Here is a 57671-nt window from a genome sequence, read left to right as displayed (position 1 = left end):
CCGGGGCTGGTCGAGCAGGCGCACAAGACGGACGACGGCGTCGATCAACTCGGCGGGGGCGGTGCTGACGGCCAGGCCGGGCGGCGTGCCGGGAGCGGCGTCCGGCAGTCCCGCCGGGTCAGCCCGCAGGAGCACCTCGGCGACGACGGCCGGTCGCAGGGTCAGGCCGAAGCCGAGCGCGGGTTCCTCCGGACTGGCCCGAGCGAAGTACGCGGTCACGGGCAGGTCGACCGAGGCGATGACGTACTGCCCAGCGTGATATTCGTACAGCCGGTCGTTCAGCGCGAAGCGTTTGGTGCCCTGGGCGACGAGAGCCAGCACCTTGCCGTAGGTGGTCGGCGTCGGCGGGTTGGGCCGGTCTGCCCGGAAGATACGGACGTCATCGATGGGCGAGCTCAGATCGCGCCGAGCGTGACGGGCTAGCAAGTGGCGCAACTCGTCGAGCGGCATGGTCATCATTGAAGCACCGCTCAGGGCCGGAGCCCACCGCCCGCGACTCCGCGGCGCACGGCGGGATCGGTGGTGGATCGTCCATGGAAGCCGGAAGCGCCGGGAGCACACCGTCCCGTGCAGGATGTCGCGGCGCGCGTTGCCCGCGCGCCGCGACGCCATGCCGTCAGAGGGACGTCATGCGAAGGCCTCGACCGACCACAGTGAGTAGCCATACGACGTGCCCCGGGCGGTGCCGTAGATCCGCAGGTAGCGGCCCGATCCCTCCACCGTGAGGTCGTCCACGCCGCCGTCCCCTTCACCCGTCGAGTAGACCGGGTCCCAGTTGGTCCCGTCGTTGGACAACTTGACCTCGTAGCCCCGCGCGTACGCCAACTCCCAGGTCAGCCGCACCCGGGAGATCGACTTCGTCGAGCCGAGGTCGACCTGCAGCCACTGCGGGTCGCTGTACAGGCTCGACCACCGGGTGCCGGGGTCGCCGTCCACGGCGTACATCGCCGCCAGGGCCGGGATCTCCACGCTGGACGCGGTCGCGGGCTTCCCGTAGGCCAGGTCGAGCGGGTGTTTGGCGACCTGCTCGGCCGTCTGGATGGCGCCGAGCATGTAGTCCACCGCGGCGATACCCTCGGTGAATCCCGGCACGGTGGCGATCCGGACAGTGGCTTCCTCGAGGCGCTGCCGCAGCAGTTCGGACCGGGTGCCCTGCAGCTCGTTGAAGCACCCTCCGATCGGATCCTTCGTGGTGTAGTTCGTGCAGGGAACGAACGTCGGCTTCTGGCCGGCGGTCGCGGTCGGCTCCGGCTTGCCTTCCTCCGGGGCCTTCACCACGCACTTGCCGTCGCCCGTCACGGACGAGCAGTAGTTGTCGCGAGCGGTCTGGAACGGCGTCAGCACCCGCTGCTCGCCGTGGTCCGACGGCACCCGCTCCGTCCCCAGCAGGTAGAGCCCGACCCTCTCGTCCTGCCGCATCGACTTCGCGAAGCCGAGCTTCGTGTATGCCTCGAGCAGCATGACGGTCCGGGTGAGCGTCGTGTTGAGGTCGTTGAGCGTCGTACCGGGTGTGACCAGCTCTCGCGTCACGTCTGCGTAGTACTGCCCGGCTGCGCCGTACAGCCAGTCACGCACCTTCCGCACCGCTTCGGCATTGTCGGAGCGGGTGGCGGACTGCTGGAACGTCGCCTTGTACGTCGACACCCAGTTCGCCCGCATCGCGTCGTCGGGTTTGGTCAGCCACGACTTGCGGGTGTCCCGCGGCGGGTAGACCTGCGCCATTTTCCCGTACGGGATCACCTTCGTCCAGGTGCGCGCGACGACCGGCTGGCCGTTCCACACCTGCTGCACCCGGAACTGCACCTCCAGGTCGGCGTAGAGCGCGTAGGGCTTGTCGGTTTGCTCCGGCGGCTCGGTCATGTTGACCCACGCGGCCTGGTAGCAGGTCTGCACCGGGGTCTCAGCCCGTCCGCGGTTGGCGACCCACAACTCGTTCAGGTCCAGGCTGACCACGTTGCTCGGGCGGGAGGCGGTCATGCCGGACCCGGCGCAGACGGAGATGCCGCCCGGCTCTTCGGCCGGCTTCGGCACCTGCTGGCTGGGCAGTCCGGCGAGGTTGACGTCCGTGGCCTGGTTCAGCGCGGCGAGCTCCTTCTTCTGAAACTCGGTGGCCATCGCGGACGCGGTGGTGCGGTAGGTCTCCAGCAACTTCGTGTAGACCGGGTTCAGCCGCGGGCCTCCTGCCGGCTGTGGCAGGCTGAACTGCCGCACCGCGTACTGGATGGCCTCGCCCGCGTTGGTGACGTCAGCCGTCACGCCGTTGACCGTCGACGCCTGCGCCGGGTTCTGCGCGAGCAGCGTCTTGTAACCCTCGGCGGCCAGCAGCCAGAACTCCACCGATGGCGTGCCGGTGGCTTCGCTCGCTTGCGGCATGCCGAGGTTGTCGCGGGCGTACTTGTTCAGCCATGCGATGGAACCGTATTGCCCGTAGTCGCGCAGCACGTTCTCCGGAGCTTGCACGTCGACTGGCGCGGCCTGCGGGTGAACTTTGCTCACGTTCGACGCGGCATCCTGCAGGGACGTCGCCGCGTCGTAGTAGTAGGTGGACGACATCTCCCGGCCGGCCCTGAACCGGTAGTCCAGCGAGTTGTTCATCGTTTTGACGACTGCGCTCTTCTCGTTCTGCTGGTAGGCCGTGAGGAGTGCATGACCCCAGTAGTCCACCTGCCCCGTCAGCTTGGCGAGGCGGGCCGTGATCGTCTCGAGCTGGGCCTGGGTCGCCTGGTGCAGCTTCACCACCACGTCGAACTGGTCGTACAGCGCGTCGTAGAGATTCCCCAGAGCCGTCTCGATGCGGTCGAACCGCTCGTTCATCTCGTCTTTGAGGTCCTTGACCTGCTCCTTCAGTGCCGTCATCTGCTCGAGGATCTGCTGCTCCGGTGACGGCCCGGCCGCGAACAGCGGCAACAGCGACTGGACAGCGCCGAGCACGTTGGCGGCCAGCCCGATGCCGGTCATCGAGAACAGCGCGCCGCTCAGACCCTTGGCCGCGATCGTGGGCAGGAAGTTGTTGACCGCCGTGGCGATCTGGACGGCCGCGTTGCCGGCGACCGACACGAACTTGCCCGCATCCTTGTTGGCGAAGCCGACCAGGATCGACAGCAGCTTCACCGCGCCCGCCGCCTGGTCGATCCACACCTGCCGGGCCGCCGCGTTGGCCTTCGCCACCTCATAGTCGGACGGGCTCGGGTTGGCGCCCTGCACGGGGAACTTGGTGTTCAACCGATCGAGCTCCGTGTTGGTCGCGCCGACCTGCGCGTTGATCTCCTTGAGCAGCTTGGTCAGCTGCCGGTTACCCTCCGCGATGTAGAGATCGGAGTTGACCTGGAGATCCTTCAGCGCCTGTACGTCGACGAACGTACCGATCAGTGGGTCGGCCTCGAGCGCCTCCACGGTGGCGTCGGCCGAGACGCCGTACAGGGCGCCGATGTAGCCGTTCCACGCGGCGCGGAACTCCGGGTCGTTGGCGCCGTAGGTGGCCACCGCGGTCCACTGGTTGTCCATGACCTGGAAGACCTGGGTGAGGTATGCGCTCTCGAACTGCGACGCATAGATCTCGTCGACCATCGTCCCGTACTTGGTCAGCTGCTTGCCGAGCGTCTCCTGCATCATCTGCTGCAGGATGGGGGCGGCGATCGAGCCGGCCGGATTCTTCGCGGTCAGCTCGAGAAGCTTGGTCGCCAACAGGTACATCGGGCGTTCCAGGTCGTTGGCGACCAGGTGGCTCTTGTAGTACTCGTTCATCTTGACGCCGTGTTCGAGCACCTGCCTCGCCGTGGCGTTCGGGTTCAGCTGCTTGTAGCCGACCATCTCCGCGCTGACGTACATGTTGCGCAGGCCCTCATGACCGCTCGTCCGGCTGCGCATGTACGCCGAGAACAGGCCCCGGCGGCGCTGTTCCGGGTCGGTCGAGACGGGCGCCGCGTGCGCCGTCGTCGGCAGCACCACCACGTTGCCCGTGCTGACGGCCAGCGCCACCAGCACACCCGCCAGCAGCCGACCCCATCGGCCGGCGAAGGGACCTGGACGGGCCCTTCGATATCCTATTTTGACCACTTGTTCTCCTTCGTTGTACTTTCCGTGGCGCGGCCGTGGATCATGACCACGGCGCGCGGCCACCGGACAATGCACTCGGATTGGTCGTGCCGGCGGAGCGTAGGTGGGGACACTCAACGTCCGCGTGCAATTCACATGCACAAATGCACAGCGGACCTCGCCCACCGTCGTCGCGTCAGGGGCCGTTCGTCTTACAGGCTCACGTGGGCCGGCCGGCGCCATCCGCGGGCATGGCACGCGAGGCGGGCATGGGCTATGGGCGTGCGCGTGCGGCCGCGGATGCGGCGCCGGCCTGCGCGGCGAAGGTTTGTGCAAGGTGCATGGCAGGCCTGGTCGACACCCTGAGCCACGACTCGACCGGCCGAACCGTTCGGCCGGCGTGGCGAAAGGAAACGGCTTTGAACCGATCGACCATCCGCCGGGCGGCGATCACCGCCCTGGTGCTCACCTGCGCCGGCCTTGGGATGCCCGCGCCTCCGGCGAACGCCTTCGCGATCTACGTCGTCACGAACGTCAACGACACCGGGGCCGGGTCGCTGCGGGACGCCATCGACATGGCCAACGGCAGCCCCGGGCTCGACTCGATCACGTTCGCCCTGCCCGGCGCCGGGCCGCGGGTGATCGTCCCGCAGAGCGACCTGCCGGCGATCACCGATCCGCTGATCATCGCCGGCTACACCGAACCGGGCGCGTCCCCGGCGACCGCGACCACCCCGCCCACGCTCACCGTGGTCATCAACGGAACGTTCATGACCACCGGCCTGACCATCGACGCCGACAACAGCGCCGTGTCCGGGCTCGTCATCAACAGCGTCGCCGGGGCCGGCGGCGACTGCGGCGGCGCCGGCATCTGCGTGCGCGGCGATCACAACCTCATCCGCGGCAACTACATCGGCACGGGCAACGCCGGCGCGGTCGCCCTGCAGAACAACGACTCCGGCGTGATCGTCCTCGGCGCCGACAACCAGATCGGCGGCGAGCACCCGGCCGACCGCAACCTCATCTCCGGCAACCGGCTGTACGGCGTCGAACTGCAGGGCACCGGCACCAAGGTGCTCGGCAACCGCATCGGCAGCGACGCGACCGGCACGAACGCGCTCGGCAACGGCAGTGGCGGCATCCTGGTGAACGGTGCCGGCAACCAGATCGGCAGCGACCAGGCCGGCGGCGGCAACGTCATCTCCGGCAACCCCGGCATCGGCCTCGACATCGACAACAGCGCCGACTTCACGATCGTCCACGGCAACCTGATCGGCGTCAACGCGACCGCCACCGGGGCCCTCGCCAACGACAGCGGCATCGAGGTGAGCAGCAACTCCAATGAGATCGGTGGCTTCCTCACCGGCACCGCCAACGTCGTGTCCGGCAACACCGGCGTGGGTCTCGAGGTGGACGGGATCGCCGGGTCCAACCAGATCGTCGGCAACCTCATCGGCGTCGCGCCCGGACCGATGGGCCCGGTGGACATCGGCAACGGCGGCGACGGCGTCTGGCTGCGCAGCAGCACCGTCAACTCCCTGGGCACCGACGACGCGGGCGGCGGCAACACCATCTCCGGCAACGACGGCGACGGCGTCCGGGTCGACGGCAACGACCAGGACATCAAGGGCAACCGCATCGGCACGGCGATCGGTGCCGCCGGAACGCTGGTGCCGCTGCCCAACACCGGCAACGGCATCACGGTCAGCGCCGACCGGACGATCATCGGCGGTGACAACACGGGATCGGCGAACGTGATCGGCACCAACCGCGCCAACGGCATCGAGCTCGACGCCGCCACCGACGAGACCGTGATCCGGGGCAACGCGATCGGCACCGACCCCACCGGCGCGATCACCCTGTCCAACACCCTCAACGGCATCCTGATCACGGACGCCGACACCAACCACATCGGCTCGGTCGACCCGCTCGTCCCGCCGAACCGGATTGCCTTCAACGGCCTCGCCGGGATCGCGCTGAGCGCCGGCGCGGTCGGCAACGACATCCTCGGCAACCTCGACTACGGCAACGTCGGCCTCGGCATCAACCTCGACCTGGCGCTGGCGCCGCCCGCGGTCGTGCCCAACGACTTCCAGGACCCGGACGCAGGCGCCAACAACCTGCAGAACTACCCGATCATCACGGCCGCCACCTTCGCCGCGGCCGTCACCACCATCAACTGGCGCCTGAACAGCACCCCGTTGACCATGTTCCGGGTCGAGTTCTTCGCCGCCGCGGCCTGCGGCGGGGGCGGCGTGAGCCCGGCGGAGACCTTCCTCGGCGCCGTCACGGTCGTCACCAACGCCAACGGCAACGTCGTCGCGGCGACCGTACCGCCCGTCGCCACCCCGGCCGGCACCGTGGTCATGGCCACCGCGACCGAGATGCCGGCCGCGGCCACCTACGCCTCGACGTCGGAGATCGGCGCCTGCGTCGTCGTCGTGTAATCCCTGAGGGCCGCCCGGACGTCAACCGGGCGGCCCCAGCGCCAAGCGCAGGTCAGCAGCGGCGTTTCGCCTCCGCCTCGAAGTCCGCCGAGGACATGACCGTCTCGGACACGTTGTCCTCGCCGACCGTGAGGATCTGGCCGTCGGTGAGCGCCGTCACCTCCGAGCCGGTGAAGGTGACTCTCACCGACGGCATCGGTCCGCCGTGCGCCCGCAGGGAATACTCCGTGTCCGGGCTCAGGGCGATCGGGCCGCTCCGGTCGTCGCGCCAGCCCGCCGGCACGGTGCCGAACTGGACCGTGTACGACGAGCGGTTGTCGGACTGGTTCGTGATGTGCCACAGGTCGTCGCTGAAGTCACCCTGGGTCCGTGCCGCTGTCGGTAGAGCTGTCGGCGTGGTGTCGTCATGGAGCACGATGAACTGCGTCCGCTGCCCGGAGCAGAAGCGGACCTCCAGCGACGGCGTGCCGCCGGCGTTGGAGACACCGATGAGCATCTTCGTCGACGGCGCGTGGTGGACGGCATCGTCGCAGGCCGTCAGCCAGGCCAGGCCGGCCGTCACGAGGACGGCCAGCCCGGCGAGCCGATGACGGGGCAGGGCGCGCATGGTCATGAGTATCCATGGGGCCGACTGCCCGTCCCCGGGCGGCTTCGACGGCTGGGTCACGTTCTAGCCCAGGTCCTTGAGCAGGTAGAACGCGGTGTCGCTGCGGTACTCGGCGAGGGCGGCCCGCAGCGCCGCCCGGTAGGCGTCCCGCTCGTCCTCGGTGCGCTGCGGCGCTCGGTACAACGGGAACAACGCCTGCAGGGCCATGTCCCTCCCGTCGTGGCCCACCTCGGGCGCGAGGGCCATCAGCTGCGTCCACGCGCCGGGCACGCGGCCGGCGCAGCGCGTGATCGGGTGGCTGAAGTCGTCGTAGTGGAACCGTCCGGGCTGCGCGCCGACCCGCACGAGCGCCTCCAGGGCTTCGGGCGTGACGCTGTCCATCCGCTCGAGGTGCCACGCGGCCTGCACGGCCCGGCCGTCGTCGGCCCCGTGCAGGTCGGCGAGCACCGCCGCGAGGATCTCGGGATCGGGCCGCAGCCCGGCGCAGACCACGCACCCGCACCGCTTCCGCGCGGCGCCGACGCGGCCGGTCTCCTCCTCGGTCAGCTCGTCGAGCGGCAGCAGGAGGTTGTCGCCCCGCAGCCCGTCGTCCTCCACGAGCCACAGCCGGTCGCGCAGGACCACGAACCGCTCGTCGCCCGCCGTCGCTTCGGGCCGCGGCCCGGTGATGGTGACCCCGTGCCGCCTGGCGACGTACCCGACCCGCTCCCAGTCGACGGCGACGGCGACGGCACACCAGTGCGCCCAGGCGAGCATCGAGCGCAGGCAGCTGCCGGCGGGGCTGGGAAACCACCAGTACATCCGCCGGTCCCCGGCCCGGTGCGGCTCCGCGGCCGGTTCGAGCCCGTCGAGGTAGTGGTCCAGCTCGTCGTAGGCCTTGCCGCCGAGCACATGGAACCACTGCGCGAACGTCCGCATCTCCTCCCACACCGCCACGCGCGCCGTGTCGACGTCACCGTCGCCGTCAATGCTGATCGAGAACCCGATGCCACCCATGCGCGCGGACGCTACCAACCGCGCGCCACCCGCCCGGCCCACTGGATCTGGGCACCGGCCCTGGCGCAGCCGCTGCGAGGCTGACGGGTCAGCGGGATGCTGATGGCGCGGGCGAGCCGGGCTTCGGTGTCGTGACGGTGCCGGTGAGCTTCGCCTCGCACCGCGGGCTCAGCGAGTGCTGCTGGGCGACGATCGAGCCGTCGACCCACAGGATGCACTGCAGCTGCGGGATCTGCGTGCCGATCACGGCGTCGACGTCCGGGGCGGCGTTGCCGCCGAGGACCACGGTCGTGACGTCCGGATACACGATGGCGACCTGCGTCGTCCAGGTCGACTGCGGGGTGTCGAACGACGCCGACGCGCCACGCTCGTCGGTGTAGGCGCCGACGATCTTCAATCCGGGACCGCCGGAGTGGAACAGCTCGTAGGTCACCGTGTGGGTCACCTTCGCAGCCGGAGGCGAGTTTTCCGACGGTGTGCTGCAGCCGCTCAGTGCACCCGCCGCCACCAGCAGAGCAGCGACCGGCGTTGCGACCCGTAGCATGCGTGAACTCCCCCGTGGTAGCCGACGGGTGGCAGCTTAGCCTCGATGCCTCCTGGCGGGGAAGGAGCACACCGAGCTCGACCCCGCGCTCATCGTCGACGTGCCGCGGGGCCGGCGTTCAACCGGTTTGCAGGGCGTCTCGGACCTGTGGGTTCGGCGGTGAGGTGATCGCCGGTGGTCGTCCGCGTACCGCGTCCCAGGCGGCCTTGCCGCTGGCGAAGTAGTCGCGCACGGCCTTGCTGGCCAGCAGGCCGGCGGCGCAGCCGCCGCAGCGGGCGTTCACGCCGTCGGTGTCGATGCCGACCTGCCGGCACAGTGTCACCGCGCGGGACAGGTGGTAGGCCTGGGTGACGACCAGGGCCCGGGTGATGCCGTAGACGTCCCGCGCCCGTACGCACGTGTCGTAGGTGTCCAGGCCGTGCGGGTCGGCCACGATGCGGCGCGGAACGATGCCGAGGCCGGTCAGGTATGCGGTCATCACGGCCGGTTCGTCGCCGGACTCGCCGCCGCCGTCGCCGGATACCAGGATCACCCGGGCGCGGCCGCTGTCCACGAGTGCGGCGGCGGTGTCCAGCCGGCCGGCCAGGCGTGGCGCGGGCGTGCGTTTGTCCGCCGCCACTTCGCCGCCGAGCACGATGACGACGTCGGCGGCCGGCGCATCCGCCTCGTCGTGCACGTGGCCGCGCGCGGCGATCTGTGTCCACAGCCATGGCGCGCTGGTGAGCAGCAGCGCGGCGGCCGCGCCGAGCACCACCCGCCGGCGCCACCGGCGCACCGGTTTCGCCTTCTCCTGTGCGTCCGTCATGCGACGCACACTATTCGCCGGGCGCCAACTCATCGTGCCTCCGGCAGCCCGGGCGCCGATCGGATCACGCCAGCGCCAGGGCCAGGGCAAGGGCACCGACGAGCGGGGCGTCGTCGACGAAGGTGGCGGTCGTCAGCTGTGGCGGGAAGGGCACCGAGCGCTGGAGGGCTGTCGCCACCCGCGGGAGGATGTGCTGGGCGGCACCCATCAAGCCGCCGCCGATGACGACGCGTTGCGGGTCGAGGGTGATGCAGAGGTTGGCGATCGTCCGGGACAGGGTGTCCAGTGCCTCGTCCAGCAGTTCGCCGACGCCGGGTTCGGCGTGCAGTTCGAACAGTTCGGCGGCGGTCACCTCCCGGCCGAGCAGGGCTGAGCCACGGCGGGCCAGGGCGCTGCCGGAGACCGCCTCCTCCAGCGGGGCGTGGCCGTCGGCGAAGGCCGGGGCGGCGGCGGAGTCGCGCAGGTAGCCGATCTCGCCCGCGGCGCCGTGGGCACCGGGCAGGACCCGGCCGCCGGCCACCAGCGCGGCGGCCAGACCGGTGCCCAGGTTGACGTAGAGGCCGATGTCGACGCCGCGGAGGGCTCCCCAGCGCAGCTCGGCGGCGGCACCGGCGTTGACGTCGTTGTCGATCGCGACGGGGGTGTCACCGAACTCGGTCCGCAGGAGCCGGGGCAGTGCCATGCCGTCCCATCCGGGCACGTTCGGGGCCAGGCGGATCACGTCGTCGCGGACCACGCCGAAGGTCGAGACCCCCACCGCTGCCGGGGTGCTGAGCAGGTCCCGCGCGGCCGTCAGGGTGCGCTCGACGACCTGCAGCGCCCCCCTGGAGCCCTGGGTGGGCAGGCGCATCATGGTGTGCGGGCGGCCGTCGGGCGCGTCGACGGCCGCCGTTCCCAGCGCGACCTTGGTGCCGCCGAAGTCGATCGCCAGTACGTGCCGCGTCACCTGGGCTGCCCCCGCCGGGCAAGCGAGTCGATCGCCACGGCTACGGCGAGCACCGCGGCGGTGACCATGTACCGCACCGAGGAGTCGACGCTGAGCAGCAGCATGCCGTTGGTGATCGACTGGATCACCAGGATCCCCAGCAGCGCGGCGTAGGCCCGGCCCCGGCCGCCGAACAGCGACGTGCCGCCGATGACCGCCGCGGCGATCGCCATGAGCAGGGTGTCGCTGCCGCCGGAGCTCTGGTTGACCGCGGCGAGCCGGCTGGCCGCGAGAATCCCGCCGAACGCGGCCAGGGCGGACCCGGCGACGAACGCGAGGACACGGATCCGGGTGATGTTGATACCGGCCCGGCGCGCCGCCTCGGCGTTGCCGCCGACCGCGTACATGTGACGGCCGAAGACGGTGTGCCGCAGCATCAGGTCGAGGCACACGACCAGGGTGCCGAAGATGACGAGCAGCAGCGGCACCCCGCGGTCAGCGGTCAGCACCAGCACCACCACCGCGAGGACGCCGGCCAGGCCGGCCAGCCGCAGGGTCAGCCACAGGCCGGAGGTGACCGGCAGGTCGGCCTCGCGGCGCAGCCGCCGGTTGACCAGTGCGCCGGCGCTCCAGCCGGCGACGATGAGCGCGGCCACCAGCCAGCCGGCCCACGGGGGCAGCCAGGTGTCGCTCAGCCGCGCGAGAAGCCCGTCGAACGGCAGGTTGATCGTCCCGCCGCGGCCCAGCAGGTACAGCATCAGGCCCTGCCAGCCGATCAGCCCGGCGAGCGTGACGACGAACGAGGGCATCCGCAGCTTGGTGAACATCCAGCCGTGCAGCAGGCCGACCAGCACGGCGCAGCCGAGCGCCGCGGCGACCGCGACCAGCGGGTGCCAGCCGTGGCGCACGGACAGGATCGTCATGACGACCGCGCACAGGCCGCTGACCGAGCCGGCCGACAGGTCGATCTCGCCGAGCAGGATCACCATGATGATGCCGAGTGAGATGGTGCCGGTGGCCGCCATCTGCAGGGCCAGGTTGGTGAGGTTCTCCGCCGACAGGAAGTGCTCGTTGAGGGACCCGAACACCACCGCGATCAGGATCAGGCCGCCGACGACCGGCCATGCGCCGAGGTCGGTACGCGTCGCCGCGCGCAACGGTTGCAGCGGCTTGACAAGCGTCGTGGTCATACGGTGCCTCCGGTGATGGCGGCGACGACGGCCTCCGGGGTGGACTCCGCGGTGCTGAACTCGCCCGCGTTGCGGCCCAGCCGGAGCACCACGATCCGGTCGCTCACCGCCCGGACGTCGGCCAGGTTGTGGGAGATGACGAGCACCGCCAGCCCCCGGTCGCGCAGGCGGCGGATCAGGTCGAGCACCTGCGCGGTCTGTTCGACGCCGAGCGCGGCGGTCGGCTCGTCGAGGATCACGACCCGCGGCTCGCCGATGAGCGCCCGGGCGATGGCGACGGACTGCCGCTGGCCGCCGGAGAGCATCGCGACGGGCACCCGGATGTCACGGATCCGGACGTCCAGCGAGGACAGCAGGTCCCGTGCCGAGCGCTCCATCCGGATGTGGTCGAGCACCGTCCAGCGACGGCGTTCGGCGCCGAGGAACAGGTTGCCGACGACGTCGAGGTTCTCGCAGAGCGCGAGGTCCTGGTGGACGGTCGACACGCCGAGCTGCTGCGCCTCGTGCGGGCTCGCGATCCGGACCGGGCGGCCGTCCTGCTCGATCGCCCCGTCGTCCGCGGTGACGACGCCGGAGAGGACCTTGACGAGGGTCGACTTGCCGGCGCCGTTGTCGCCCACCAGGGCGACCACCTCGCCGTCCGGCAGGTCCAGGCTCACCCCGTCGAGAGCCTGGACCGCACCGTAGCGTTTGCTGATGTTCGAGGCGGCGAGCACTACTGGATTCCCGCCTTGGTGCACGCCGGGACGACCGGTCCGGTGCAGATGTCGGACGCCTTGTAGAAGCCGTCCTTGACGATGGTGTCCTTGATCCGGTCCGCGGTGACCGCGATCGGGTCGAGCAGGAACGCGGGGATGTCCGCGGTGCCGTTGGCGACCTTCGTCGGCGCGGCCGGCTTCTCGCCCTTGGCGAGCGCGACGGCCAGTTCCGCGGACTTCTCCGCCTCCTGACGGATGTCGAGGTAGATGGTCATGTACTGCTCTCCGGTCAGGATCCGTTGCACCGCCGCGAGTTCCGCGTCCTGGCCGGTGATCGGCGGCAGGGTCGGGTAGCCGGCACGCTTCATCGCCGCGATCGCACCGCCGGCCATGCCGTCGTTGGCGGACAGCACGCCGACGATGGTGTCCCGGCCGAGCGCGGTGATGGCCTGTTCCATCTCCTGCTGGGCCTTGTCCGGGCTCCAGTCGGGCGTGTCGAACTCGCGGCCGATCTGGACCTTGCCGTCGAGGACCTTGTGCGCACCGGTCTTGTAGTCGGCCGAGCTGGGGTCGGTCGGGGCGCCGTTGAGCATGACGATCTTGCCCTTGTCGGCCGTCCCGGCCTTGGTCAGCGCGTCGAGCAGGGCCTGTCCCTGCATCTCGCCGACCCGGACGTTGTTGAAGGAGACGTAGTACTCGTAGCTGATCTCGGAGATCAACCGGTCGTACGCGATGACCGGCACCTTCTTCTGCTTGGCCTGGTTCACCAGCGACGCGACCGCGCTGGCGTCGACGGCGTCGAGCACCAGCACGTCGGCGCCCTGGGCCAGGGCGGCCTCCACCTGCTGCTGTTGCTTGGCGGCGTCCTGGTCGGCGTTGGCGTAGAGCAGCTTGCAGTCGGCGCACAGCGCCTTCACCTTGGCCTCGAACAGGGGCCGGTCGAACGCCTCGTACCGGGTCGTCTTGGACTCCGGCAGGAACAACGCGATCGTCGGCGCGTCGTCGCCGGTCGGCTTGTCTTTGGCGTTGCCGCCACACCCGCTGACAACGGCGGCCGCGACGACGACTGCGACGAACCATCTGGCTCTCACGGAGGGACACCTTTCCTGAGAAGGGTTCTGCAAGCATGCTGAGCCACCTGGCGGACCTTGGCAAGGTCCTTTACGAATTTGATAAATGACCTTTCTTAACTGGTATGGCACGCTGGTCAGGTGCAGACCACCGGCACCGCGAGCACGACCAGCGTGCTGCGGGTGATGAACGAGCGCGCCGTCTTCGCCGAGATCTTCCGGCTGGGCAGGGTGTCGCGCCCCGAGCTGGCCCAGCACACCGGGCTGTCCAAACCCACCGTGGCCGTGGCGCTCACCAACCTCGAACGCGCCGGGCTGCTGCGCCAGGTCGGGATGCGCGCGGGCGCGGCCGGACGCTCCGCGGTGCTGTACGAGGTGCGCCCCGAAGCGGGCTGGGTGTTCGCGGTCGACGTCGGCCGCTCGTACGTCCGCGTCGGCCTGGCCAACCTGGTCGGCACGGTCGTCGCGCGCAAGGACGAGTCGTCGCGGGGGACCCGCGCCCGCGACCTCGTCGCGCAGCTCACCCGCCTCGCCGAGGAGATGGTCGCCACGGCCGGCATCACGCGCGACGACATCACGCTCGCCGTCTTCGGCACCCCCGGCATCCACGACAAGGCGACCGGCGCCCTGCATCTGGCACCGAACCTGCCCGGCTGGGACCGGCGCGGGAGCGTCGAGCGGCTGGCGGGCATCGCCGGCTCGACGTATGTGGTGGAGAACGACGTCGACCTGGCGGCCGTCGGTGAGGCGAGCTACGGGCTCGGCCGCGGTGTCCAGCATTTCGTCTACGTCTCCATCGGCACCGGCACCGGCATGGGCATCATGATCGACGGCAAGCTGTACCGCGGGTTCCGCGGCGCGGCCGGCGAGATCGGCTACCTGCCGGTCGGTGAGGGCGACCCCCTGCTGGACGCGCCCGCCGCGCGGCGCCGCGGCATGTTCGAGTCGGTGGCCTCGGCCGACGGTGTGGTCGCGTTGGCGCAGCGGATGGGCCTGCACGACGCGGCGAACGCGAAGGACGTCTTCGACGCCGCCCGTGCCGGCGACGAGACCGCGCGGCTGGTCGTGTCCAGAGTGGTGGACCATGTCAGCCACGCGCTCGCCGGGATCACGGCGGTGCTCGATCCGGAGCTCGTCGTCCTCGGCGGCGGCGTCGGCAGCCAGCCCGGCGACCTGCTCACCGGCCCGGTCGCCGAGCGGCTCCGCAACCTCGTCGCGCTGCATCCGCCCCGCATCGAGGTCTCCACGCTCGGCACGGACGCCGTCCTGCTCGGCGCGCTCGCCGTCGGCCTGGCCGAGGCACGCGACCTGGTCCTCGACCGGACGGCACCCGCCCGCTGACACCGGCGACGCCGGGGCGGCGGGCCCGCGACCCACCGCCCCCGCGCTCCGGATCAAGGCACCGGCACCGAGACGGTCGGGACGTTGTAGCCGCGCACCCGCAGATGGGCGGGCAACCCGCCCAGATCAGCGGTGGCGTAGACCGCCGTGATCCGGGTCGACTCGCCGGGGAAGAGCGAGACGTAGTTGTCGGTGTAGGTGACCGGCACGACCTCGTTGCCGCCGCTGCCGGCGGTCACCTCCGGTCGTACGAAGAACGCGACGTTGGTCGGGCTCGTGTTGGTCAACGTGATCGTGACCGTCTCCTGCCCGCCGGCGACCGATCGGGACACGCCCGTGGTGACGCCGGTGTTGGCGGCGAGGCTGTTCAGCCCGGTGAGGTTGGCGTAGGTCTTGACGCTGGTGGAGTACCAGTTCTTCTTGTTGCCCAGCGCGTCGGCCGTGGTGGAGTACCAGTAGAGGTTGTTGCTGACGGTCGTGCCGCTGGAGTCCTTCAGCTGGAGGCGGACGAAGTAGGTCGACGTCAGTCCGGTGATCGCCGGCAGCGTCAGGATCGGCGCGGAGGCGTTCGCGGGCGCGCCGACCGCGACGCTGGTGGTGTACTTCTGGGTCAGGTCCGGGACGTTGTACACCGTGGCGGTGGCGGTCAGCCCGGTCCGGCCGGTGAGGGTGGAGTTCACGACGTATGCGTTGCGGGTGAAGTAGTCGTAGGCGATGTGGACCGGCTCGGTGGCCTTCCTGGTGCCGTAGAACGATCCGCCCGGCTTGAAGTAGTAGTCGTAGAGGTTCCAGTGCAGCGCCGGCCAGGCGTTGTTCTGCATCCACCAGATGCTGCCGAACGACTGAGTGTGCTGCCGGGCGCTCCACGCCTCGAAGAACGAGCGGGTGTTCTCGTAGTTCATCACCTCGGACTTCTTCGAGTAGTCCGCGGCGCTGGTCGTGGTGCCGTAGCGCCGGTTGAGGGCAGTGGTGTAGACGTCGGTGTTGTCGAAGACGCTGCCGCCCCGGCCGACGTGGTAGTTCCAGGCCGGGTTGCCGACCGGCCAGGTCTGTGCCGGGGTGAGGAACCGCGAGAGGCTCTCCAGCGGCGGCGGCGCCTCGGTGCCCTCCTCACCGGTGGTCCCGAACGCCGAGCCCTGGCGGGTGAGGTCCCACCACAGCACCGGCGGCTCCCATTTGTAGGGGCCGTCCATCTTCATGCCCGCGTTCGCGTTGGACCAGGTCGCGACGTTGTCCACGGTCGGGTTCTGCCAGTGCAGGCCGGCGGCGATGTTCTTGTACGCGGTCAGATGCGCCGCCGTCGGCGGCTGGTCGCTGCCGTAGTTCCACATGAACGTGCTGGCGTGCGCGCGCAGGGCCCGCATCTGGGTGTTGAGCGATGCCTGGGCGACGGTGGTCTGCTCCGCCGTCCAGCCGCTGTCGTTCTCCCAGGCGCTGCAGCAGACGAATCCCGGCATGACCATGATGCCGGCCGCGTCGGCGAGGTCGTAGAGCTCCTGGTTGCCGAGCGTCCCTTCGAGGCGGATCGTGTTGAGGCCCATGCCCTTCACGTAGTCGACGTGCGCCTTGTTCGTCTTGGTGTCCCACCGTTGCAGCAGGTCCCAGACGTACCCGCCGCCGCGGAACAGGATCGGCTGGCCGTTGACCTTGTACCCGACGAAGGAGGTGCCCTGTACCGTCGTGCGGTAGTCGGTGAACTGCCGGACGCCGAAGTTGACCGTCTTGCTGTCGGACGCCGCACCGGAAACGCTTGCCGCCGTCGTGACCTGGTAAAGCTCGGGGCTGCCGAATTGGTACGGCCACCACAGCACGGGGTTGACGACGTGCAGCTGCGGGTAGCCGGCGGGATCGAAGACGAGCTCGCGGCGCTCGCCCGCCGCCAGTGTCACGGTCTGGCCGGCCGTGATCGTCGGCTGGCCCGGCTTGCTGATGGTGGCGGTGACGGTCGTGGTGACCGGCGCCGCCGTCGCGTTGATCGCGTCGGCGTAGACGGTGAGGTCGGCCGCATTGGTGGCGGGCAGTGGCAGGACGGTCTTGACGTACGGGTCACGGACGGCGACCGGACCCGTCGTGTCGACGGACGTGCGGCCCCAGATACCGGCGTTCATGTCGGGCGCCTCAGGGTTCCAGTCGACGGTGCACACCGACAGGTCGGCGCAGGCGTGCCGCGGCGGGGTCACCCGGATCGCGACGGCGTTCAACGCGCCGGGCACGATGGCGCCGGTGACGTTGTACTCGTGCGAGACGAACGTGCCGACGGCGTTCGCGTCGAGCTGCGTGCCGTTGAGCCAGACCTGGGCGCGGTAGCTCAGGCCCTGCAGCCGCAGCCAGTAGACCTGCCCGGGGCTCGCGGCCGCGGCGGTGAACTGGCCGCGGTACCACCAGTCCTGGCCGGTCAGGTCCGGCACGGACTGCAGGTTCGTGCCGGCGTAGATGTCGGTGTAGACGTTGTTCGCCACCAGCCCGGCCAGCACGGTCGAGGGCAGGGTGACCGGGCTCCAGCCGGCGGCCGGGTAGCCGACCTGGGAGATCGTGGCGCCGGTGTCGGCCAGGCCGGTGGCGGAGCGCAGGGCCCAGCCCGAGGTCAGCTCGGTGGAGCCCACGGTGGCGGCCGAGGCGCCGCCGGGGCCGAGCGCACCGATGGTCAGGACCGAGGTCACGGTGAGCATGAGCGCGACCAATGCCCGCCGATACATCATCCGATTTCGTGACATTTTGCACCTCCGACGGGTGTGCGGGGCCGCGCGCCCGGTGGCGTTGCGGCTCCGCCGGCGGTTACGAGCCGCTCGGCCAGGTGACCTGGGTCGAGTGGTAGTAGTTGATGCCCATGACGTTCCAGCGTGGTCCCTGCGCACCGAGGCGCTGCTTGAACGCGGTGAGGTTGTGCGTGCTCCATGGCGACCAGCCCAGTTCGGCGATCGCGGGCAGCCGCGGGAAGGCCATGTACTCGATGTCGGCCGTGGTCACGAGCGTTTCGGACCACAGCGGTGCCTCGACGCCGAGCACGGCGGTCTCGCCGGCACCGGTGAGGTAGGCACCCGGGTTCCATTCGTACGCCGTGTTCACGTCGATGAGACCGGCCCACTTCTGACCGAGCCTCGTGTTGTTGCGGTACTTCATGTCCAGGTAGGTCTTGTTGGCCGGGGACATGACCACCTTGGTGCCGTTCGCCACCGCCGCGGCCAGCGGCGCGTTGCTGGTGGTGGTGCCCCAGAACTGGGCCACCGTCGAGGGCGGCAGGGTGGCGTTGGCCACGTCGTGCCATCCGACGACGGTCTTGCCGTGCGCGGCGACGATCTGCTGCACCCGGTTGATGAAGTACGAGTAGTCGGCCGCGGTGGTGGAGCTGGCCTCGTCGCCGCCGATGTGCACGTACGGCCCCGGGGTCAGCGCGGCGATCTCCCCGATCACCTGGTCGATGAACGTGTATGTCAGCTCCAGCGGCACGCACAGCGAACTGAACCCGACCTGCGTGCCCGTGTACCGGGCCGGAGCCACGCCGTTGCAGTTGAGCTGCGCGTACGAGGCGAGCGCGGCATTGGTGTGCCCGGGCATGTCGATCTCGGGAATGACCGTGATGTACCGGTCGGCCGCGTAGTTCACGATCGCTGTGTAGTCCGCCTGGGTGTAGTACCCGCCCGGTCCGCCGCCGACCTGCGTGCCGCCGCCGTAGGTTGCCAGATTCGGCCAGGAGTTGATGGCGATGCGCCAGCCCTGGTCGTCGGACAGGTGCAGGTGCAGCACGTTGATCTTGTACAACGCGAGCTGGTCGAGGTACCGCTGGACCTGGGCCACGGTGAAGAAGTGCCGCGCCACGTCGAGCATCGCACCGCGGTGCGCGAACCGCGGATGGTCGACGATCTGCCCGCCCGGCACCGGCCACGGTCCGGGCTGGAGGGTCGCCGCGTCGGCGGCCACGGGCAGCAGCTGCCGCAGCGTCTGCACGCCGCGGAACAGCCCGGCGGGCTGGTTCGCCCGGATGGTGATCGCGCTCGCGGTGACGTCGAGTTGGTAGCCCTCGGCGCCGACGCCGGGCGGCGCACCGGTGAGCAGCAGGGCGATCCCGTCAGCCGGGCCGGCGACGGTGGTGACGACCGGCAGCGGCAGCCCGGTCGAGACCCGCAGCCGGGCCGCGAGCTGGTTGGCGATGGCCGCCGCCGGTGCGGAACCGGGCGCGGCGTAGATGGTGGTGGACGCGGTGATGCCGTGGCTGACCCCGGGCGTGGCGGTGGCCGTGACCGGGGCCGGGACGACCGAGCTGAACGCGACAGCGGTCGCGGCGGCGGCGGGAGCGGTGGTGGCGGACAGGAGGGCGGCGACAACGCCGAGGCCGGTGAGGGCCCCGCCGAGTCGTCGTGGCAGGGACGGGGTGGCCATGACGGTCCTCTCGCAGAACGCACCGGCCTGCGGGTGGGCTCGCACCCACCATCAGGCATTTGCATTTGACGATCCCCAGCCCAGCCAGGATGGCACGGGCCCAAGCGAAAGGCAAGGTGCTTTACAAATGGCGCTCGAGTCATGCCTGATCGTGGCGACGGCGCTTGCCTGGCGGTGCACCGTCGTCAGCGCTCCACGCTTCCGTGACCGGCAGGAGCGTCTGACGTCAGCTGCGAGCCGCCGCCTTGCGGACATGACGCGGCCCGCAGCGCACCGGGTGGTGCGCTGCGGGCCGTCGGCTTCGATCCCTGGCTACTTCCCGCCACCGGCGCGGAATGCCACCCAGGCGTCACTCATCCGCTCCGCCTGCCCGGCGGTGAACATGTTCATGCACGAGTCCTGCGAGTAGTCCATGAAGTTGTGGATCGGGTCCAGCCCGGGAGCGCTGCACGTGTCCGCGCCGACCGGGCAGTCGAACTGAGGGATGGCCTCGCGCGGGGTGTCGGCCACGAAGTCGCCGGACGCGGCGCACCCGTGCGCGAAGGTGTGCTCCAGCATCAGCCAGTGCCCGACCTCGTGCGTCAGGGTGTCGCCCTCGGCGTACTTGCCGGCCGTCCCGCCGGGCATCGATTCGTCGAGCATGACCACGCCGTCGATGTAGTCGCGGCCGTTGTTGTACCCCTTCGGGAAGTACGCCCAGCCGAGCAGCCCGCCGCCGATGTTGCCCGCGTACACGTTGAGGGTTCGGGCGTCGCCGGTGTACAGCGCCCGCTTCATGTCCCGCTCGTTCTTGCCCGGCACGACGGTGTACCAGTCACTGTTCACCGTCCAGGTCGTGCTGGTGAGCGAGAACCGGAACGGTGTGTCGGACGCGTCCGCGGCCGTGCGACCCGAGTACGAATCGTTGAGCACCGCCATCTGTGCCGCGATCAGCGTGTTCCACCGATCCTTCTCGGCCGCGCCGAACGGGTGGTCGGAGATCATGTGAAAGACCGTGGGCACGGTGACGCTGCCGTTGGCCAGACGCGGCGAATCCTTGAGCACACCGTAGGCATTCGCTTCGTTCTTCGGGTACAGCTCCGGCTCCTGAGCGGTGGCGCCCTCGCCCACCCTCGCCCCGCTGGCACCCGGGTCGCACGCCGCGGCGCCCGCGGAGGCATGCACGGCGCCGGCCGCGCCGGCCACGCCGGCCACGCTGGAACCGCCAACCGCCGCCACGAAACTCGCCACGGCAGCGGTCATGACCGCCAGCCGTAGCGTTGATCTTCTGCGCATCGTTCACCTTCCACAGACCGCTGTAAGCAGGCGGGATCGCCGCCTTCCGGCATGAGAACACGCCGCGGTCGTGGCGAGAAGACTTGAGTGCGGCAACCAGGGGTCGTAATAGGGTTGGGCGCGTTGAAGCGAGACGAACGCGGCCACGGTTACGCACATGATCGACGGCAGCAGGAGACTCCTGTGCCGCACCTCGTGGTGCGCGACTCTTCGTCCCTAAGGGCTGACCACAGGTCCAGGATCGCTCGGCGGGGAGCCTCCGTGCGAAACGACAGGGAGCGTCGCGCGCAGTTCCGTGCCGCCGTCCGGCGGGGCCACGACGTCGATCGTCCCACCGAGCGCCTTGACGCGATCCTCCAGACCGGTCAGACCCGAACCTCGGGCGGAGGCGACGCAGCCGCAACCATCGTCGCGGACAGACAGGGTGAGCGCGCGATCCGAGTTTCTGACCCGCACCGTCACGCCCGAGGCCCGGGCATGCTTCGCCACGTTGCTGAGCGCCTCGGACACGACGTGGTACGCGGCCACCTCGATGCCCTCGGGAAACCGGGTGTCGATGCGTATGTCGTAGTCGGCGGGAACCGTGGAGCGGCGGATCAGCGCCTTCAGCGCGGGCTCGAGACCCCCCTCGGACAGGATCGTCGGATGAATCCCCCGCGAGAGCTCACGCACACTGTCGGCCAGCTCCTTCAAGCCCTCCTTGACGGACGACAGCTGGACGTGCAGGTCGGACAGGTCCGGCGGGGCGGATGACTCGGCGATGGTCAGTTCGAGGGCCAACGAGATGAGCCGCTGCTGCACCCTGTCGTGGAGTTCACGCTCCAGCCGCCGCCGTGTCTCGTCGGCCGCGGCAACGATACGGGCGCGGGAGGTGGTCAGCTCGGCCTTGTTCTGGGTGTTGGCGATGCTGGCGGCCAGCAGCTCCGTGAAGTCACAGATGCGGGTCTCGGATTCGGCCGGAAGCGGGGCGGGCCGCGTCACGGCGGCGATCGCGGCCCCCCAGAGACGCCGGTCGACGACGATCGGCGCGGCGACGGTCGAGCAGATGCCCAGTTGTCGCGCCAGGTCCGCGGCAGGTCCGAGGACTCGGGCGTAGTCGTCGACCCGCGCCGGGCAGTGGGACTGGAACACCGCCGTCGCTACGACGGAACCATCGAGCTTGTAGTTGACGCCGGGCCGCAGAGCGCTTGGTCGTCTGCTCCAGACGGCGACCACGGTCGCGGTGGAGTCCGGCTCGAAGCGCACCACGGTCGCAAGGTCGGTGTCGAAGATCCTGCCGACCTCGGCGGCCACCGCGGCGAACACGTCGGCCGGCGGCGCGTCCTGCGCAACCAGCGTCGCCACCCGCCGTAACGCCGCCTGTTCGCTGGTGAGAAGGCTCCGCGCCGTCTCCGCCGCCACGCTCCGGCGCTGGGCCATGGCGGCGAACTCGCCGACGGCGGTCGCCAGCAGGAGGAACACCACGGCCTCTGTCAGGTCGCCGCCTGCGGGGATCCCGATCGGATGCGTGGGTGGCAGGTAGTACCAGTCGAAGGCGAGGAAGCTCGCCAGCGCTACCGGGACGCCGAACACGACGCCGGCATAGTGGGTGATCGCGACGATGCCGGCGATGCCGAAGACGATGAGGATCTCGATCGGGATGTACGGCCCGACGTGCTGGACAAGGACGCCCACAAGCGGAAACGCGGCAGCACCTGCCACGAGAGCGAGCGCCGGTCTGCCACCTGCCCGTATGGCCCGCCAGAGTACGGACGTGCTCACAGCCCCGACATTAACGCGGCGCCGACCCGTTTTCGGCTGCGCCGAACTCAAACGCTTGGCCGGACGGCGAGTCCTGACCGATCGAACGTGTCGACGCCCGCATCCGCCGGGCCGTGCGGGTTCTCGGGCACTTTCGGGATCCGTCTCAGGGCGTAGGCGTAGAGGGTGACCATGCAGATGAGGCTGGCGGTCGATCCGGCGAGCAGGCCCCAGGCGGCGCCGCGCAGGCCGCCGTGGTCGGCGCCGAAGGTGAGGCCGCTGAGGGAGACGACGACGAAGAAGACGTATTGCGCGAAGAGCATCCGGGCGCGGTGCATGCCGCGCATCGCGGCGGTGAAGGGGACCTGGAACAGGTAGAGCGCGCCTTGCAGGGCGATGGGCAGGACCAGTGGGGCGGCTTCGGCGAATTTCTGGGTGTGGACCAGTGCGTAGGAGACGACGGGCCAGAGGGTGAGCACCATGAGCGCGCCGACGACGGCGAAGGCGATCGCCAGTCGGCGGGTCTGGCGGCGCAGGGCGAGGGCGGCTCGGGCGCCTTCGGGGCCGGGTTCGGCGGCGTCGGCGGCATTGCGGGAGACGTGGGGGACCAGCAGGTTCTGGACGGCGGTGATCAGGTTCTGCACGGGTTGGAGCTGGACGGTCTGCACGAAGCGCAGGTTGGCGAGGTCGATCTTGGACAGTCGGCCGGCGACGATGAAGCTGATCGCCAGGACCTGGACCTGGGCCACGACGGCGGTGACGGTGAACCAGCCGGACAGCTGCCTGGTGTCTGCCAGCCAGGCCAGCGGGCTGCCCTGCCAGGGCAGCCGGTGTTCGCGGATGAGGTACACGGTGATGCCGGCGGTGGCACCGAGACCCCAGCCGGTGAGCAGCCCGCCGGCGCTGGAGGTGTGGGTGAGGATCATGGTGACGACCATGACGGCCTGGGTGCCGGCCCAGACCAGGTCGATGCCGAGGGCTTTGTCCGGGCGGCGGTCGGCCAGATAGTCGAAGCGGGCGGTGTCGTGCAGCATGATCGGGACCATGAACGGCGCGAGCCAGATGAGCTGGCGCAGGTCGATCCCGCCGCGGCCGGGGTGGAGGGCCCACAGGACCACGAAGACGACAGTGGTGATCAGGCCGGAGCACAGCGCGGTGGCCAGGCCGTTGCGGGCCAGGCGCACGCGGGGCTCGCCGTCGTGGCGCGATGCCAGCGCGAGCAGCACGTCACCGACGATCGCCCGATTGAGGCACGTCGCGAAGTAGCCCACCGCCAGCGCCAGGGCGAGCGCGCCGAACTGCCCTTTGGGTAGCAGGATCCCACCCAGGAGGGTGTTCGCCGAGTTGGCGGCGGCGATGACCATCTGGTCGAGCAGCCCGGCACCGGCGAGCCGGCCTCGGGCGCGCGGGATGCGCGTCCGCTCAGACGTCCTGGGTCTGGCCGGCATTGTCGACCAGCCTCGGCGGCTGTCCGTCGGTCCGGCTCGCAAGCACCGCGGCGGGAGCGGGCACGGCGAGCATCGGGTCGTCGTAGTGGCGCTCGCCGCGGACCGTGGTCAGGACGGCGCGGACGAGCAGTTGCAGGTCGAGCAGCACGCCCTGGTGCTCGATGTAGGCGAGGTCCTTCGCCAGCCGCTCCTGCGGCGGCATGTAGAACCTCTCGATCTGGGCGATGCAGGCGATGCCGGGCCGCACCGTGTGCCGTTCGGTGTAGCCGGGCACCGACTCGAGGTGCTTGCGGACGAGCACAGTGCGCAGCGGCCGCGGCCCGACCAGGCTCATCGAGCCGCTGAGCACGTTGATCAGCTCGGGGAGCTCGTCGAGGTGCCAGCGACGCAGCCGGCGACCGACCTTGAGCGTGCGCGGGTCACCGGCCGGCGACACGACCGGTCCCGTGAGCCGCTCGGCGCCGTACTGCATGCTGCGGAACTTGAACTGGCGGAACGTGCGGCCGCCGCGGCCCACGGAGTTCTTGGTGAAGAAGATCGGCCCGGGCTCCTCGAACCAGATGAGCAGTCCGATGATCGGCCACAGCGGCAACGTGAACGCCAGGCCGACGAGCGCGCCGGTCACGTCCAGGACCCGCTTGCCCCGCGGTACCGGGCGCACGGTGCAGGCATTGTGATACCTCAGGACCGCGCGCTGGACGGCGGGCGACGGCGGCGCGTTGTCCTCGACGATCCCGGCGGTGGCGCCGCTGAGCACGATCCCGCCGGCGAGCGATCCGGTGATCAGGATCATGGCGACCCGTGCCGGCACCTCGTGGTCGAGGCGCAGCCAGATCCACGGCGCGGCGATCAGCGCCGCGGTGACGACGAAGGCGACCCGGCAGGCCCAGGCCCGAACCCGCTTGGGGACGGAGGAGGTGAGGACGACGGCGGGCAGCAAGGCCAGCAGCAGCGGGAAGAGCAGCCACCAGATTCTCACGGGATTTCGGACCTCCAGAGCAGGCGGGCACGCGCCGTCGTCATCGGTATGCCTTCTCCCGCTCGGCCCACATGGTGAACAGCAGCAGGATCCAGATCTCACGGGCGTGTTCGGCCACGCCGCTGAGGTGGCGCTCGACGATCTCGTTCACCGCGTCGAAGCGCAGATAGCCCTGCCGCCGCAGGACGTCCCGGCACAGGTACTCGCGCACCAGCGGCCGGAACTCGCCGCGCAGCCAATGCGGCAGCGGGGCGTTGAAGCCCTTCTTGCCCATGGCGAGCGTCCGTGGCGGCAGCAGGCCGGCCATCGCCTGCCGCAGCAGCCGTTTCGGTTGCCGGCCCGGGAATTTCATCGAGCCCGGCAACGAGAAGGCGAACTCGAGCATCGACGTGGCCAGCAGCGGGACCCGTACCTCCAGGGAGTGCGCCATGCTCACCCGGTCGACCTTCGTCAGCACGTCGTCGGGCAGGTAGACGTGGGCGTCGGTGTACTGGAACCGGGTCAGCCGGTCGAAGCCGGCGCCGGCTTCGTAGTGCGCCTCGTGCGTGTCGTACGTGTCGCACAGCTCGGCGAGCACGTCCGGCTGCAGCAGCCGCGCCTTGTGCGCCTCCCGGAACACGACCCGCCACAGGTAGTGACTGCGGCCGGGCTCCTCGAGGGCGTTGTCGGCGAAGCGACGAGCCTTGAAGTCGAAGCTCGCCCTGGCGCTGGAGCGCGGAAGGAAGCGCAGCAGGCCCGGCACGATCCCGGCCGTCACCGCGCGCGGCAGGTGGCGGTAGTAGCGGGCGTACTTGTCGGCCTGATACGTGAGGTAACCGGCGAAGAGCTCGTCGCCGCCGTCGCCGCTCAACGCCACCGTCACGTCCTGGCGGGCGAGGCGGCACAGGTAGTAGGTGGGCACCATCGACGGGTCGGCGAACGGCTCGTCGAAGGCCGGCAGGATGCCGTCCATGACGTCCGCGGCCGTCGGTTCGACCACGAGCTCGGTGTGGTCGGTGCCGAACCTGGCCGCGGTGAGGGCGGCCCCGGAACGTTCGTCGTACGACCGGTCGGCGAAGCCCACCGAGTAGGTCTTCAGCGTGGCGTCAGGCAGTGCGCGCCGGGCGGCCGCGACGACCGTGCCGGAGTCGATGCCGCCGCTGAGGAAGAAGCCCACCGGCACGTCGGCCGCCAGTTGCTGGCGGACGCATTCGACCGTGAGGTCACGCAGGATCGCGGACGCGCGGGCGGCGGTGAGATGGCGCCGCTGCGGCACGTCGGCGAGCGCCCAGTAGCGCTGCACCGTGCAGCGGTTGTCCTGCCAGACCAGCGTCGTGCCCGGTTCGAGCTTGCGGATCTCCCGGTACATCGTCCGCGGTGCGGGCACGTACATCAGCGACAGGTACGCGCTGAACGCCTGCAGGTCCGGTGTCCGATCGGGGATCGCGCACAGCACCGCCTTGATCTCCGAGCCGAACACGAGGCCGTCGGGGCGCTCGGCGTAGTGCAGCGGCTTCACCCCGACCCGGTCGCGGCACAGGACCAGCCGGTGGTGGGCGCTGTCGTACAGGGCGATGGCGAACATGCCTTCCAGGTGCTGCGCGAAGCCGGTGCCGAACTCCTCGTACAGGTGCGGGATCACCTCGGCGTCGTTGCCGGAGCGGAAGGTGTGGCCGCGCGCGGCGAGGTACTGCCGCAGCCTTTGATGGTTGTAGATCGCTCCGTTGAGCACCGCGTGCACGGTGCCGTCCTCGGACCGCACCGGCTGCCGGCCGTGCAGCACGTCGATGACCGCCAGCCGCCGCACCGCCAGGCCGGCGGTGGCGGTGACGAAGAAACCGTCCTCGTCCGGGCCCCGGTGGGCGAGGCTGCCACACATGGCGCGCAGCCGATCCTCGTCGACGGCAGGCCCGTCGTCGGCCACTACGATTCCGGTGATTCCGCACATGAGTCCTCCGCCTCGGTCGATCGATGAACAGGCGAGCGCGGGTCAGACCGGTGCGGGTTCGGCCGGCCGGTGCGAGGGCACGGGCACGGGCGGCTCCCACAGCCCCACCTTCTGTGCCGACAGCCGCACGAGGTACCGGGGGCCGAGGATCAGGTAACGCCGCCACAGCCGGCGCGGCTCGAGGACCAGCCGCCACATCCAGGCCAGGCCGTTGCGTTGCATCCAGCGTGGTGCGTAGCTCAGCAGCCCGGCGTGATAGTCGAAGGCGGCCCCGACCGCGAGCAGCGGCATGGCGAGCAGCGGCCGCATCGCGTGGACGAACGACTCCTGCCGTGGACAGCCGAGACCGACCAGGACGAGGCGGGCTCCCGATGCGTTGACACGTTCGGCGATGCGCGCGTACTCGCCCGGCTCGGCGTCACGGAACCGCGACGGTTCGGCGCCGGCGATCCGCAGCGTCGGGACCGTCCGGGTCAACGCCCCGGCCAACCTCGCGACGGTCCGCTGCGTGGACCCGTACAGATAGACCGGCAACTCCTCGGTGGCCGCGCGCCACAGCACCCGGTGGGTCAGTTCCGGCCCGCTCACCCACTCGCGCAGCTCGGCCTGGTGCAGCAGGTTCAGCGCCCATCGCACCGGCTGGCCGTCCGGGACGATCACGTCGAAGGCGTTGAGCCGGGCGTTGTGCCGCCGATCGGACACCCCGGTCATCACACCGTGCACGGCCAGCGCGGTCAGGATGAACGGGCGCTGCTGCTGGGCGGCCGCGAACACCTTCGCGACCGCCGCGTCGTAGTCGATGACGTCGACCAACACCCCCATGACGCTGCGTTTTCCCGCGTCGACCAACGCTCTTCCTTTCCTCTCGCCCCGCCGGCACGCGCCGACCACGCCGGTCGGGTCGAGGCAACGAACGCCAGCCTCGACTGCGGGATGCTGAGCGCGCCTGTACCCACGCGGTTGCCGACAAACGCCGGATGGCAGCCGAGCGGAGGTGACTTGTGGTGGGCGGCCATGTGCCCGCGACGTCATGGCGATGTGTCCCTCGGCCCGCCACCCGCGTTATCACCTGTCGTCTTGACAGCTCCGGGTGCCGCTGCGCAGACTGCTTTCACTAACTAATTAGTGAAAGCAGTCTGGAGTGATCGAGTTCCGCATCGACCGGCGCTCGGGTGTGGCGACATATCTGCAGCTGGTCCATCAGACCAGGCACGCGCTCCGGCTCGGGCTGCTGCAGCCCGGCGATCGTCTCCCGACGGCCAAGGAGGTCGTCGCGGCCACCGCGATCAACCCGAACACCGTGCTGAAGGCATACCGGGAGCTCGAACGCGAAGGGCTCGTCGAGCCGCGACCGGGGCTGGGCACATTCGTGCGGCGCTCGCTCGCCAGCGCGGGCACCCAGGCCGACGGGCCGCTGCGCGGCGACCTCGACGGCTGGCTCAGGGCGGCGAAGGCCGCGGGGCTGGAGCGTGAGGACGTCGAGGCGCTGTTCAAGTCCGTGCTCGACACGCACTACTGACCATCGCACCGCTGACCATCGCACCGCTGACCACCGCACCGCTGGTCATCGACACACGAGGGAGCAGGCACATTGGGCACCGACACGGGTCACGTCGCATTGGCGGCGCGCGGCCTCGGCAAGCGGTACCGCCGGGGCTGGGCGCTGCGCAACTGCACGTTCGAGCTGCCACTGGGCCGGGTCTCCGCGCTGGTCGGGCCCAACGGCGCCGGCAAGAGCACGCTGATGGCGCTGTCCACCGGCCTGCTGCGCCCCAGTGAGGGCGCCGTCGAGGTGCTCGGCAGCACCCCGGGCACCGGCGGGACGGACTCCAAGCCGGCGTTCCTCGCGCAGGACAAGCCGCTGTACCGCAGGTTCACCGTCGACGAGATGCTGCACGCGGGCAGGGCGCTCAACCCGCGCTGGGACCACGCGTATGCGCACCGGCTCGTGCAGGACGCGGGCGTCAACCCGGCGGCAAGGATCAGCACGCTGTCCGGCGGGCAGCGCACCCGGGTCGCCCTCGCGCTCGCCCTTGGCCGCCGCCCGCAGCTGCTCATGCTGGACGAGCCGCTCGCCGACCTCGACCCTCTTGCCCGCGAGGAGGTCATGCAGGCGGTGATGGCCGAGGTGGCCGAGACCGGCATGACCGTGCTGCTCTCCTCGCACGTGCTCGCCGACATGGAAGGCGTGTGCGACCACCTGATCCTCCTCGCCGGTGGCCGGGTCCACCTCGTCGGTGACATCGAGGACCTGCTCGCCAACCACCGGCTGCTGATCGGCCCGCGCCGCGCCGAGGGCCACGGGCTGCCTGCCCGGGCGGTGATCGAGGCCCGTGCCACCGGCCGGCAGGAGACCCTCCTCGTCCGTGACGGCGGCTGGACCGCCACGACCGGCTGGGAACAGCTCGAACCGACCCTGGAAGAACTCGCGATGGCATACCTGCGCTCCGCGTCACCGTCCCGCTCGTCCCGCAGCCCGGAGGTGGCGGTCGCATGACCTGGATCGCATGGCGGCAGCAGCGCATGCAGGTGCTGCTCAGCATCGCCCTCATCGCCGTGGTCACGGGCGTGCTCGTCCACTTCCGGTTCGACGCCGTCACCTACATGGCCGATCACGGGATCAGCGGATGCGTCGACATCGACGAGGGCAGGTGCAGCGCCTCGGCGATGGACGCGTTCGCCGGGCGGTACAAGAGCTACGTGGCGGTCCTCCCGCTCGTGCTGCTGTGCTTGCCGGTCCTGCTCGGCATGTTCGCCGGCGCGCCGCTCTTCGCGCGGGAGTTCGAGCAGGGCACCCACATCTTCGCGCTCACCCAGTCAGTCGGCCGGATCCGCTGGTGCTCGACGAAGCTGCTCATCGCGGCCGTGCCGGTCCTCGCCGGCACCGCGCTGCTCGGGCTCGTCGCCACCTGGAGCCTGCGCCCGTTGAGCTTCGTCGCCCACGGCCGCATGACCACGCCGGGCTTCGAGACGCAGGGCATCGTGGTCACCGCGTACACCCTGCTCGCGATCGCCGTCGGCGCCACCGCCGGCCTGCTCTGGCGCAACACGGTCGCCGCCATGGCGCTCACCATCGCCTGCTACCTGCTGCTGCTCATCGGTGTCGCCGCCGCGGCCCGACCCAACTACACCGACCCGGTCGAGCGCCGCGGCACGGTCGCCGGAGGCAACGCCATCGGCTCGCAGAGCGGTCGCAGCCTCGTCCCCGACGACGCGTGGCGCGTGGGCTCGGCCTACTACAACGCCGCCGGCACCGCCGTCGACTTCGATCCGTCCTCCTGCAAGAGCACCGACGGCACCATCGAAACCTGCCTCAGCCGCCAGCAGATCGCCACCGTCAGTGCCTCGTTCCACCCCGACGGCCAGTTCTGGCGCCTGCAGCTCACCGAGTCCCTCATCTTCCTCGTCGCCGCGACCGCCCTGCTCTCGCTCGGCGCCTGGGCACTGCTCAAACGCCTGCTGTAGCGGCGCCACACCGGGCCGTAGGTGTCCAGGCCGAAGCAGCACGGCGGAGACGAAGCGGCCCATCGCCGGGGGCCGGCCGTCAGCGACGGGTCGCCGAATATGCCGAGTAGACCGACCGGTAGGCGTGGTAGAGCGGGCTCACCGGCAGTTCCCAGGTGCCGAGGTAGTACTGGTAGTCGCCGCCGAACGACAGTTTGAACTTGGTCAGTCCGGCCCACGGGTGTTCCGGCTCGCCGGGCGGCGCCACGCCCAGCGAATCGAAGGTCTTCTGCCCACGATCCTGGGCGTCCAGGACCATCGTGGCGCGCATGATGGCGCCCGGGTGGACGTGCCGGTGGGCGTGCATGCTCCCGGAGTGTCCGACGTGGCGGGTGGTCGGGCTGTCGAAGACGATCGCCGCGGAGACCGGCTCGTCGTGGTGCCGGGCGATGTACAGGGTGGCCGCGTCGCGGGGCAGCAGCACCTGCGCCATGGTCCGGTAGTAGTCGTCCGGGTGCTGGACGATGTGGTTGTGGACGGCCACCTCGTGGACCACCATCAGCAAAGCTTCCACATCGCCGGGATCATGGCTTGCCTCGATGCGCACACCCACCTTGGCGGCATTGCGGTACCGCTGCCGGTTGTTCTTGGACATGTCCTTGAGAATCTGGTCACGCGGCTTGGTCAGATCCTGCAGCCACACCAGTGAGGGTTGGATCTCCTTCAGCGCCGGCCGATGTTTGAGCCGCTTCAGATCGGCCTTCGTCACCGGCGCCCACGGCTCCATCCGTACGAAGATGGCGCCCTGGTCCTGGGCCAGTGCCTTCAGCTCCGCGATCGCAAGCTGGTAGCTCACCATGCTGTCGGCGACCGGACCGTATGGGCAGTAGAGGCGGGTCGCCTTGTTGGACCGCTCCAGGATGGCGAAGCACTGCCAGCCGGGGCCCTGGCCGAAGAACAGTTTCCGGCCGAGCTGCTGGTTGAACGCGCCCCAGTGGGTGCTCTGCAGGAAGTGCCCGCCGCGGGCGAACAGGTCGTCGTCCCACGACGTGCCGGGCAGCTCGTTGGACCACGCGATGGAGGAGTGCTGAGACATGCGGAGAGGGTCACCTTTCGGGGGGAAAGGAGCGGGGTGAGCCGGGACAAGCGCCGCGCTGGAGCTTCCTCATTCGTTGCGTGCCGCTCAAGCGCCGCATGTGCGCCGGTGGCGGAACCGTAGGGAGGCAGTCGTGCGGATCCGATGAAGAAGCCGTCCGGAAGTCGCGAACTGCCGGGATCGGATCGAAACCCAACGCGGGCTTCACAGGTTGCTCACGATCGGCCCGGTGGCGGCGCTGACAATGGGACGTCGCGGCCCTCTCGGGGCGCGGCCTCGGCACGGTGTCAGGCTGCGGAGCGGTACGAGATGCGCAGGTCGCCGCAGGAGAGGGTGCGGAAGCGGCGGCGTTCGGCGACGAGGTCGGCGGCGAGGTGGTCGAGGGGGACGTCGGGGGCGCTGGCCAGGCAGGCCGCCACGATGCGCAGCGCGAGTGGCAGGCCGCCGCACAGTTCGACGAGGGTCTGCAGGGAAGGCTTGGAGGCGGCGGTGATGCCGGTGCCCGAGATCGTGGCCAGCAGGCGGATCGCGTCGTCGTCGCTGAGGGGGGCGACCTCCAGGTGTGCGGTCGCGTCCAGGGCGGCGAGTTTCCGGGTGCTGGTGACGATGGCGGCGCTGCCGCTCGTGGCGCTCAGCAGCGGGCGGACCTGGGCCTCGTCGGCGGCGTTGTCCAGGAGGATGAGTAACCGGCGGTCCGCCGACGCGGAACGGAACCGGGCCGCCGCCTCCTCGACGTCGCTGGGCACCTGGTTCGCCGGGGCGCCCAGGGCCCGCAGGAACCAGCCGAGCACCTGTGCCGCGCCCGCCGTGCGCAGGTCGGCGTACAGCTGACCGTCGGGGAAGACCGGGATCAGCTCGGTCGCGGCCCGGATCGCGACCGCGGAGGCGCCCGCGCCGCTCGGGCCGTGGATCGCCACGACGGTCGGCATCCCGGCCGGCGCGGCGCCCTCGCCGCAGCGCGACGCGACGGTGGCGACGAGCGAGGCGACCTCCCGGTCCCGTCCGATCAGCGTCGGCGGCGAGACGGGCAGCTCCCGCGGCGTCCAGGTGGTGACCGTGTTGACCATGGCCCGGGGCGCGACGACCGGCCGCAGCTCCGCCCGGGGACGCGCGACCGGCCCGCCCAGCGCCGGGTCGCGGGCCAGCACGGCCTGGTGCAGCTGGACCAGGTCCGGCCCGGGTTCGACGCCGAGGTCCTCGATCAGCACGGTGCGGGCGCGCTGGAATGCGGCCAGGGCGGCGCCGACGTCACCGACCCGGTACAGCGCCAGCACCAGATGACCCCAGAGCCGTTCCCGCAGCGGGTGGCTCTCGGTCAGCCGGCGCAGGTCGGCGATGAGGTCCGCGTCGCCGTTCGTCTGCTGCCGCGCGTTGATCCACTCCTCGACGACCGCCAGCCGCTGCTCGTCCAGCGCGGACAGGCGCCGGTCGAGGAACCTGGAGCGCGGCACGTCCTCACCCGCGGAGCCGTGCCACAGGTCCAGTGCGTCCCGGAAGTACGTCGCCGCCCGGTCGGGCTTGCCGTCGGCGAGCGCGGCGTACCCGGCGCCGGCCAGGTTCGCGAAGACGGCCGTGTCCAGTTCGTCGTCGTCGACCTCGATCAGGTATCCGGGGGGCCGGCCGTGCACCCGAGGGCGCCGCCACCCGTCGATGATGGCGCCGCGCAGCCGGGACGCGTACGTGCGGATGTTGGAGACCGCCGAGTTGGGTGGCTCGCCGTCCCACAGCACTTCGAGGAGTCGCTCCATCGGCACGACGTGGCCCCGCTCGAGCAGCAGCGCCACCAGCATCGCCCGCTGTTTGCTGGGTCCGAGCGGCAGGGACTCCGCACCGCACCGCACCGCGACCGGTCCGAGCAGCTGAAATTTCACGATTGCTCCCCGTGGACAGACAGATGTTCGTCATGGTCTTGCACGAACATGTTCAATATCTGCTGCAAAGTTCGCAAACGCGCGACGGATTGTAAAGACCTCGCCCCCTGCCGGAAACAGTGCGCGGCCGCGCGGGGGGGCATGGATCAAGCCGGGGCGGCGGCCGTCATCGGCGATCCGCCGGACCGGTGCTGAACAGGCCTGCGATGTCGTCGGCCCACACGACCAGCAGCGCCCCGATGACGCCGGCGAACCCGGCGACGATGAGACCGGCCGGCTCGGTTCCGCCATCCGCGAGACCCAGCGCGGCGAACGCGGTGAGGATCGCGTTGCGCGCGAGGTGCTCCGGTCCCAGCCGCCGCTGCGACACCCCGAAGCAGCGGCACGGCGCCTGATCCCCTCGCCGCAGCGCCAGTCCGACGACGGCGGTGAATCCGACCGTCATCGCCAGGGCGGCCACGGTACCGGCGAACGCCGCGCCCGGCACGACGAGCAGCACGGCGATCGTCAATTCGGCCACCGGTACAGCGGCAGCCACCGCAATCCTGTCGGTCAATGCGTGCGCGGCCGGCAGCAGCCGGGCCAGGGACTGCCGGAACTCGGCAAGGTCACGCAGCTTCGCCACCGCCGCGACCGCGAAGGTCACACAGAGCAGCACCTGGGCACCGAACGCCACATACCCCATGCCCCCGCACGGTACGTGCGCCCGGCATACACGACATACATCATCGATACATCCGGCGCCCTCACCGGAGGGCCCGGAACGAGCTCCGGCCGTGCCTGCCCGATGGTGAACGGGCGGGCACGGCCGGGGCCTGGATCGGTCTTTAGCAGCTACCGCACGGGTTGTAGTACGTGGTGACGCCCTGACCCTCGCAGTAGATGCGCCACCAGTACTGGTACGCGCCGGCGCCGCAGTAGTTGCAGCCGTGGCCGCCCGCGAAGCACGCCGCCTGAGCCTTTGCCTTGGGGGCAACAATGCTCAGCAGCCGGTCGCTGATGGTGTTCATGGTCTTGACCATTTTGGCCCTCCTTTCGTCCAGGCCACGCTAAGGACGATCGGTACATTCCCGATGATACGAGCCGTATATCGCGGAGCCGCGGGAATGTATCGGGGAGGTACCCGCAATGTATCCGCGCTGAATACCGTCACCCGGCATGCCGACCTGCCCGAGGAGTTTCTGATGGGTCTTCTTACCGCCGCCGTGGTGATCGTAGGCGCATTGTGCGTGATCGATCTCCTGCTCACCGTGGGTGTCATCCGCCGTCTCCGCGAGCACACCGAGCTGCTCGCCAGCAGCGCCCAGCGCGTCGTGGGCGGCGGCCCGATCCAGCTGCTCGAGGAGGGCACCCAGGTCGCCGACTTCGCCGCCACGACCACCGACGGCGAGCCGATCTCCCGCGAGATGCTCCCGGCCATGAGCGTCGTCGCCTTCTTCTCGCCGGGCTGCAAGCCTTGCGGCGCGATGATTCCCGAGTTCACCAGGTACGCCGCCACCCTGCCGGGTGGGCGCGCGCAGGTCATGGCGGTCGTCGTCGGGGACCCCCGGCAGGCCGGTGAGTACGCCGGCATGCTCACGCCGGTCGCGCGCGTCGTCACCGAAGGGTTCGAAGGCCAGATCTCCGAGGCCTTCAAGTCCCGGACCTATCCCGCACTGTACGTGCTGGACGGTGAAGGAAAGGTCATCAGCAGCGGCACCGAGATGACGGTGCTGCCGAAGCCGTCGATGCGATGAGGCGCAACGCCGCCGAGGCGGGGAGCCTTGTCTGGCGTACCGCTCCCGCCCTGACCGTCTTCTATGGACTGACCACCCTCGTCGAAGCGGTCGCCCCCGTCACGGTGGCGTGGCTGACGAAGTCCATCCTCGATCGGCTCGTCGGTGACGGGCCGATCGCGGCGCTCGCGGCCGCGCTCGCGGCGGCCGGCGTGGCGGTCGCCCTGGTGCCGCAGCTCGGACGGTTCCTGAGCAACGACCTGGGCCGCAGGGTGAGCCTCGGCGCCTCGAAGCGGCTCTTCACGGCGACCGATCGGTTCGTGGGCCTCGCGCCCTTCGAGAACCCGTCCTTCCTCGACCGCCTGCGCCTCGCCCAGCAGGGCGTCAGCTCCGCCGGCAACCTCGTGACCGGGGTCTTCGGGCTCGGCCGCAGCGCGGTGAGCCTCATCGGGTTCCTCGCCGCGCTCACCGTGATCAGCCCGGTGGTGACCGCCGTCGTCGTGGTCGCCGCGCTTCCCTCGCTCTGGGCCGAGTTCGGGCTGTCGCGCAACCGCGCGGGCGTGATGTGGCGGATCGCGCCGCACCAGCGCCGTGAGTTCTTCTACGGGCAGTTGCTCGCCACCGTCGAGGCCGCCAAGGAGATCCGGCTCTTCAACCTCGGGTCGTTCCTGTTGGGACGGATGCTCGGCGAGCGCGGCACCGCCGATGCCGCCGAGCGGCGGATGGACCGCAAGGATCTGCTCACGCGTGCCGGACTGGAGGTCCTCGGCGCCCTCGTCACCGGCGGCGCGCTGGTGTGGGCGCTGCTGGCGGCCCGCCGCAACCAGCTGACGATCGGCGATGTCTCGATGTTCATCGTCGCGGTGGCCGGGGTCCGCTCGGCGCTGAGCGGACTGATCCGGGACGCGGCGGGCACCCACCAGATGCTGCTGATGTTCGGGCACTTCACCGAGATCGTCCACAGCGCCCCGGATCTCACGGTGGCCGCGAAACCCGTTGCGTTGCACGGTTTGCGGGGCTCGATCGAGCTGCGTGACGTCTGGTTCCGCTACAGCGACGACCATCCGTGGATTTTGCGCGGGGTCGATCTCACCATCCCACACGGCGCCGCCGTGGCGCTGGTCGGGCTCAACGGCGCGGGCAAGTCCACCGTGGTCAAGCTGCTCTGCCGCCTGTACGACCCGACGAAGGGCGCGATTCTCTGGGACGGCACCGATCTGCGTGACGTCGACCCGGCCCGGCTCCGCGAGCGGATCGGCGCGGTGTTCCAGGATCACATGGCCTACGACTTCACGGCCGCCGACAACATCGCCGTGGGCGATCTGACCGCGCTGGACGACCTGGACAGGATCAGCGCGGCGGCGGTCCGTGCCGGCGCCCACGACAAGCTCGCCGCGCTCCCCGGCGGTTACGGCACCATGCTCACGCGGATGTTCGCGGCCGGGCAGGGCATGGACGGGCCCGACACCGGAGTCATGCTGTCGGGCGGTCAGTGGCAGCGGGTCGCCCTGGCCCGCGCCTTCCTGCGCGACGGGTGCGACCTGATGATCCTCGACGAGCCCAGCTCCGGGCTCGACCCGGAGGCCGAGCACGACGTGCACGAGCGCATGCTCCAGCACCGGGCCGACCGCACCAGCCTGCTGATCTCGCATCGGCTCAACGCGGTGCGGGAGGCCGACCGGATCGCCGTGCTCGACGAGGGCGTGATCACCGAGCTGGGCGGGCACGACGAGCTGATCGAGGCCGGTGGCGTCTACGCCCGGCTCTTCAAGATGCAGGCGAACGGGTACACGTCGTGATCGTCGTGTCGATCGCCGTGTCGATCGGCGTGGTGCTCGGCCTGATGGCGGCGGCCGCGATCTGGGCGGGCCGGCGGTTCGTGGTCGTCACCGTCGACGGCGGGAGCATGCTGCCTGCCTTCACCGACGGCGACCGGGTGCTCGTGCGCCGGGCGGCGCTCGGGCGCGTCCGCACCGGCGATGTCGTCGTCATGCGGCACACCCCCGGCCCGCACACGATCTATCACGTCATCAAACGGGCGGTCGCAGTGCCCGGCGACCCGGTGCCGCGCGACCGGGTCCCGCCGCTCGCCGACGTGCCGGAGCCCACCGTGCCGTCCGGGAAGCTCGTCCTGCTCGGCGACAGCCCGATCAGCACCGACTCCCGGCATTACGGATACGCCGAGGAGCGGCACCTCCTCGGCGTGGTCGTCCGCCGGATGGTCACCTCGGCCCCGCCGCGGTGAGCGCCCGGCAGATAAGAATGGTTCAGGCAATACAATAGGCGTGGTTCAGGCAAAGGGATTTGATTGGTTCAGGCAAATGCTTCGTAAATGATCGCGCGAATGCCCACAAAATGGAGGTCGCGTCACGTCGCGGGTTTCTTTTGTTGCATCGATCATGAACAATTGCTGGCATGAATTTAACGCCCACAGGGTGGCCCGCCATGGTGTCCAGCCGTGCCTGGCCGCGAACCGCCACCTTCGCCGCCGTCGCCGTCGCGGCGCTCACGCTGCTCGTCGGGGTGTCCGCCACACCAGCCGCCGCGGGCGGCACCGGGAGTGCCGGTAAGAGCACCGGTAAGAGCACCGGCACGTCCACCGTCACCGGCGCCAACTCGAACGTCGCCGCGAAACCGCTGCCGGCCGCGCCGTCGCACGGGCCGAACGTGCAGCTCGGCACGGGCCTGCCGGTGAAGCCGGCCGTGCCGCAGCGGCAGTCCACGCTGGCCGCCGGCTGGCAGGTGTCCCTCAACGTGCCCGGCATGGCGCCCACCAGCGAGGGCGTGATGACCTCCGTGTTCTGGGTGACGCAGAACGCCCACATCACGGCGACGGCGAACCAGGACGTCGGCCCGACGCCGTACTACATCCGGATCTACCGCAACTCCACGCAGTTCGCGATCTGTGGCACCGGCACCACCTGCTCGGTCGACGCGACCAGTTCGGTGATCGACTCGGCCTGGTTCAGCGCCGACATCAGCGACGCCGCCGGCAACAAGATTGTCGCGTCGAACCCGCCGTTCGTCCTGGTCGACTGGCACTCGACGACCGTCGGGCTGAGCACCAGCCAGACGACGACCAGCATCGGCAGCGCCGTGACGTTGACCGCGACGACGGCGTTCGACGTCGGTCCGTCGCCGTTCTACACCCAGATCTTCGACCTGACCACCGGCGCCCGGGTGCAGATCTGCGGGACCGGCACCAGCTGCTCGGTCAGCATCGCCCAGTCGAGCGCGACGACGCACAGGTACCGGGCGTTCGTGTCGCACAACAGCGCCACCTTCCCACTGCCGGCCGTGCAGGCCACCAGCCTGATCAACTGGGTCACCTGGTCCAACAGCGGGCTCCGGGTCAGCCTGACGGCGCCGGTGTTCACGCAGACGACCGAGACGGTCACCGCCACGGCCAACTCGAGCGTCACGCCGACACCCTGGTACATCGAGATCTTCGACGCTGACACCGGTGTCCGGATCGCGTTCTGCGGCAACGGGTCGGTCTGTTCGCTGACCGGCTACACCCCGCCCACGCCGAACGTCGACACCCATCTGATCGCGTTCATCTCCAGTCTCAGCACGGCCTTCCCGCCGGCCAACATCCAGGCGTCGTCCAACGTGGTCACGACGATGCACTACGTCCCACGCTGACCGCCGCGAGACGGAGGTCGACGGTCCGGGCCATCCGACGCGGCGGATGACCCGGACCGCCCGGCGAGGGTTCACGCCAGATCTGGAATGGGTCGCCCAGGCTCGCGGAGCGCCCGCAGGCGGATCTCGTCGTAGGCGGCCGGCGTGCCCGCGAGCCGGTGCAGCTCCACGGCCCGCTCGTGGTGCGCGATCGCCGCGTCCCGGTCGGCGCGGGCGGCGGCCAGGTTGCCCAGCTGGCCCCAGCCGGTCGCCTCGTCCATCGGGTTGCCGAGCGCCGCGTTCATGGCGATGCCCTTGCGGGTCAGCTCCTCCGCGAGGGCGGCGTCGCCCCGCTGGGACGCCAGCATGCCCAGCTGGTGCCAGGTCGCCGCCTCGCCCGAGCGGTCGGCCAGCCGCCGGTACAGCTCCAACGCCAGCGTGTGGTGCGCCTCCGCGTCGTCCAGGTGGCCGCGGCGTTGGGCCACGTTGCCGAGCTGGTGGTGCCCGACGGCCGTGTCGCGCCGGTTGCCGAGGCGTTCCGCCTCCGCGAGCGCCAGGCGGTACAGGCGCTCCGCCTCGGTCAGGTCGCCCTCCGACTCGGACAGCAGGCCCAGCTGGTGCCAGATCGCCGTGACCGCCGCCGTGTCGCCGAGCTCCTCCGCGATGTCCAGCGCCTGGTGGTACTGCCGGGCGGCGTCCCGCAGGTCACCCCGCTGCTGGGCCAGCTCCGCGAGCTGGTGCAGCTCCCGCCCGACCGCCTGGCGGTCGCCGAGCGCCTCGGCCATCGCCAGCGCCGAGGTGTACCGCGCCCGCGCCGTCGCGAGGTCGCCACGCAGCCGCGCCAGCAGGCCCAGCTGGTGGTGGGACGCCGCGACCGTCGCCCCGTCCGCCGGGAACCGGTCCATGTTGCGCTCGAACGCGGCCGCCGCCTCGGCGTGCTCGCCCCGCAGGTACATCAGCATCGCCAGCTGGTGGTGCACCAGGGCGGTGTCCCCGGCGGACCGGTACAGCCGCTCGGCCTCGTCGTGGTCGCCGCGGTCCTGGGCGACGCGGCCCAGCTGGAAGGCGGTGGCCGCCGGGTCCGGCGCCAGGCGGATCAGGCGTTCGGACTCCACGACGTCGCCGCGGCGGTACGCGATGATGCCCAGCTGTCCCTCGAAGCGGCCGCGCGCCGGGTCGCCGACGGGCAGCAGCCGCAGGGTGTCGTGGATGACGCCCGCCTCCACGTCCCACGCGCCCAACGCCTCCAGGACGGCACACAGCTCGCCCGTCACCTCGACCGCCTGCGCCACCTCACCGGCGGCGAGCAGGTGGTGCCGGGCCTCGGTCAGGTCGTGGGCGTCACCCGCCGCGGGCTGCGGCCAGCTGTGCACCCGCCAGCGCCGGAACGCCGCGGCCCGCCGGTGCGCCTCGGTCGTGTCGGCGAACGCCCGCAGCCCGGTGGCGGTCGACCGGTGCACGAAGAACTCGCGCATCAGGTCGTCGCCGTCGACGAGTCCACTGTGGACCAGCGCGGTCAGCGCGTCGCCCATCTCGGGCGGTGGGCGCAGGGCGGGGCGCGGCAGCCCGCCGCACGCCTCGACGACCTCCATCAGCTCGGCCCTGGCGAGCGGCGGGCTGCCGGGGTCGCCCAGCACGTCGTTCAGGTCGGCCACCGTCGCGTCCAACCGGTCCAGCAGCAGCCGCAGCGCGTGCTTGTGCGGCGCCACCGCCGCGTCCGGGTCGGCGTGGCCCACCGCGTGCGCCACGCCGTACAGGTCGACCGGCGAACGGTGGACGCTCAGCCCCACCAGCAGGTCGACCGCCCCGGGGACCCGCGACAACCGGGCCAGGTGCTCGCCGAGCAGGATCTCCTCCGCGGCCACGGCGACCACCGAGGCCATCGCGGCGTCGCCGTCCCCGTCCCCAGCTGCGGTCGGGGTCGGGGTGGCCGCCCGCGCCAGCCGGCGGGTGATCTCGCTGGTGCGGCCCTCGCCGTCGCCGAGCAGCGCGTCCAGGTACTCCAGGGATCTCGGGTGCCCGCCGACCGTGCGCCACACCGACTCCGGGTCGCCGTGGCGGTCGAGGTTCGGCAGCGACCAGATGAGCTTCTCGGTCTCGGCGAAGCTCAGCGGCGGCACGGTCTCGCGGCGCAGCCGGTCCTCCGCGCCGCCCGGCAGCCGCACCGGGAACCGGGACGTGACGAGCAGCCGGCAGCGGCCCGGGTCGCCGGCCAGCTCGGCCAGCAACGCCGCCAGGCCCGGGTCTCGGACCGTGCCGGCGCCGTCGTCGCCGACGTCCAGGTTGTCCTCGAAGTTGTCGAGCACCAGCAGCACCGGCAGCGTGTCGAACACGTCCTCGCGCAGCAGCCGCGACCTGTCCCGCCACGGCTCCGCCACACGGTCGGCGACCCGGGCCGCGTGCGCCACGCGCGGGTCCACGGACTGCGCCCGCAGCAGCTGCACCCGTACCGCCGCGGCGACCGCGCCGAGCACACCGTCCACTGTGGCCGGTCCGACGACCGTCGCCAGCAACCAGCCCGCGCCCAGCGACACGACCAGCTCGGCGGCCAGGGCGGTCTTGCCGATGCCGCCGATGCCGCTGAGCACCAGGCCCGCCCACCGGTCGCCGGTGAACACCCGCGGCAGCACCCGCAGCTGGTGCCGCCGTCCCACGAACGACCGCCGCGCCCCCAGCCCGCCCAGCCGCGGCACCCGCACCGGCGGCGCCGGCACCTCGGCGGCGTCGTCGACGACGGACAGGTCCGGCTGCCCGCACAGCAGCGTGACGACACCCCACTCGTCGTACGCGGCGAGACCGTCGTGTGACTGCTCCAGCGTGCGCTGCACCGACCGGCGCGCGTCACCGACGGCCCGCGCCAGGTCCAGGTTCCGGGTCAGCCCGGCGTACACGGCGGAGAACAGCAGCGTCGCGTACCGGTCGGTGACGCTGGTCTGCGTGCCCACCACGGCCCGGGCGCCGCGCTGCGCGAGCCGCGCCGCGTACGACGGGCCCTGCCCCTCACCGTCCACATCGGAGTAGCAGGCCGCCAGCGCGAGCACCGGCGGCATGCGGCCCGGTGGCACCGCCTCCTCCAGGAAGACGTCGGCGGTGACCGGGCGGGCCGCGCCGTGCTCGTCCTCCAGGTACAGCACGCCGGGCGCGCCGTGGGCGCAGATGTGCAGCACGTGCACGCCGCCCGGCACGTCGAGCGCCTCGCGGATCGCCGCCGTCGTCGCGAACTCCACGACGGACACCCGCGCCCTGCCCCGCCTGGCCCCGCGGACCGCCGCGAGCACGCTGCGCAGTTCGTGCTCGTAGTTGAGCAGCGCCCCGCCGCCGTGCTCCGGCGCCGCCACCGCCACGACGATCCTCAGTGGACCCGGCAGCGCCTCGCCGCGGTCCGCCCCGCCCAGGCGGTACACGGTCACGAGCGGGTGCAGCGCCAGCGGCCGGCCCGACACCGGGTCGGGCAGCGCTTCCCACGGCAGCGCCGCGAACCCGGGCGCGTCGACGGCGAGCCGCACGTCGAGCGTGCCGGCGTCGGCACGACGGATCAGATCGGCGAGGGCGGCGGCGACGGGCGGCGGCAGGAAGGACTCGGCGAGCAGCCTGCCGGCACGCCGCAGCGACATTCGCCCACCGCCCTGCGCGGGCAGGTCGCGCGAGCGCTGGTGCGCCGCCCGCGCCCGGCCGCGGCGCACGTCCTGCAGGGCGTTGACCAGCCCTGCCCTGACCCCGCCGTGCGGCGCCGACACGTCGGTGGTGTCCGTCAGCAACCGCACGGTGGACGCGTTCACGGTCAGCGACGCATCGAGGCTCACGGGGAGACTCTGACGGACCGCTCGCCGGTACAGGACCGCTCGCCGGTACAGGACCGCTCGCCGGAACGGGGTCGCGCGGCGGATGAGGGTCAGGCGGCGGAGGTGCGGACCAGCGTCCTGATCTGGCGGAGCACGACCGAGATGGCGGCAAGGTCGCCCGGAGACCCGCCGAACTCGCCGATGGCGTTGCGGGTGCGGGCGATCAAGATGGCGTTGCTCTGCTCCCACTCGTGGACGCGGGCCTCGGCGTCGTCGTCGGGGGCCGTCGCGTGGAGGACCTCCGCCGTCAGGGCGGCCAGCGCGGCGTACAGGTCGTAGCGCAGCGCCATGCGGGCGAGCGTCTGCCAGCGGTCCCGGCGCGGCAGGTTGGAGATCTTCGTCAGCAGGTCGTCGACCCGGAACCACTCCGACAGCACGTAGTAGACCGTGGCGACCTCGTTGACGTCCTGGCTGGTCTGCGAGGCGACCTCGACGATGTCCAGGAGGCCGAAGCCGTACATGACCCGGGTCGTCATGTCGGCGACCTCCGCCGGCAGGCCCAGCCCGCGCAGTATGGCCGCGTTGGTGTGCAGCGCCTCGCGCTCCTGGCCGCGGAACAGCGTCTCCAGCCGCGGCAGCAGGCGCGAGATGCCGGGGCGCAGGTGGGCGATCTCGCCGGGGACGTCGATCGGCAGGCGCCGGTTGGAGACCAGCCAGCGGACCGCCCGGTCGAGCAGCCGGCGGATCCTCACGTTGACCGCCGTCTGCGCCTCCGTCGGGATCTGGTTGTCGAGGGACTCGACGGCGCGGCGGAGCTCGCCCAGCCCGTACACGTCCCAGATCACCACGGACGCCCGGAGGATGTCGGCGGCGCCGGCTCCGGTCTCCTCGGCGGCGCGGTGGAAGAACAACGGGCCGCCGCGGTTGACGGCCTCGTTGACCACCTGCGTGGTGACGATCTCGCGGCGCAGCGGGTGCTCCGCCATCGCCTCCACGAAGCGCTCCCGCAGCGGGGTCGGGAAGTAGTCGACGAGCACCCCGGTGGTCCACTCCTCGTCGGGCAGGCCGGAGTCGAGGATCTCCTGCTCGAGCACGATCTTCACATAGGACAGCAGGACGGCGAACTCCGGCGAGGTCAGCGCGACGCCGGTCGCGGCCCGCGCGTCGAGGTCCTCGTCGGTCGGCAGCGCCTCCAGGGTGCGGTCGAGCTGGCCGCGGCGCTCCAGGTCGGCGATGAGCAGCTTGTGGACCGGCAGCAGCGACCGGGACTGCGCGCGGGCGTTGCCCAGCGTGGTGGCCTGGTCGTAGTTGTCCTTCAGGACCAGCTCGCCGACCTCGTCGGTCATCCCGGCGAGCAGCGCGTTGCGGTCCTTCGGGTCGAGCGTGCCGTCGACGACCGCGCGGTCGAGCAGGATCTTGATGTTGACCTCGTGGTCGGAGCAGTCGACGCCGGCGGAGTTGTCGATGAAGTCGGTCGCGACACGGCCGCCGCCGAGCGCGAACTCGATCCTGCCGCGCTGGGTGAGACCCAGGTTGCCGCCCTCGCCGACGACCTTGGCGCGCAGCTCCCGGCCGTTGACCCGGATGTAGTCGTTGGCCTTGTCGCCGACGTCGACGTGCGACTCGGCGGTGGCCTTGACGTAGGTGCCGATGCCGCCGTTCCAGAACAGGTCGACCGGGGCCGACAGGATCGCGTGCATCAGCTCGTTGGGCGTCATCGCGGTGACCGCCGCCGGGAGGCCGAGCGCCTCCTTCGCCTCCGGGGAGATCGGGATCGACTTCGCCGTCCGCGGGTAGACGCCGCCGCCGGTGGAGATCAGCGACCTGTCGTAGTCGTCCCACGACGACCGCGGCAGCGCGAAGAGCCGGGCCCGCTCCTCGAACGACGTCGCGGCGTCGGGGTCCGGGTCGACGAAGATGTGCCGGTGGTCGAACCCGGCCACGAGCCGGATGTGCCGGGACAGCAGCATCCCGTTGCCGAAGACGTCGCCGGACATGTCGCCGACGCCGACGACCGTGAAGTCGGTGGTCTGGGTGTCGACGCCCAGCTCGCGGAAGTGCCGCTTGACCGACTCCCAGGCGCCCCTGGCGGTGATGCCCATCTTCTTGTGGTCGTAGCCCGCGGAGCCGCCGGAGGCGAACGCGTCGCCCAGCCAGAACCCGTACTCCACCGAGATCTCGTTGGCGATGTCGGAGAACGTGGCGGTGCCCTTGTCCGCGGCGACCACCAGGTAGGGGTCGTCGGGATCGTGGCGCACCACGTCGGGCGGCGCGACCACCTTGCCGCCGTCGAGGTTGTCGGTCACGTCGAGCAGGGCCGAGATGAACAGCCGGTAGCACTCGACCGCCTCGTCACGGTCGCCCGGCTTCTCCTTGAGCACGAAGCCGCCCTTGGCGCCGGATGGCACGATGACGGCGTTCTTGACCACCTGCGCCTTGACCAGGCCGAGGATCTCCGTGCGGAAGTCCTCACGCCGGTCGGACCAGCGCAGCCCGCCCCGCGCCACCGCACCGAAGCGCAGGTGCACACCCTCGAACCGCGGCGAGTAGACGAAGATCTCGAACCGCGGCCGCGGCGCCGGCAGGTCGGGGATCGACTGCGGGTCGAGCTTGAAGGCCGTGTACGACTTGGGGCGCCCCTGCTCGCCGCGCTGGAAGAACGAGGTGCGCAGGGTGGCCTGGATGACGTGCAGGAAGGAGCGCAGGATGTGGTCCTGGTCGAGGCTGGTCACCGTGTCGAGGTCCTCGTTGATCGCCGCGACCATCTCCTTCGACCACTCCCTCCGCGCCGTCTCGGACAGGTGCAGCCGCAGGTCGAAGCGGGCCGTGAACAGGTCCACGAGCTTCGAGGCGATCGCCGGGTACTGCAGCAGCGTGGTCTCCATGTAGTCCTGCGAGAACACCGTGCCGGCCTGGCGCAGGTACTTCGCGTAGGCCCGCAGGACGACGACCTCGCGCCAGGTGAGGCCGGCCTTCAGCGCCAGGGCGTTGAACCCGTCGACCTCGGCCTCGCCGTGCCAGGCGGCGGAGAACGCGTTCTCCAGGTCGGGGCGCACCTCGGTGATCGCCCGCGCGCCGGGCGGCAGCTGCAGCCCGAAGTCGTAGAGGTAGATGGTGCCGTCGGAGCGGACGATCTCGTAGGGCCGCTCGTCGGTGACCCGCACGCCGAGCGAGTGCAGCACCGGCAGCACGGCGGACAGGATCATCGGCCTGCCGTAACGGAGCACCTTGAACCGGATGTCGCTCTCGGCCCGGGCGCGCCGGTAGACGTGCATCACGAGCTGGCCCGGCTCGTCGAGCAGCTCCAGCTTGGCGACGTCCTGCACAGCCTCATACGGCGTGTACTCGTTCTTGTACGTGTCCGACAGCGCGTCGCCATACCGCTGGTAGAGCAGCTTGGCCTGCTGCTCGTCCTCGAGGTTGCGCTCCAGCACCAGCCGGAAGTCGTCGTCCCACATCCGGGTGGCGTTGGAGAGCCGCTCGGTGAGGCGGCGGACGTTGATGTCGCCGGGCGGGTTGCCGGGCTCGGTGCGCACGATGAGATGCACCCGGGCGAACTTCGACTCGCCGACCCGGGTGGCGTAGTCGACGCCGACGCCGTGGAGCTCCGCGAGCAGGATCTGCTGGATGCGTAGCCGGTTGGCGGTGGTGAACCGGTCCCGCGGCAGGTAGACCAGGCAGGAGATGAAGCGGCCGTAGGTGTCGCGGCGCAGGAACAGCCGCAGCTGCTGGCGGCCGGCCAGGCGCAGCACGCCCATGACGGCCTGGAACAGCTCGTCGGTGGAGATCTGGAACAGCTCGTCGCGCGGGTAGGTCTCCAGCGTCTCCAGCAGATCCCGGCCGGAGTGGCTGCGCGGCGACAGCCCCGAGCGCTCCACCACCTCGGCGACCTTGCGCCTGACGACCGGCAGGTCACGGACGCTGGTGCGGTACGCCGCCGACGAGAACAGCCCGAGGAACCGCTTCTCCCCGACCACCTCGCCGTCGGCGTCGAACAGCTTGAACCCGATGTAGTCCAGGTAGGCCGAGCGGTGCACGGTGGCCCGCGAGTTGGCCTTGGTGATGATGATCAGCCGCTGCTCCATCGCCTTGGCGTAGGCCTCGGCGGTCATCGAGCTCAGCACGAGCGGACGGGTCTGGTCGGCCCGCAGGATGCCCAGGCCCGAGCCGAGCACCGCCTCCAGCAGCTCCTCGCCGCCGTCGCCCTTGACCAGTCGGTACTCCCGGTAGCCGAGGAACGTGAAGTGGTCGTCCACCAGCCAGCGCAGCAGCTCGACGGAGTCGGTGACGTCCTTGTCCGGCACCGGCAGCCGCGCGCCGCCGAGCTGGTCGGCCAGCGCGAGCGCCTGCATGCGCATCTTCGGCCAGTCCTCGACCGCCTCACGTACGTCGTCGAGCACCCCGGCCAGGCCGTTGCGCAGCTCCTCGAGATCGGCCTCGGCCCGGATCCGGTCGACCTCGATGCGGATCCAGCTCTCCACGATGTCGCCGGGCGCGGCGTCCTCGGGTTCGACGCCGACCCGGACCCGCTCCAGCGCACCCAGCGGCGCCCGCCGCACGACGACGAGCGGGTGCACCAGCATGTTCACGTCGATGTTGCGCGACGACAGCGCGCTGGTGACCGAGTCGACGAGGAACGGCATGTCGTCGGTGACGATCTCCAGCGACGTGCCGTCGGCGGTGCTCGTGCCCAGACGCAGCTTCAGCTCGCCGGGCACCCGCTGCTGGGCCAGCTCCAGGTGCGACCGCGTGGCCTCGACCATCCAGGCCGGCTGGCAACCGGCGAGCTCCTCGTCTGGCACGAGGCGCCAGAAGCGCGCGACCAGCTCGGGGTCGGCGTCGCGGGCCGCCGCCAGGTCGACGGCCTCCGCGACCAGGTGCTCCGCGTCGGGCACGTACCGCTCCGGCTCGTCGTCCCTGATCGCAGGCCCGGTAGTGCCGGCGCTCACCCGGGTGGCTGTGGGCCGGTTCATCGGTGCTTCCCCCTCACCCACGGCACTGTGGGCAAGTGTGTTGATCCGTCTCAGCGGCGGTGCGGTGGCTCGTGGCTTCTCCGGGCAGACGGCCAGGTCTGCTCGAAGGAGGACGAGCAGCCACTTCCTTGTAGTGTCTCTCGGCCTGCCCGGACCGGCCAGGATCCCCGTCGCCGGCGCCGCGAGGTCAGGTGCCGTTGCCGATGGCGCGCTGGTGGGTGGCTTCGGCGATGGAGCGGGGGAGTGCGGCGAGGCCCGGGAGTTGCAGGCCGCCGGGGCCGTACACCAGGTGCGCGATGCTGACCGTGAGCCAGGGGGCTGCCGGGCCGTGCAGCATGATCGGGTCGCCGACCTCGTAGCGCAGGACGAACAGCCACTGGGTGACGTCGCCCTGGAGCTCGGTGACGCCGTTGTGCCAGAAGCTCAGCCACTTGTTGCGGTAGTCGCACATCAGGCGCTGGTTGGTGAGGATGGTCCGGACGGTGGCGTGGTCACGCCACTGGGCGGCCGCCTGCGCCGCCGCGCGCTGCTTCGCGGACGAGTTCGCGATCGCGGTCGCGGCCATCCCGGCGGCGACGAACGCCGCCGAGCCGAGCAGGAAGGTGCTGTTGCGCTCGTACGTCACCGTGGTCCCGTAGAAGCGGGCGTAGCCGAGCATCGTGTCGGCGTACGCCACCTCGCCCGGGTTCAGGCGTACCGCGCCGGGCGGCAGCGCGGCCAGCTCGCCACCGGCGTGGAGATGCCCGTACAGCTGGCAGGCGCTGGACCACCCTTCCCGCAGGGCGTTCTCGAGTCCGCCGTCCATCCTGTGACCCACGTGTTCCTCCAGCCTTTCCAGATCCCGGTGCTCAGCGGCCCGGCTCGTGGCGCCGCAGCGCCCACCTGGCCGCGCCGGTGAGCGCCACACCCTGCAGCGCGAGGACGCCCATCGCCCACCACCACGCCGCGGCGGTGTGCTTCCACAGCGCGTCCGCGCTCGGGTTCACCACCAGCGAGCGGAGGTCGACGGTGGCCGCCGCGGCGGCGTACCCCCACCGGGACGGTGCCAGCCACGACAGCTGCTCGACACCCGAGCGGCCGACCACTTCGAACAGCCCGCCGCAGAGCACCAGCTGCGCCATCACGAGCCCGACCAGGATGGGCATCGTCTGCTCGCCGGAGGAGACGTACGCGCTGACCAGCAGGCCGGTCACGGTCGCGACCAGCGCGGTCAGCCAGACCACCGCGATCAGCTCCAGCAGCGGCCAGCGCAGCGCGAGCGCCTCGGGGGCACCCGGCCGCCCGGCGAGACCGACGAGCACGAACAGCGCCGCCTGTACCCCGTTCACGACGCCGAACGCCAGCACCTTCGAGCCGAGGTACGCGCCCGGCGCGAGCCCGACGGCCCGTTCCCGGCGGTAGATGGGGCGCTCCCGGACCAGCTCCCGGACGCCGCCCGCCAGGCCGAAGAACACCGCGCCGACGATGAGCACGACGAGGAGCTGGGACGCCTCCGTCCCGCGCGCCAGCGGGTCGCCCGGCACGGCGAACCCGTTGTCGCCGGGTATCACGTGCAGCAGCGCGGCGAGGCCGAGCGGCAGCCCGAGCAGCAGGGCCACGTACATCCGGTCGGCCAGGGTGACGGCGGCGATCCGCCGGGTCAGGATCGTCAGCTGCCGCCACCAGCCCTGCCGGGCCGGTGGTGCCTGGGCCGGTGGCGTCGAGGGCACGACCGGTGCGGCGGCGGCGGGCCGGGGCGTCACCCGCGCGGCGAACCGCGCCGCCCAGCCGTCGGGGTCGTCGTACACCTGCTTGAAGACGTCGGCGTACTCCTGCACGCCGAAGAACGGCAGCAGCTCGCCGGGCGGGCCGAAGTAGGCGACCTTGCCGCCCCGCCCGAGGACCAGCACCCGGTCGCAGACGTTGAGGTGCAGCGGGCTGTGGGTGACCACGACGACGGTCCGGCCCCGGTCGGCGAGGTCCCGCAGGCTCACCATCACGTCCCGGTCCAGCGAGGGGTCGAGCCCGGACGTCGGCTCGTCGAGGAACAGCAGCGACGGCTCGGTGAGCAGCTCCAGCGCGACCGAGGTGCGTTTGCGCTGGCCGCCGGAGAGCGTCTCGATCCGCTGGTCAGCCTGCGCGGTCAGGCCGAGCTGGCCGATCACCTCGTCGATCCGCTGCTCCCGCTCCGCGCTCGTGACGTCGGAGCCGAAGCGCAGCGCCGCCGCGAACCGCAGGGCCCGGCGGACGGTCAGCGCCAGGTGCAGGATGTCGTCCTGCGGCACCAGGCCGATCCGCTGGCGCAGGTCGTCGTACTCGGCGTACAGGTCGCGGCCCTGGTAGACGACCGCGCCCTCGTTCGCCGGGCGGTACCCGGTCAACGCGCCCAGCAGGGTCGACTTGCCGGCGCCGCTGGGGCCCACCACGGCGAGCAGGCTGCACTCGTCGAGCGCGAAACCGACGCCTGAGAGCAGCCGGCGGCCGCCCGCCACGGTGACGCCCAACCCGTCGACGTGCAGCGAGACCCTTCCGGTGTCGACGTACTCCCGCAGCTGCGTGCCGTCGACGACGAGCTGGTGCCGCCCGAACGACAGCAGGTCGCCGGGGCGCAGGTCCGCCTCGGCGATCCGCCGGCCGTTGACGAACGTGCCGTTGCTGGTGCCGAGGTCGACGAGCCGCAGCCCGTCCGGCGTCCGCAGCAGGTCCGCGTGATACCGCGACACCTGCAGGTCGTCGAGCACGATGTCGTTGTCCGGGGCGCGGCCGATCCTGGTGCGGTGCGCGGCCCGGTGGATCGCGGACGGCACCCGGCCGGCCTCGAACCGCGGCCCGGATGCGGCGGTCGCCGGGTGGTTCGCCGCCGTGACCGTCGGCGGCGGCACACCCGGGACCGGCTCCGGGCGCAGGGTGAGCGACGGGCCGTCGGCGGCGCCGAGCCGCACCTGGCAGGGCCGGGTCAGGTCGAGCTCGTCGACCCGGACGCCGCCGGCGTAGGTGCCGTTGTGGCTGCCCAGGTCCCGCAGCCACCAACCGTCGGTGCGGAGGACCACCTCGACGTGCTCCCGGGACACCCGGGGGTCGTCGACGACGATCCGGCACAGCGGGTCCCGGCCGATCCGCAGCACCGTCTCCGCCGGCGTGATGCGACGCTCGCCGTCCGCTGAGCCGATCAGGAGGGCACCGGCGGTCATGGGCCGCTCTTCGGGAGTCGCTTCGCCATCGCGGTGGCGAGCTGGATCGCGTCCGACTGGTAGCTGCCGTGCACGAGGTCCATGAAGGTCTGCCCCGTCACCACCACCTCGATGGCCGCCTGACCGCTGCGGACGAACACGATGGCGAGCTTGGCGCTCCCGTTGTCGCTGAAGATCCCGAGCGTCTCGTCGCCGAGCTTCGTGGTCTGCATCTCCGTCCACCCGCACCGGGCGGCGGTGCTGCGCAGCGAGGCGAAGAAGACCTTCGCCTCGTCACCGAAGAAGCCGGCGACGGCCGAGCCCACGAACGGGTAGCCCTCGGCGCCTGTGACCTTGAAGTTGTTCGTCTCGGAACCGGCGATGGCGTCCCCGGCCACCGCGCCGTCGGCGCACAGCTTCAGGCTGGACAGCCCACCCTGGAGATAGTTCTCGTCGGACCTCGAGTTGACCGTGTCGCGCGACGCGCGCATCACCGTGGTGATGTCACCGACCGAGACCAGCGCCGAGCGCAGCTCCGTCACCGGCGGCGGGGGCTTGCTCTTGTCGAACGACCGGGTGGGCCTGGCGCCGGCACCGCCACCGGATCCCGGTTGACCGGTGGTGTCGGTGAGATCCGCCCCGAACTTGTAGGCGGAGAAACAACAAGCGACGACGAGCAGCAGGATCGCGCCGAAGATGATCAGCGGTGCCTTGGCGCCGCCCTGCTTCGGCGGTGGGGCACCGAGGTAGCCACCGGCGGCCGGTGGGAACGGCGCCCCGCCGAGGCTGCCGGGCGGCATCGGGTAGCTCACCGGTTGCGGCGCCGGGCCGGCGAAGGAGCCGGGCGGCAGCCGGTATCCGGGCGGGGACGCGGCCGTGGTCGTCGGCGGTGGCGGTGGCGCCGAGACCGGCGCCGGAAGCTGTGTCGGGAGCTGCGCAGTGCCGGCGGTCGTCTCCGGTGGCGGCATCCGCAGGGCGCGGATCCAGCGGGCGGCGCTGGCCGGGCGCGCGTCGGGCTGCGCGGCGAGCATCGCGAGGATGCCGCGCGCCTCCCGGTCCTTCCCCGGCCCGAGCGCCGACGTCAGCCGCTGCGTCATCCCCTGTACGTCGCCGGGGATCGGCGCCTCGCCCGTCAGCGCGTAGTAGACGGTCGCGCCCAGCGTGTACCGGTCGGTCGCGGGGCTGTACTCGCCGCGGGCCAGCGACTCCGGCGCCATGAACGGAGCGGTGCCGAAGATCCGCGAGGTCCGGTCGGTGCCGCGCAGGCGCACCAGCCCGAAGTCCACCAGGTAGACCCGGCCGTCGGCGGCGAGCAGGACGTTCGCGGGCTTGATGTCGCGGTGCAGCACCGGGGCGCCGTTGGTGTCCTGCCCGCTGTGCAGGTAGTCGATCGCCTCGGCGACGGGCTCCAGCGGCGCCAGCACGTCGAGGCCCTGGACCTCGCCGCGCTCCAGCGCCTCCTGCAGGTTGCGGCCCTCGATCCACTTCATCACGAAGTAGAGCCGGCGTCCCGTGGCGGAGGCGCCCTGACCGGCGGGGTGCGGCGGCGGGCCGAGGAAGACCTCCTTCACCTTCACCAGCGCCGGATGCTCCAGCTGCGTGGCGAGCGCCGCCTGCAGCCGCAGCTCCTCCAGCTGCCGGTCCGCGACCGAGTCGTCGTCGATCCGGATCACCTTCACGGCGTACGGGAACGACTCGGCGCCGTGGTGCTCACGAGCCAGCCACACCTCGCCCTCGCCGCCCGCGGCGTGCCGCTGCACGAGCTCATACCGGTCGAGCGCGTCGGCCGGGCCGGCATGACCCGGGCCCCCCTCCATCGACACCAATCCACACCATTCTTTTGCGGCCCTGGGCAACGGCCGCCAGTTTAGGGACGATTCGCCGCCGGCATCGATCACTTGTTAGCGGCTTGTTAGAGGGCCGGTGTCCCGTTTGATATCAATGGCCGGTGGAGTTTGCGCTGCTAGGACCGATGGAAGTCCGGGACGCCGGGCGGCTCCTGCCCGGCGGCAGCGGACGGGAGCGGCTGGTGCTCGCCACGTTGCTGATCAACGCCGAGCGGCTGATCCCCATCGACGAGCTCATCGCCCGGCTCTGGGAGCAGCCGCCAGGATCCGCGAGGGCGCAGCTGCACAACCTCATCAGCGGGCTGCGGCGCCGGTACCGTGTCATCGACACCTCGCTCATCGAGACCAGGCCGACCGGATACCTGCTGCGGCTGGGGCCGCACCGCCTGGACGTCGCGGAGTTCCGTGGCCTCACCGAGCGGGCCCGTGCCGCGGCCGCGGCGGGCGACCACACCACCGTCGTGGCGGCGCTGGACCAGGCGCTGTCGCTGTGGCGGGGCCCGGCCCTCGCGGACCTCGCCGACGCGTCCTCCGGCGAGGTCCGCGAGGCGCTGGACCGGGAGCGGCTCGCCGCGGCCGAGGCGAAGCTGGACGCCGCGCTGGCGCTCGAGGACTACGACACCGTGCTGCGCGAGGTCGAGCCGCTCGTCGCCGAGAACCCGTACGCCGAGCGGCTCTACCGCGGGCAGATGCTGGCGCTGGCCGGTGTGGGCCGCCGCGCCGACGCGCTCGCCGTCTACCGGCGCGCGTACCGGCGTCTCGTCGACGACATCGGGGTGGAACCGGGACCGTCGCTGCGCGACACGGAGCGGCAGATCCTGTGGGGACGCCAGACGGGCGGGGCCGCGCCGGCCGGGCCACCGGTGCCGCGGCAGCTTCCCCGGGCGGCCGCGCTCACGGGTCGCGGCCCGCTGCTCGACCAGATCGCCGGGCAACTCTCCGACGACGCCGAGGCCTCCACGGTGGTGCTGCTGGTGGGCCCCGGCGGGGTCGGCAAGAGCGGACTGGCCCTGGCGGCCGGTCACCGGCTGGCGCGGGCGTTCCCGGACGGGCAGCTGTACGCCGACCTCCGCGGCAGCCAGGACACGCCGGCGGAACCGTACCGGGTCCTGGAGCGGTTCCTGCGGGCGCTGGGCGTCGACGGCACCGACCTGCCCAGGGACCCCGACGAGCGCGTCGCGCTGTACCGAAGCCAGTTCGCGCGCGGCCGGATGCTGGTGGTGCTCGACGACGCCGCGGACGAGGCCCAGGTGCGGCCGTTGCTGCCCGGGGCGGGCGCCGCCGTGGTGACCTCGCGGCGGCAGCTGGGAGCGCTGCTCAACGCGGCCCGCTTCCTGGTGCCGGCGCTGCGGACCGCCGACGCGATCCAGCTCCTCGCCGGCGGTGTCGGCGACGCGCGGATCGCCGCCGAGCCGCAGGCCGCGAAGGAGATCGTGCGCCTGTGCGGCGGGCTTCCGCTGGCCGTGCGCATCGTGGCCGCACGGCTGGCGCTGCGGCCCGACGCCGGCCTCGACGAGCTGCGGCGGCGCCTGGCGACGGAGCGCGGCCGGCTGGACGAGCTGGCGGTCGGCGACCTCGACGTCCGGGCGACGATCGCGCTGAGCTACGAGGCGCTGCCGGCCGACACCCGGAAGCTCTTCGTGCGCTCCGGCCTGCTCGGCACGGCGGACTGGCCGGAGTGGGTCGCCCAGGCGCTGCTCGACGCGCCGGGCGAGCGGGCCCGCGCGCTGCTCGACGAGCTCGCGGACGTCCACCTGGTGGAGCCGCTCGGCCGGGACGTGACCGGGCAGGAGCGGTACCGGCTCAACGAGCTGGTCGCCGAGTACGCCCACGAGCGCGGCACGTCCGACGAGCCGCCGGCCGAGCGGAGCCAGGCGCTGGAACGGCTGCTCAACGGCTGGCTCGCGCTGGCCACCGAGGCCGGTGAGCTGCTCGGCCACCACGCGGGCGGAGCTGAGCTGGAGGTCCCGCCGCCGCCCGGCAGCGGCGCCCGCGCCATGCGGGCCGGCCCGCTCGACTGGTTCGAGACCGAGCGCGCCGGACTGGTCGCCGGGGTCGACCAGGCATGCCGGTCAGGTCTGCCCGGCATCGCCGGCGGGCTCGCGCTGAGCCTGTCGGGGTTCCTCGGCAACCGGTCCTACGCCGACGACTGGGAACACACGCTCCAGCAGGCGACGGCGTGTGTCCGTTCGCTCGGATCGGACCGGCTCCTCGCCCGCCTGCTCGGCGGCCTGTACGACGCCCACCTGCACCGCGACGAGTACTCCCAGCTGCCGGCCATCGCGGCCGAGCAGCTGAGCGTGGCGCGCCGGCTCGGTGACCCGGAGCTCGAGGTGCGGTCGCTGCGCAACGCCGGCATGGCCGCGGTGCGCCTCGGGCGGTTCGGCGACGCGTTCGACTGGCTGGAGCAGGCGGTGGCGGCGGCCCGCGCCCGGGCGGTCCCTGGCTGGCCGCTCTGCGACGCCCTGGACGGTCTGGGCTTCGCGAACTGGGAGGCGGGCGACGCCGTCACCGCCGTGGCGCTGCTGGAGGAGGCGCTCGCCGTCGACGGCGTGGCGGACCGGTCGCTGCAGCTCGCCCTCGTCCGGTACCACCTCGGCCTGGCGCTCATCGACGCCGGACGGCCCGCCGACGCGGAGCCGGTGCTGGCCGCGGCGCTGCGGACCAGCCAGGAGATGGGCGACGACCTGGGCACGGCGTACCTCGAGCAGGCCCTCGCCGACGCGGACCTCCGGCAGGGGCGGTGGACCGGGGCCGCGGCCAGGCTGGGCCGGGCGCTGGCCGGCCACCAGCAGGCCGGGCGCCCCGACGGCCTCGCCGAGACGTTGCGTGCCACGGGTGACCTGGCCGCCGCCGAGGGACGCTGGGCGGAGGCGGCCGGCCCGCTGCGCCAGGCGCTGGACATCTGGCGTCGCATCGGCGCGGCGCCGCAGATCGCCCGCGCGGCGGCCCGCCTCGAACGGGTCTCGGCGGCCTCCGGTGACCACGCCGCGGCGGCCGCCTACCACCGGCAATGGCGCTCGGTCGTCGCCGGGCTGGACGTCGGCGACGCCGTGCTGCGCCTTCCACCGTTCCTCGCCGGGATCTCCGGTACCGACCAGGAGCGGCCGGCGGCGCGTGCGGTTTCCAGCACCGATCCCGGACCCGGCGACGGCTGGTCCGGGCTCCTGTCCGGGATGGTCAGCGACGAGGCGGCCGCGGCCTTCGGCCGGCTCCTGGCGGCGTCCCAGCTGCCCGTCGGTCACCGGCCGGGCATGCTGGACCTCGACGAGGGCCCGGGGCGGGAGCTGCTGGACGCCGGGGTCATCAACATCACCGGCAGCGGCGACGGCCGGTTCGCCCGTGCGGTGCATCCCTCCATCGCGCTGCGCCGGCTGCTCGACCGCCAGCATCGCAAGCTGGCGGTGATGCAGCGGCAGCTGGGCACGGCCTGGGAGCAGTTCGCCGGCATGATGTCGCCGACGGCCGGCCTGGCCGACAGCCCGATCGACGACGACAACGTCCGCGTCATCCGCGACTACCCCGAGGTCGCGCGGCTCGCGTCGGGGCTGTACCGGTCACCGAAACGCCTGCTCCGCGCGACGCTGAACGGCCAGTTCGTCGACGGCGCCCCCACGCACGGGGTCCTGCTCCCACCGGCGGACGCCGTCGCCGCGGGGGTCGAGTTCCGCATGATCTACGACGCGATCCACGTGTCGGACCCCTGGGGCGCGTACAGCGTCGAGCAGTCCGTGCTGGCCGGCGAGCAGGCCAAGGTACGCAAACACATGCCGGTGAAGATGATGCACGTCGACGACACGGTCGCCCTGGTGACCATCGACGCGACCGGCATGGCCGGCGCGCTGCACATCCACTCGGGGCCCCTGCTCGAACTGCTCGCCGAGTGGTTCGACCTGCTGTGGCACGACCCCGGAAGCACGGTGGTCGGCGGCGGGGCGGACGACGCCGGGCTCACCGGCGCCCAGCGCAGGGTGCTCCGCCTGCTGGCCGCCGGCCTCACCGACGAGGCCATCGCCCACCGCACCGGCACCGCCGTCCGGACCGTACGCCGCCACGTCGGCGCGATCCTCAAGGTGCTCGGCGCGGACAGCCGCTTCCAGGCCGGCGCCGCCGCGGCGAAACGCGGCTGGCTGTAGCCGACGAGCGATCCGGCGTGTGGATCACCTGGCCGGAACCGGACAATGTCCGGAACGGTCCACGCTCCACGGTCGGAGGAGGCGGCATGTACATCCCGAACCGCCGGGACCGGCGCCGGCGGCGCGCCTGGCTCCTGGTCAGTGCCGTCGTCCTCACGTTCGTCAGCCTTCTCGACGGGTGGCTCTCCATCGACGAGGCGCGGGGAGGCGTGGTCGACGCCGAGGTGGTCGGCGTCCGGAACATCTCCTCCGGCCGCCGGGTCTACGACGTCCGGTTCGACGCGGCCGGGCGGGTCTGCTCGACCCAGGTGGACTCCGGCTCCAACCCGAAGCCACGCGACGTGCACGCCGGCGGGACCTCCCGGCTGCACTACTCGGCGTCGGACCCGTGCACCAAGGTGCGCGAGACCGGCGGCCCCAGCCCCGGCCCGTTCCCGATCGTCACAGCGCTCGTCGCGGCCGGGCTCTGGGTGGGGGTGTGGCGGCTCCGGCCGGGTGGTGGTCGCTCATAGACCGGACGGATCCGCCGACAGCCAGGTCCGGTGACGTTCTTCGAGCGTGTCGCGTTCCGCCGGCGTCTTCTCCATGCCCGCGTCACGAGGTGGGGGTCCACCGGCCCGTCCTGGTTCACATCGCCTTCCTACCGCAGACCGGCTGGCGGTGGACGGCGATTTCGCCGTCCACCGCCGCGTGGTGGGCATGGGGTCAGGCCGTCGCGAGGGCCTCGGCCTGGACGACGTCGGGGGACGTGCGGCGCACCAGGCGGGCGCCGAGGAGCATGAGCGGCGCGTAGCAGGCCAGGGCGACCACGGCGCCGACGACGGCGGGGAGCATGGCGGCGGCGATGAACGGCACGAGGATCACCGGCACGGTCCACCAGCCGACCACGCCGGCGCGGGCCAGGCCGGCCAGGAGCAGCGGCAGCATGACCACGCCGCCGACGACGCCGGTGAGGCGCCACAGGACCATCGAGGGGTCGGCGGCCACGGTGTCGAAGACCTTGACCGCGTCGGCGAGCGGGACGGCGCCGGGCATCGCGCCGGTGAACCAGTCCGACAGCAGCATGCCCGACATCTGGATCGCGCCGAACGTCGTCAGGGCGACCCCGACGGCGGTGAGGGTCCGGCCGCGCCGGCCGCGCAGCAGGGTCAGCGTCGCCGGCACGCCGAGCGCGATGAGCACCCAGGCGTAGTGGAGGAGGTTCGCCGACAGGACGGACAGGCCGTAGTCGTCGGCGAGGGAGCTGAGGTAGGCCGCGGAGGAGTCGTCGGCCTGCGGCGGCGAGGTGAGCATGCCGCCGAACATGAGGAACGGGGCCAGGACGAGGGCTGCGCCGGCAAGCCGGCGCAGCGGGGCCGGCGTGGTGTTGGTGCTGGTGGTGGTGACGTTATCGGACATCGCACTGAATCCTCTCGGGGTTGCAAGCGCCGGTGTTCGGCGTGATGCAAACGCTATGGCGGTGCGACGCCCGGCGGATCGGCGTGCAGGGCCGCTCCGGCTGCGACCTCGGGGCGACCGGCGGGCCCCCAGGGTCCTCCCCGGGGAGGACCCCCGGGCCGGCGATGTCGTCCCTGGATCTGATGCCGCCGTGGCCGCGCGCTCGATACCGTCGGGGGCGAGAGGAGGCCCC

Annotated in this window: 39 protein-coding genes (1 of these 39 cut by a window edge); 11 read left to right on the top strand and 28 right to left on the bottom strand. The window is 71.4% G+C overall.

Translation table 11 applies throughout. From position 1 onward, the window contains the following. Positions 1–450: the 5' portion of an AraC family transcriptional regulator gene (locus tag ABD332_RS40400; protein WP_344508838.1), read on the bottom strand. The gene continues 465 nt to the left of window position 1, outside the view; 450 of the gene's 915 nt are visible here — the first part of the coding sequence; it begins with the start codon at positions 448–450; its stop codon lies off the left edge, out of view. A gap of 177 nt (positions 451–627) precedes the next feature. After that, entirely contained in the window at positions 628–4119 is a 3492-nt protein-coding gene (locus ABD332_RS40395; RefSeq protein ID WP_344508836.1) for a discoidin domain-containing protein, read from the bottom strand. A 335-nt stretch (positions 4120–4454) separates the two neighbouring features. On the opposite strand from ABD332_RS40395, the gene ABD332_RS40390 reads away from it, so the two are divergent. Continuing rightward, positions 4455–6482: a beta strand repeat-containing protein gene (locus tag ABD332_RS40390; RefSeq protein WP_344508834.1), complete on the top strand. Its 2028-nt coding sequence runs from the start codon at positions 4455–4457 to the stop codon at positions 6480–6482. Positions 6483–6534: 52 nt separating this feature from the next. On the opposite strand, the gene ABD332_RS40385 is transcribed toward ABD332_RS40390, so the two are convergent. The 8 genes from ABD332_RS40385 to ABD332_RS40350 form a co-directional block, all read right to left on the bottom strand. Then, entirely contained in the window at positions 6535–7089 is a 555-nt protein-coding gene (locus ABD332_RS40385) for a hypothetical protein (RefSeq protein ID WP_344508832.1), read from the bottom strand. Between the two features lie 63 nt (positions 7090–7152). Beyond that, entirely contained in the window at positions 7153–8085 is a 933-nt protein-coding gene (locus ABD332_RS40380) for a hypothetical protein (RefSeq protein ID WP_344508830.1), read from the bottom strand. Between the two features lie 88 nt (positions 8086–8173). Further along, on the bottom strand, positions 8174–8518 hold the full coding sequence (locus ABD332_RS40375; protein WP_344508828.1) for a hypothetical protein: 345 nt from the start codon (positions 8516–8518) through the stop codon (positions 8174–8176). 229 nt (positions 8519–8747) lie between these two features. After that, complete coding sequence (locus tag ABD332_RS40370; protein ID WP_344508826.1) at positions 8748–9434, bottom strand: SanA/YdcF family protein; 687 nt, start codon at positions 9432–9434, stop codon at positions 8748–8750. A gap of 64 nt (positions 9435–9498) precedes the next feature. Next, positions 9499–10380 (bottom strand): ROK family protein, encoded by an 882-nt coding sequence (locus ABD332_RS40365; protein WP_344508825.1) that lies wholly within the window; start codon positions 10378–10380, stop codon positions 9499–9501. Further along, entirely contained in the window at positions 10377–11549 is a 1173-nt protein-coding gene (locus ABD332_RS40360; RefSeq protein WP_344508823.1) for a sugar ABC transporter permease, read from the bottom strand. Before ABD332_RS40360 ends, ABD332_RS40365 begins: the two co-directional genes overlap by 4 nt. Beyond that, positions 11546–12265 (bottom strand): ATP-binding cassette domain-containing protein, encoded by a 720-nt coding sequence (locus ABD332_RS40355; protein WP_344508821.1) that lies wholly within the window; start codon positions 12263–12265, stop codon positions 11546–11548. Before ABD332_RS40355 ends, ABD332_RS40360 begins: the two co-directional genes overlap by 4 nt. After that, positions 12265–13338 carry a sugar ABC transporter substrate-binding protein gene (locus ABD332_RS40350; protein WP_344508819.1) on the bottom strand — a complete coding sequence of 358 codons (1074 nt, stop codon included), beginning with the start codon at positions 13336–13338 and terminating at the stop codon, positions 12265–12267. The genes ABD332_RS40355 and ABD332_RS40350 overlap by 1 nt, the downstream gene beginning before the upstream one ends. A gap of 120 nt (positions 13339–13458) precedes the next feature. Between ABD332_RS40350 and ABD332_RS40345 the strand changes: the two genes are divergently transcribed. Then, positions 13459–14658: an ROK family transcriptional regulator gene (locus ABD332_RS40345; protein ID WP_344508817.1), complete on the top strand. Its 1200-nt coding sequence runs from the start codon at positions 13459–13461 to the stop codon at positions 14656–14658. Between the two features lie 53 nt (positions 14659–14711). On the opposite strand, the gene ABD332_RS40340 is transcribed toward ABD332_RS40345, so the two are convergent. The 8 genes from ABD332_RS40340 to ABD332_RS40305 form a co-directional block, all read right to left on the bottom strand. Continuing rightward, entirely contained in the window at positions 14712–17327 is a 2616-nt protein-coding gene (locus ABD332_RS40340; RefSeq protein WP_344508815.1) for a glycoside hydrolase family 2 protein, read from the bottom strand. A 106-nt stretch (positions 17328–17433) separates the two neighbouring features. Next, a complete protein-coding gene (locus tag ABD332_RS40335) occupies positions 17434–19035 on the bottom strand; it encodes a family 20 glycosylhydrolase (RefSeq protein ID WP_344508813.1) in 1602 nt (533 codons plus the stop codon). Between the two features lie 312 nt (positions 19036–19347). Then, positions 19348–20310 carry a zinc metalloprotease gene (locus ABD332_RS40330; protein WP_344508811.1) on the bottom strand — a complete coding sequence of 321 codons (963 nt, stop codon included), beginning with the start codon at positions 20308–20310 and terminating at the stop codon, positions 19348–19350. 216 nt (positions 20311–20526) lie between these two features. Then, the gene (locus ABD332_RS40325) at positions 20527–22011 is read right to left on the bottom strand and encodes a sensor histidine kinase (protein WP_344508809.1); all 1485 of its coding nucleotides are present in this window, start codon (positions 22009–22011) and stop codon (positions 20527–20529) included. Positions 22012–22118: 107 nt separating this feature from the next. Beyond that, on the bottom strand, positions 22119–23498 hold the full coding sequence (locus ABD332_RS40320; protein ID WP_344508808.1) for an MATE family efflux transporter: 1380 nt from the start codon (positions 23496–23498) through the stop codon (positions 22119–22121). After that, positions 23473–24477 carry a sugar transferase gene (locus ABD332_RS40315; protein WP_344508806.1) on the bottom strand — a complete coding sequence of 335 codons (1005 nt, stop codon included), beginning with the start codon at positions 24475–24477 and terminating at the stop codon, positions 23473–23475. Before ABD332_RS40315 ends, ABD332_RS40320 begins: the two co-directional genes overlap by 26 nt. Before the next feature lie 40 nt (positions 24478–24517). Continuing rightward, positions 24518–26404, bottom strand: coding sequence for an asparagine synthase (glutamine-hydrolyzing) (asnB, locus tag ABD332_RS40310; protein ID WP_344508804.1), 1887 nt, complete (start codon positions 26402–26404; stop codon positions 24518–24520). Positions 26405–26446: 42 nt separating this feature from the next. Continuing rightward, complete coding sequence (locus ABD332_RS40305) at positions 26447–27226, bottom strand: WecB/TagA/CpsF family glycosyltransferase (RefSeq protein WP_344508802.1); 780 nt, start codon at positions 27224–27226, stop codon at positions 26447–26449. Between the two features lie 319 nt (positions 27227–27545). Here ABD332_RS40305 and ABD332_RS40300 point away from each other — a divergent pair, with 319 nt between their 5' ends. The 3 genes from ABD332_RS40300 (at position 27546) to ABD332_RS40290 (ending at position 29869) form a co-directional block, all read left to right on the top strand. After that, entirely contained in the window at positions 27546–27923 is a 378-nt protein-coding gene (locus ABD332_RS40300) for a GntR family transcriptional regulator (protein WP_344508800.1), read from the top strand. 72 nt (positions 27924–27995) lie between these two features. Next, positions 27996–28901 carry an ABC transporter ATP-binding protein gene (locus tag ABD332_RS40295; RefSeq protein ID WP_344508799.1) on the top strand — a complete coding sequence of 302 codons (906 nt, stop codon included), beginning with the start codon at positions 27996–27998 and terminating at the stop codon, positions 28899–28901. Then, positions 28898–29869, top strand: a complete 972-nt coding sequence (locus tag ABD332_RS40290; RefSeq protein WP_344508798.1) for a hypothetical protein — start codon at positions 28898–28900, stop codon at positions 29867–29869. The genes ABD332_RS40295 and ABD332_RS40290 overlap by 4 nt, the downstream gene beginning before the upstream one ends. A 79-nt stretch (positions 29870–29948) precedes the next feature. Here ABD332_RS40290 and ABD332_RS40285 read toward each other — a convergent pair whose 3' ends face one another. The 4 genes from ABD332_RS40285 to ABD332_RS40270 form a co-directional block, all read right to left on the bottom strand. Further along, positions 29949–30944, bottom strand: a complete 996-nt coding sequence (locus ABD332_RS40285) for a lipid II:glycine glycyltransferase FemX (RefSeq protein WP_344508796.1) — start codon at positions 30942–30944, stop codon at positions 29949–29951. A gap of 287 nt (positions 30945–31231) precedes the next feature. Beyond that, positions 31232–32815 (bottom strand): AfsR/SARP family transcriptional regulator, encoded by a 1584-nt coding sequence (locus tag ABD332_RS40280; protein ID WP_344508795.1) that lies wholly within the window; start codon positions 32813–32815, stop codon positions 31232–31234. A gap of 166 nt (positions 32816–32981) precedes the next feature. Continuing rightward, the gene (locus ABD332_RS40275; protein WP_344508794.1) at positions 32982–33500 is read right to left on the bottom strand and encodes a MauE/DoxX family redox-associated membrane protein; all 519 of its coding nucleotides are present in this window, start codon (positions 33498–33500) and stop codon (positions 32982–32984) included. A gap of 142 nt (positions 33501–33642) precedes the next feature. Next, positions 33643–33837 carry a hypothetical protein gene (locus ABD332_RS40270; protein WP_344508793.1) on the bottom strand — a complete coding sequence of 65 codons (195 nt, stop codon included), beginning with the start codon at positions 33835–33837 and terminating at the stop codon, positions 33643–33645. Between the two features lie 162 nt (positions 33838–33999). Here ABD332_RS40270 and ABD332_RS40265 point away from each other — a divergent pair, with 162 nt between their 5' ends. The 4 genes from ABD332_RS40265 (at position 34000) to ABD332_RS40250 (ending at position 38175) form a co-directional block, all read left to right on the top strand. Further along, positions 34000–34551, top strand: coding sequence for a TlpA family protein disulfide reductase (locus ABD332_RS40265; RefSeq protein WP_344508791.1), 552 nt, complete (start codon positions 34000–34002; stop codon positions 34549–34551). Further along, positions 34548–36329 (top strand): ABC transporter ATP-binding protein, encoded by a 1782-nt coding sequence (locus ABD332_RS40260; protein WP_344508789.1) that lies wholly within the window; start codon positions 34548–34550, stop codon positions 36327–36329. Before ABD332_RS40265 ends, ABD332_RS40260 begins: the two co-directional genes overlap by 4 nt. Further along, a complete protein-coding gene (lepB, locus tag ABD332_RS40255; RefSeq protein ID WP_344508787.1) occupies positions 36326–36775 on the top strand; it encodes a signal peptidase I in 450 nt (149 codons plus the stop codon). Before ABD332_RS40260 ends, lepB begins: the two co-directional genes overlap by 4 nt. Positions 36776–36975: 200 nt before the next feature. Then, positions 36976–38175 (top strand): hypothetical protein, encoded by a 1200-nt coding sequence (locus tag ABD332_RS40250; RefSeq protein ID WP_344508786.1) that lies wholly within the window; start codon positions 36976–36978, stop codon positions 38173–38175. A gap of 71 nt (positions 38176–38246) precedes the next feature. Here the strand turns inward: ABD332_RS40250 and ABD332_RS40245 are convergent, their stop codons facing one another. From ABD332_RS40245 to ABD332_RS40225, 5 genes are all read right to left on the bottom strand, one after another. Further along, positions 38247–41957: a tetratricopeptide repeat protein gene (locus ABD332_RS40245; RefSeq protein ID WP_344508785.1), complete on the bottom strand. Its 3711-nt coding sequence runs from the start codon at positions 41955–41957 to the stop codon at positions 38247–38249. Between the two features lie 89 nt (positions 41958–42046). Beyond that, positions 42047–46909, bottom strand: coding sequence for an NAD-glutamate dehydrogenase (locus tag ABD332_RS40240; protein WP_344508784.1), 4863 nt, complete (start codon positions 46907–46909; stop codon positions 42047–42049). 187 nt (positions 46910–47096) lie between these two features. After that, positions 47097–47714 (bottom strand): hypothetical protein, encoded by a 618-nt coding sequence (locus ABD332_RS40235; RefSeq protein WP_344508782.1) that lies wholly within the window; start codon positions 47712–47714, stop codon positions 47097–47099. 43 nt (positions 47715–47757) lie between these two features. Next, positions 47758–50079, bottom strand: a complete 2322-nt coding sequence (locus tag ABD332_RS40230; protein ID WP_344508780.1) for an FHA domain-containing protein — start codon at positions 50077–50079, stop codon at positions 47758–47760. Then, positions 50076–51875 (bottom strand): serine/threonine-protein kinase, encoded by a 1800-nt coding sequence (locus ABD332_RS40225; protein ID WP_344508949.1) that lies wholly within the window; start codon positions 51873–51875, stop codon positions 50076–50078. Before ABD332_RS40225 ends, ABD332_RS40230 begins: the two co-directional genes overlap by 4 nt. Positions 51876–52030: 155 nt before the next feature. Here ABD332_RS40225 and ABD332_RS40220 point away from each other — a divergent pair, with 155 nt between their 5' ends. After that, the gene (locus ABD332_RS40220; protein ID WP_344508778.1) at positions 52031–56041 is read left to right on the top strand and encodes a BTAD domain-containing putative transcriptional regulator; all 4011 of its coding nucleotides are present in this window, start codon (positions 52031–52033) and stop codon (positions 56039–56041) included. Between the two features lie 86 nt (positions 56042–56127). After that, positions 56128–56553 (top strand): hypothetical protein, encoded by a 426-nt coding sequence (locus tag ABD332_RS40215; RefSeq protein ID WP_344508776.1) that lies wholly within the window; start codon positions 56128–56130, stop codon positions 56551–56553. 193 nt (positions 56554–56746) lie between these two features. Here ABD332_RS40215 and ABD332_RS40210 read toward each other — a convergent pair whose 3' ends face one another. After that, positions 56747–57439 carry a hypothetical protein gene (locus tag ABD332_RS40210; protein ID WP_344508774.1) on the bottom strand — a complete coding sequence of 231 codons (693 nt, stop codon included), beginning with the start codon at positions 57437–57439 and terminating at the stop codon, positions 56747–56749. Positions 57440–57671 lie beyond the last annotated feature (232 nt).

Origin of the sequence: Dactylosporangium maewongense, from assembly GCF_039531485.1 — a bacterium.
GTDB lineage: Bacteria > Actinomycetota > Actinomycetes > Mycobacteriales > Micromonosporaceae > Dactylosporangium > Dactylosporangium maewongense.
The sequence above is the reverse complement of the archived record's forward strand: the minus strand, read 5'-3'. Positions and strand labels throughout refer to the sequence as shown.

What these genes read in the sequence shown, in the direction of transcription:
- ABD332_RS40385 (WP_344508832.1), bottom strand. Translation starts at nt 7,089, where the DNA reads ATGCGCGCCCTGCCCCGTCATCGGCTCGCCGGGCTGGCCGTCCTCGTG.
- ABD332_RS40380 (WP_344508830.1), bottom strand. Translation starts at nt 8,085, where the DNA reads ATGGGTGGCATCGGGTTCTCGATCAGCATTGACGGCGACGGTGACGTC.
- ABD332_RS40370 (WP_344508826.1), bottom strand. Translation starts at nt 9,434, where the DNA reads ATGACGGACGCACAGGAGAAGGCGAAACCGGTGCGCCGGTGGCGCCGG.
- ABD332_RS40360 (WP_344508823.1), bottom strand. Translation starts at nt 11,549, where the DNA reads ATGACCACGACGCTTGTCAAGCCGCTGCAACCGTTGCGCGCGGCGACG.
- ABD332_RS40340 (WP_344508815.1), bottom strand. Translation starts at nt 17,327, where the DNA reads ATGCTCACCGTGACCTCGGTCCTGACCATCGGTGCGCTCGGCCCCGGC.
- ABD332_RS40335 (WP_344508813.1), bottom strand. Translation starts at nt 19,035, where the DNA reads ATGGCCACCCCGTCCCTGCCACGACGACTCGGCGGGGCCCTCACCGGC.
- ABD332_RS40330 (WP_344508811.1), bottom strand. Translation starts at nt 20,310, where the DNA reads ATGCGCAGAAGATCAACGCTACGGCTGGCGGTCATGACCGCTGCCGTG.
- ABD332_RS40320 (WP_344508808.1), bottom strand. Translation starts at nt 23,498, where the DNA reads ATGCCGGCCAGACCCAGGACGTCTGAGCGGACGCGCATCCCGCGCGCC.
- asnB (WP_344508804.1), bottom strand. Translation starts at nt 26,404, where the DNA reads ATGTGCGGAATCACCGGAATCGTAGTGGCCGACGACGGGCCTGCCGTC.
- ABD332_RS40305 (WP_344508802.1), bottom strand. Translation starts at nt 27,226, where the DNA reads ATGGGGGTGTTGGTCGACGTCATCGACTACGACGCGGCGGTCGCGAAG.
- ABD332_RS40290 (WP_344508798.1), top strand. Translation starts at nt 28,898, where the DNA reads ATGACCTGGATCGCATGGCGGCAGCAGCGCATGCAGGTGCTGCTCAGC.
- ABD332_RS40285 (WP_344508796.1), bottom strand. Translation starts at nt 30,944, where the DNA reads ATGTCTCAGCACTCCTCCATCGCGTGGTCCAACGAGCTGCCCGGCACG.
- ABD332_RS40275 (WP_344508794.1), bottom strand. Translation starts at nt 33,500, where the DNA reads ATGGGGTATGTGGCGTTCGGTGCCCAGGTGCTGCTCTGTGTGACCTTC.
- ABD332_RS40270 (WP_344508793.1), bottom strand. Translation starts at nt 33,837, where the DNA reads ATGGTCAAGACCATGAACACCATCAGCGACCGGCTGCTGAGCATTGTT.
- ABD332_RS40265 (WP_344508791.1), top strand. Translation starts at nt 34,000, where the DNA reads ATGGGTCTTCTTACCGCCGCCGTGGTGATCGTAGGCGCATTGTGCGTG.
- ABD332_RS40260 (WP_344508789.1), top strand. Translation starts at nt 34,548, where the DNA reads ATGAGGCGCAACGCCGCCGAGGCGGGGAGCCTTGTCTGGCGTACCGCT.
- ABD332_RS40250 (WP_344508786.1), top strand. Translation starts at nt 36,976, where the DNA reads ATGGTGTCCAGCCGTGCCTGGCCGCGAACCGCCACCTTCGCCGCCGTC.
- ABD332_RS40240 (WP_344508784.1), bottom strand. Translation starts at nt 46,909, where the DNA reads ATGAACCGGCCCACAGCCACCCGGGTGAGCGCCGGCACTACCGGGCCT.
- ABD332_RS40235 (WP_344508782.1), bottom strand. Translation starts at nt 47,714, where the DNA reads ATGGACGGCGGACTCGAGAACGCCCTGCGGGAAGGGTGGTCCAGCGCC.
- ABD332_RS40230 (WP_344508780.1), bottom strand. Translation starts at nt 50,079, where the DNA reads ATGACCGCCGGTGCCCTCCTGATCGGCTCAGCGGACGGCGAGCGTCGC.
- ABD332_RS40225 (WP_344508949.1), bottom strand. Translation starts at nt 51,875, where the DNA reads ATGGAGGGGGGCCCGGGTCATGCCGGCCCGGCCGACGCGCTCGACCGG.
- ABD332_RS40220 (WP_344508778.1), top strand. Translation starts at nt 52,031, where the DNA reads ATGGAAGTCCGGGACGCCGGGCGGCTCCTGCCCGGCGGCAGCGGACGG.
- ABD332_RS40215 (WP_344508776.1), top strand. Translation starts at nt 56,128, where the DNA reads ATGTACATCCCGAACCGCCGGGACCGGCGCCGGCGGCGCGCCTGGCTC.
- ABD332_RS40210 (WP_344508774.1), bottom strand. Translation starts at nt 57,439, where the DNA reads ATGTCCGATAACGTCACCACCACCAGCACCAACACCACGCCGGCCCCG.